This window comes from Erwinia sp. INIA01, from assembly GCF_025947915.1.
Classification (GTDB): domain Bacteria; phylum Pseudomonadota; class Gammaproteobacteria; order Enterobacterales; family Enterobacteriaceae; genus Erwinia; species Erwinia coffeiphila.
This window is the reverse complement of the sequence record NZ_JAPDNC010000005.1, coordinates 172835-230505: the sequence shown is the minus strand read 5'-3', so window position 1 is coordinate 230505 and position 57671 is coordinate 172835. Positions and strand designations below refer to the sequence as shown.

Below are 57671 nucleotides of genomic sequence, written 5' to 3'. Positions count from 1 at the left end.
GCCAAGGCATGCCATACCCTTTGTTGCATATGAAAATAAAGGGAACATAATCTTCCCATCCCAAATCAAATCTGCTCTTGGCTCCAACCAGATCGCTGGGAGCGACTTAGGGCAGCTTATTGCCAGAAGCGAATACTACATAACATAATATCAACGGGCTTAATCAGTTTTAACAGTGCAAACTGGCAATCTGCTATCAATATGAAATGTTACTTCCATACTCGTGCAAAGTTGTAACTCACCAGAGCCAACGCCGCTCGGATTCTTGCCAGGAACCCTGCCAGAGGTCAAAACGCTTTAATTGTTTAATTTTTTTTAGAACAACATTTTCACCTGCGGATGAGAAAGTTCGACTAGGAATTGAAATACCAAAAAGATCTTCCTCTATAGGGAAGATTTCACATTCTGATGCCAATAATCCCAACGCTTTTTCTATCTTATTACGGTCTGCTTTTACAATTAATTGAAGTCCCATCAGCGTGTAAACTCCACAATGGCTACCTGCTCAAGCGCTCGACTGACCTGGGATATGATCGGATCAGGGATGGATTGTCCTCGAATGTCATAGATGATACGGCAGGTTCGGATATGCGATGGAAGCTGCGATAGTCCATAGGATATTCTGGCAATATTAAACGCAATGCTAAATTTTACAGATTCCGGGGATGCCAGACTGTGGTTGGCTACAAGGAGAAACTCTCCGCGTTCTTCTGATATAAATTCCGGGGTAAACATCACGCAGCCCTCTTAATTTTTTCGTCGACTTGTTTTTTATCTTCTACTCTTTTCGTGGAGTATACCCTATCCTGATCTGGAAAAGAAATATTCACTAGTGTTGCCGCACACCGAAACATTCATTGAAAGAGAAACGTCAGGCTAAAGTGGGGCGGGACTTATCTCAGCCCTGAAGGTATCCCCGCCCTTCAGGGCGGGAAGAATGGCAATAATTGATATTTTACTCGCTATAGAACGCAATAATATCATTCCCCAACGTCACATTCTCAAGTGACATAGTAAATACATTCTGAGTCTTAATGGTCGATGCAATAAATGAATCATTTATTATCTTGGAGTCAAAATACATTTTCAATCTATCACCGACATTGCTGGCGATTAGCTGATTCAATTTTTTTTGCACATAATTCACTATCTCTCAATTGTAATCCAAGTGAATAGCTTCCATTTTCATTATCTAGATCCCTGCTTAATGAAATATATGCAAGGCATTTTTGTTCAATGGTATAGGAAATGTCTTTGACTGTGTATTTTAATCCAGCCTCAGTACCCATAACCAGACTAGGAGAAAATAATAAACACATGACAAAGACTTTTTTATTTAAAAAATACAACTTACACCCTCCATAAATTCATTTTCGAATTCTAACATGCCAGTAACTCAAGAGGAATAATTTAAATTTTGAATTTAAATTAATAACAACAACACCTAAAACTCTATATATGACCTATTGTCAGTAAAGAAAGGCATAGGTCAAGCAATCAGGACAGTCTAGACGTTTACTTAAGAAACATCCAACTACCAGTTTATCGAAGGGATGTTATGTTTATATTGATGAAAATATTAAGTAAGTCATCCGTGAGCGTCCGTTCCTCGCTCAAAGCCGTCAGTCAATTCAGTAGATGACTTGTTTTCATTTTGTTGTTGCAGATGTCCAAATGAAATGCAAGCAGGCAGGTAAAATGCAAATATATGGTCAAGTGAGTGCAAATCCCCATTCGGGGATTTCCTCATGGCTAGCATCGTTCTCCGCAATACTGGGAGCCCCCCAACCACCACAGCCCGTTTTCAAAGACAGCCGCACAAAACCTCAAGGAATGACCACCCGGCCTGGTTTTAAAATCGCGAAACAGAAGCCATAAGGGCAGAGCGCTACGGGGCAGGTTAGCCGGGTGTCTGCCGCAGGGATGCGGCAGACAGGGTTACTGGGATGGATTATCGACGTCTTTGCGATCTGCCCGTAACGCTCGGACCTACCCCGGCTACCACAGCTCGGTTTTAAAGCAACTGCACAAAAGCCAAAGGAATAAGCACTCAGCACGGTTTTAAAAACAGCGACACAGAATCCAGAAAGGCTGGAACGGGGCGTCATAGATGGGCCACATAACGGCCGCCGGGCTCAAACTTATCTTATTTCACCCTCGCCATCGCCAGTCCATCCCAGCCTTTGGCTCCGATGGTTTGAACCGCCGTGGCTTCCAGCCGATCGTCGTTGCCCACCAGGCTGAGAAATTCCCGCAGCCCCTGGAGATTCGGATCGGCATCTTCGCCATCGGTGATTTTCCCGCTGCGTACCACGTTATCACCGATGATTACCGTACCGGAACGCGAGTATTTCAGCGCCCACTCCAGATAGATCGGGTTATTTTGTTTGTCGGCATCGATAAAGATCATATCGAACGGGGCGGAACCTTCGAGGGTTGGCAGCGTATCCCGTGCGGCACCAACAAGGATGGTCACTTTGCTTTCCAGCCCGGCGCGGCGAATGTTGTGACTGGCGATTTCGGCGTGGCGCGGCTGATACTCAAGGGTGATCACTTTGCCATCCTCCGGCAGTGCGCGTGCAAGCCAGATCGTGCTGTACCCACCCAGCGTGCCGATTTCCAGAATGCGTCTGGCACCGATCATTTTGGCGAACAGATAGAGTAACTTTCCCTGATTAGGGGCCACGTCAATCGGCGGCAGTCCGGCGTGTTTGTTGGCTTCCAGTGCGGCCAGCAGGGTCTCATCCTGCGGGACGAGTTGTTCAATCAGATAATTGTCGACGGCGGCCCAGCGTTGTTGATCCATTTTGCGTTTCCTGTTTTGGGGCAGAGGTAATAACTATAAGTCAGACATGGAGCGATGTGCTCAGGGAGTTGCTTCAGTTTCCGCGATTGGCGTATCGGGGCTGGATTTGGTGTAGCTGCTTGTTTCGCATCTGGCTTATCGGTGTGGGCCGGGTTCGCCGACTCGGCGTGAATACGTCCTTGTAGCCTCGACGGGCGCGTCCATGCGCCCGACGGTCTGCGAACCCGGCCCACACCGATTGCCTGCTAACCAATATGTTGCTGTCGGTAAAAACTAACGGTGTTTGCAGCAACACCCGTGTTTGAAAGGATGACCGTTACGGGACAGGTTAGCCGAGTGTCTGCCGCAAGGATGCGGCAGCCAGGGCTCCACGGATGGATTAACGGCGTCTCGGCGATCTGCCCGTAACGGTCGGCCTTAGCACCGGACGGTCCGCTAATCCGTCCAGCCCCGATTGCCTCAATGCTTTGGTATCGCTGCCGGATAATCTGACATGAGATGGCAGCAACACCCGTGTTTGAAAGGATGACCGCTACGGGACAGGTTAGCCGAGTGTCTGCCGCAAGGATGCGGCAGCCAGGGCTCCAGGGAGGGATTAACGGCGTCTCGGCGATCTGCCTGTAACGGTCAACCTGAGCACCTGACGGCCAGCGAATCCTCTTCTTTAGCACCATTTCACAAACGTCATCTCCCCTTAACCGCAGTGTCACACAACCCCGGCAAAGTAACGGCCATCGGTGGCAGGAAGCAGCAATTTGAAGACAGCTTCCCGCCGGGTATGACGCTGTGGAGATTTTTTTAATGCTCAACTTATCCAGACATCCGACCACTTTATATCAGGCCATCGCCGCTCGGCTGGAAGATGAACTGCGCAGCCGCTATCGCTGCGGCGAATATCTGCCGTCGGAAAAACAGCTGGCCGCACACTATGAGGTCAACCGTCATACCCTGCGCCGCGCGGTGGATGAACTGGTTGATAAAGGACTGGTTCAGCGCCGTCAGGGCGTTGGCATTCTGGTGCTGATGCGCCCGTACGACTACCCGCTGCACGCACAGGCACGGTTCAGCCAGAACCTGATGGAGCAGGGGAGCCACCCCACCAGCGAACGCCTGCTGGCCGTGTTACGCCCCTGCAACGCTGAAGTAGCCGTCGCGCTGGCCTGTAACGAGGGCGATACGGTGATCCACCTGCGCACCCTTCGCCGGGTTAACGGCGTGCCGGTGTGCGTGATTAATCACTACCTGCCCGATCTGGACTGGTGGCCACAGCTGCAAAAGTTTACCAGCGGATCGCTGCACGACTTTATCAGCCAGCAGTTGGGCGAAGATCTGACGCGCAAGCAGACGCGCATCGCTGCCCGCCGCGCACAGGCAAAAGAGAGCCGTCTGCTGGAAGTTACGCTGCATGCACCACTGCTGTGCGTGCGCACTCTGAATACCCGTAACGGCAGCGGCGCGATGGCGGAATACTCCGTCAGCCTGACGCGTGCCGACATGATTGAACTCACGCTGGAGCATTAAATGGAAGCACATAAGGCCCGCCAGCACTGGCTCTCAGTACTGGCCCACAGCAGCCCGCAACAGCTGCTGGCGCACTGGCCATCAACGCTGCAACCGCAGTACCAACTGCTGCGCGCGCCGGAAACCGGGCTGACCCGCCTCCAGGCGCGAATGGGGGGAACCGGGCGTCGATTCATTCTCGGTGATACCACCGTCACCCGCGCGGTGGTTCAGCTGGAAAATGGCACCTGCGGCTACAGCTATATTATCGGGCGCGATAAAGCCCACGCGGAACGCTGCGCGCTGCTGGATGCCCTGCTTCAGGACGACAGCGCACAGGCTCTTCATCAACAGATTATTGCGCCGCTGGCCGCCGCACGTCAGGAACAGCTGCTGCTGCGTTCCCGCGAAGTTGCCAGCAGTCGCGTTGACTTCTTCACCCTCGTCAGGGGAGACAATTAATGACTCTACTCGCCAGTTTCAGCCATCCGGTCGCCGATGCCCAGCACGCCTTCCGTCGTATTCTTAAAGCCATGAGCGAGCCGGGCGTGATGGTTTCTCTGCCGTCGCTGCCCGCCTGGGGGCGTACCTCTGTGGCGGCAACGGCGGTGCTGATGACGTTGGTGGATCGTGAAACACCGCTGTGGATCGATGAGCGCTTTCATGATGAGGCGCTGCTGAACAATCTGCGTTTTCACACCGGTGCGCCGGTTACCGATCGTACCGACGCGCCGTTTGCTCTACTGCACGCCAAATCCGCCGTTGATATCGCCAGCTTCTCGCCGGGCGACAACGTCTCGCCGGAGAAAAGCAGCACGCTGATTATTGATGTCGCCGGGCTGAGCGGTGGTCTGACGCTGCGCCTGCGCGGTCCCGGACTGATGGAAACCCGGGCGATTGCGCCGCAGCTGCCGGAAAGCGTGCTGAAATTCCTGCGTAAACGCGCGCATACCTTCCCTCAGGGTATCGATCTGATCTTCACCTGTGGCGAAAACATGATGGCCCTGCCGCGCACCACCAATGTGGAGGTGTGCTGATGTACGTTGCGGTGAAAGGGGGCGAGAAGGCGATAGCCGCCGCCCACCGGCTACAGGAAGATCTGCGACGCGGCGACCGCAGTGAGGCGGAGTTGCAGTGTCAGCAGATTGACCAGCAGCTGGGCCTGGCGGTGGACAGGGTGATGACCGAAGGCGGCATCCACGACCGCGAGCTGGCCGCGCTGGCTATCAAGCAGGCCAGTGGCGATCTGGTGGAGGCGATTTTCCTGCTGCGCGCCTATCGCACCACGCTGCCGCGCCTCGCGGACAGCCTGCCGCTGGAGAGCGGAAAGATGCGCGTAGAGCGACGGATCTCCGCCGTTTATAAAGATCTGCCCGGCGGACAGCTGCTGGGACCAACCTACGATTACACCCACCGCCTGCTGGATTTTACCCTGCTGGCCGAGGGAAAAACGCCGCCCGCGCAGCGAGCAGAACAGCCGCTGGACGAGCGCTGCCCGCATATGTTTGACCTGATGACCCGTGAAGGACTGGCAATTGCCGAAGAGGATGACGGCAGTGAACCGCTGGATATTACCCGCGATCCGCCATCTTACCCGCTGCCGCGCTCGGCGAAGCTACAGCAGCTGGTGCGCGGCGATGAGGGTTTCCTGCTGGCGCTGGGCTATTCCACCCAGCGCGGCTACGGCCGCACCCATCCGTTTGCCGGTGAGATCCGTACCGGCTACGTCACGGTGGAAATCGCGCCCGAGGAGCTGGGCTTCCCGCTGGAGATCGGCGAAATCCTGCTGACCGAATGTGAAATGGTCAACGGCTTTACCACCCCTGCCGATGCCGCACCGCATTTCACCCGCGGCTACGGCCTGGTCTTTGGCCGCGCCGAGCGTAAAGCGATGGCGATGGCGCTGGTGGATCGCGCTCTGCAAACCGATGAGTACGGTGAGCGCATCACCAGCCCGGCGCAGGATGAGGAATTTGTCCTGTCGCACGCGGATAACGTTGAGGCGGCGGGCTTTGTGTCGCACCTCAAGCTGCCGCACTACGTCGATTTCCAGGCCGAGCTGGAACTGTTAAAGCGCCTGCGCGCGGAGTATCAGGAGAAGCAACGTGGCTGAACTGCATGGTTACAATCCGGGCTATCTGGATGAGCAAAGCAAACGCACTATCCGCCGGGCGATCCTCAAGGCGGTGGCGATCCCCGGTTATCAGGTTCCGTTCGGCGGGCGTGAAATGCCGATGCCCTACGGCTGGGGAACCGGCGGTATCCAGCTGACCGCCAGTATGATCGGCGAACACGACGTGCTGAAGGTGATCGATCAGGGGGCCGACGATACGACCAATGCGGTTTCTATCCGCCGATTTTTCCAGCGGGTTAGCGGCGCAGCGGTAACCGAGCGTACCGTGGATGCTACGCTGATCCAGACCCGCCACCGCATTCCCGAGACTCCGCTGACTGAAGATCAGGTGCTGATTTATCAGGTGCCGATCCCCGAGCCGCTGCGTTTTATTGAGCCGCGCGAAACCGAAACCCGCACCATGCACGCGCTGGAAGAGTACGGCATCATGCAGGTGAAGCTGTATGAGGATATTGCCCGCTACGGTCATATCGCCACCACCTATGCCTATCCGGTTAAGGTCAACGATCGCTACGTGATGGACCCGTCGCCGATCCCGAAATTCGACAACCCGAAAATGCATATGATGCCCGCGCTACAGCTGTTCGGTGCCGGGCGTGAAAAGCGCATCTACGCGCTGCCCCCGTATACCAAAGTGGAAAGCCTCGACTTCGACGATCACCCGTTCACCGTCCAGCAGTGGGATCAGCCCTGCGCCATCTGCGGATCGCGCACGAGCTATCTGGATGAGGTGGTGATGGACGACAGCGGCACCAGGATGTTTGTCTGCTCCGATACCGATTACTGCCATCAGCAACAGGAAAGCCAGTCATGAATAGTGAGTCACCGCTGCTGACGGTCAATCAGCTTACCCACCTTTATGCGCCGGGTAAGGGTTTCAGCGATGTGTCATTTGAACTTTACCCGGGTGAAGTGCTGGGGATCGTAGGGGAATCCGGCTCCGGGAAGACCACTCTGTTGAAGGCAATTTCGGCCCGACTGCCGCCGCAGCACGGCGAAATTATCTATCAGGGTAATGACCTTTATGCGATGAGCGAAAGTGAACGCCGCCGCCTGCTGCGCACCCAGTGGGGCGTGGTGCATCAGTATCCGATGGACGGATTACGGGCGCAGGTATCGGCCGGTGGCAATATCGGCGAGCGGCTGATGGCGGTCGGCGAGCGCCACTACGGGCAGATCCGCGAGAAGGCCGGCCAGTGGCTGGAAGATGTGGAGATCCCGCTGGCGCGCATCGATGATCTGCCGGGCACTTTCTCCGGCGGTATGCAGCAGCGTTTGCAGATCGCCCGCAACCTGGTCACCGGACCGAAGCTGGTATTTATGGATGAACCGACCGGTGGACTGGATGTGTCGGTGCAGGCGAGGCTGCTGGATCTGCTGCGTAACCTGGTGCGCGATCTCAATCTGGCGGTGGTGATTGTCACCCATGATCTCGGCGTGGCGCGTCTGCTGGCCCATCGTTTGCTGGTGATGAAGCAGGGACAGGTGGTGGAGAGCGGTCTGACCGACAGGGTGCTTGACGATCCGCATCATCCCTATACCCAGCTGCTGGTGTCATCCATTCTGTAACCCATGTTGAGAAACCGCTATGAACCTCAAACTGCGCATCGAGAATCTGTCTAAAACCTTCGTCATGCACAATCAGCACGGCGCAAGGCTTCCGGTGCTGAATAACGCGTCCCTTCAGGTGGCCGCTGGCGAATGCGTGGTGCTGCACGGGCATTCCGGCAGCGGTAAATCCACACTGCTGCGTTCGCTGTACGGTAACTATCTGCCGGACAGCGGCCATATCTGGGTTGAGCACCATCAGCAGTGGGTGGATCTGGTCAGCGCCCCGGCCAGGCAGATCCTCGCGCTGCGCCGCGACACGATTGGCTGGGTCAGCCAGTTTCTGCGGGTGATCCCGCGTATAAGCACGCTGGAAGTGGTGATGCAGCCGCTGCTGGAGCGCGGCGTGGATCGGGCAGAAAGCGAAGAGCGGGCGCAGGCGCTGTTGGGGCACCTGAACGTGCCGTCGCGTCTGTGGTCGCTGCCGCCGTCAACATTTTCCGGCGGTGAACAGCAGCGGGTCAATATCGCGCGCGGTTTTATCGCCGAATCCCCGATTCTGCTGTTGGATGAACCCACCGCCTCGCTGGACAGCGTCAACTGTGCTGCGGTGGTTTCGCTGATTGAACAGGCGCGCGCCCGCGGTGCCGCCATCGTCGGAATTTTTCATGATAATGCGGTGCGCGAACGCGTCGCCGATCGTCTGCATGTGATGCAGTCTGTTACCCCGGAGCACGCCGTATGATCATTAACAACGTAAAGCTTATCCTCGAACGGGAAGTGGTCAGCGGTTCGCTGGCCTGTGATAACGGCATCATTACCGCCTATGCCGAAACGCCAAGTCAGCTGCCGGGAGCCATTGATGGTGAAGGCGGCTGGCTGATGCCCGGTATGGTCGAGCTGCATACCGACAATCTGGATAAATTCTTTACCCCGCGTCCGAAAGTGGACTGGCCTGCGCATTCGGCAATGAGCAGCCACGATGCGCTGATTATTGCCAGCGGGATCACCACGGTGCTGGATGCCATCGGCGTGGGCGACGTGCGCGATGGCGGCCACCGTATGGAAAATCTTAACAAGATGATTAATGCCATCCGCCACAGTGAAAAACACGGCCTGAACCGCGCCGAGCATCGCCTGCATCTGCGCTGCGAGCTGCCGCACGACTCCACGCTGCCGCTGTTTGAACAGCTGATGTGCAATCCGGCACTGTCGCTGGTGTCGCTGATGGACCATTCGCCGGGCCAGCGCCAGTACGTTTCGCTGGACGCCTGGCGTATCTATTTCGGCGGGAAATACCAGATGAACGACGAGCAGCTGGATGCCTATCAGGCCGAGCAGCTGCGCCTTGCCTCGCGCTGGTCGACGCCAAATCGTGAGGCGATCTCCGCCTGGTGCCGCCAGTATCATATTCCGCTGGCCAGCCATGATGACGCCACCCACGAACACGTGCTGGAATCGAAAGGCGTGGGCAGCACGGTCGCCGAGTTCCCGACCACCGAAGAGGCCGCATGTTCATCGCGCGAGATGGGGCTACAGGTGCTGATGGGCGCGCCGAATATCGTTCGTGGCGGATCGCACTCCGGCAACGTAGCAGCACGCGACCTGGCCTCGAAGGGGCTGCTGGATATCCTTTCCTCGGATTACTATCCGGCCAGTCTGCTGGATGCCGCCTTCCGTCTGGCTGCTGATGACGAGATCGCGATGGATCTGCCTGCCGCCGTTGCGCTGGTCACCCGTAACCCGGCGCACGCCATCGGGCTGACCGATCGTGGCGTGATCGCTGAAGGAAAACGTGCGGATCTGGTGCTGGTTCATCAGCCAAGGGAACAGGTCTATATCAAAAACGTCTGGGCGAAAGGCCGGATGGTGTTCTGATGGCGCGGTTAATCTGGCTGATGGGGGCATCCGGCTCCGGCAAGGACAGCCTGCTGCTGGCACTGCGCGAAAGCGCTCCCGATCGGGTGGTAGTGGCGCACCGCTATATTACCCGCAGCGCCTCTGCCGGAGGGGAAAATCATATTGCGCTCAGCGAGCATGAGTTCCTGCGCCGCAGCGAGTTCGGCATGTTTGCCATTGAGTGGCAGGCGCACCAGTTTTACTACGCGCTGGGTAGCGAGATCGATCTGTGGCTGGCCAGTGGACTGGACGTGGTGGTCAACGGTTCGCGCCGCCATCTGGCGATTGCACAGCAGCGCTACGGCGACCGTCTGCTGCCGGTGTGCCTGCAGGTTTCGCCGGAGGTGCTGGCAAAGCGGCTGCGCCAGCGCGGACGCGAGGACGAAAGCGAAATTGCCCGTCGGATGCAGCGTGCGGCAGAGCCGATCTCGGCAGGGTGCTTGACGCTAAATAACGACGGGGCACTGGAACGCACGCTAAAAGATTTTTCGCTGCTGCTGGCGGAAGTACCGTGCCGGGATGCGGAACAGAACAGCAGGTAACCGTACTATGGCCAGCCATTGTGCACTTGCGCGCAATGGCTGCCTGGATAAAGGTCAAAGTGACTTTTTCAAAGCCAAACTAAGAAATCAAAAATTGATGACTGATTACCAATGAGCCATTATCTGTTGGCGTATGACGCAATTGACGCGCAAAGCATGCGCAGACTGCCTCCTGTACCTCACATGTCAGAGACAACAACCCCGTCCTTTTCCTGTTTGATATAGCTGTAAAAGCGTTTTTCCGGATCGTACATTTCCCGGACCTGATTCAGCTTCTGCCATTTCTCGGCAGAAAAACACTGATTCACCATCTCCGGGGCGACATCCAAATCGATTTCATTAATGTAGTAACCTTTCGCGTACGGTTTGATCGCCGCGTTGAGTTTCAGCATCAGCTTCCTGTTCGCCTCAATTTCTTCTTCCGTTGAGCCGATCAGATACCAGGAGATATAGTGCGGTGCCCAGTAGGTAAAACTGCACGGTTCCGGCACCGTCGGATTGGTATCAATCACCGAAAAACCAAACGAACGCGAATCAACGGCTTCGTTTTCCAGCAGTTCGGCAACAACCGGCAGCGCCAGCTCTGGCCGATCGGTGAAAAAGGCCGTTTCGCTGGTTCTGCTGGTGCTGTAGGCATCCGTTGCGCCCAGCGCCTGGAACAGATCCAGATAGGTCAGGGAGCGATTATGCACGCTTTGCAGGGTGCACAAATCCGGGAGTTTGCTGTTATTAAAAATGTCGGCCACTTCCCGTGCTTCCGCCTCCGTACTGCCAAATGAAATCACGTTAAGCGCCAGATGCCAGCGCTGTTCTGACGGCGGTGTACCCGGCGGGGAGAACTTGCCCAGCGCGCCGAGGATCTCCGAACGCTTCGCATTGGCCGGCAGCAGCGTCATGATTTCATCCAGCGCGGGGCGCAGGTCCGTAACGGGAAAGTAAAAACTGTTCATAATCGCGGTGGGCGCATCGTGCAGCTTTAGTCTGTAGCGCAATACTACGGCGAAAAATCCCGGGCCAACGCCGCGCATCGCCCAGTAGAGATCCGGGTTTTCTTCGGGCGAGGCCATGACGATCGAGCCGTCCGCTAACATCACCTCTGCCGCCAGAATCGACCCACACGCCATACCATAGGCGGGCATATTCCAGCCCATGCCACCGCCTAACAGAAATCCACCGAGGGTAACGAATCCGGTATGCGCCCCTGGGAATACCAGCCCTTTATCAAAGGTGGCTTCGTTCAATTCCTGACTAAGAACCCCGGGCCCGGCCCAGGCGGTTTTGGTCTGCGGGTCCAGCTCAATACTGTTAAAACGCGACATGTCGATGGTCACTGCGCCGTTACGTAACGGGGCCAGCGTGATGTTATGCCCGGAGCTGCGCAGTGCAACCCGACGCCCCGTCTGCTTTGCATAGATCAGCAGGATTTTTATATCTTCAGCGTCCAGCGGCTGAGCAATCACATCAGGGAATCGTTTCGGCTTTTTATTGTACCAGGTCATCGCCCAGAACCAGCGGAAATAGCGCGGGTCGGCGTGGCTGATAAAGGGCCCCTTGAAGCCTTTTGGTCGAACAGGATCGCTGCCGGCAGCAAAACTGGTGACCGGGCGAAGCAGGCCTGAAAACAGTATGCCAACGGCAGCTGCGGCCTTGAGGAAATGTCTGCGTGCCAGTAATAACGTCTGCACAAAAGCTCCTTGTCAGATTACGGGTTGGCGGAAGGCAACTGGCTAAAGTAATGAGAAAGTTGGCTGATATCTGTGTCCGTCAGACCGTTCACAACGTTCTGCATCATGCCGTTTTTACGGCTGCCGTCACGAAAGGCCTGGAGCTGACTGCGTAAATAGGGTGCTTTTTGCCCGGCCAGATTGGGCCACTCCGGATTCTGGCTTATACCGCCCGGACCATGGCAGCTCATGCAGCGGCTGGCCGTTTCGGGCTGCGCAAATTCCTGGCTTTTACCATCCGTGCCATCCGACATCGCCAGTGCCTGCGGCGCAGCGAAAATCGCCATGCTGGTCAGGAAAAGCCATATCAGTAAGCGGCGATTGCTGTTTTTCATACCCACTCCGTCAGTTCTCATTAGTCGCGTACGCTGTTAGCGTTGCGTGTTGTTATATTTTGCCGCACCTCGGCCACCGCTGAAGCGGACACTTCAGGGGCCTGATTGCCCCATGACGAACGAATGAAATTCAATATGTCGGCGATATTTCCGTCGCTGAGTGAATCGGCATAAGCGGGCATGGAATAAAGCGTGTCGTTGTGTTTTGTTTCGGCATTGGTTGCGCCTTCCAGCACAATTTTTATTAAGCTGGCCGGGTCGGGATTATTGACCATGGTATTTAACGCCAGCGCCGGGAATTTATTTTTGTAGCCCAGTCCGTTAGATAAATGGCAGCCTTCGCAGTGGGATAAATACTGTTTTGCTCCGGGGCTTAATGCCTCTCCTCGCGATAACTGATTCAGGGTTGTTAAATCGTAATAGGGCTTATCCTGTATGATATTCGGCTGTAACGAGCGCAGATAAGCGGCGATGGCCGAGAGATCGCTGTCCGACATATATTGTGTGGAGTGGGTGACAACATCGGACATCGGGCCGAAAGTGGCGGTTTTATCTGAACGGCCGGTTTTCAGTAGCGCAACGATTTCATCAGCGTGAGTTTGCCCCAGCCCTGAACGCTGCTCGCCGCGTAGTGAGGGCACCGAATAGCCATCAATGACCTGACCGCCGGACAAGTACTGGGTGCCTTTGCTGTTATCAAAAACGACTTCCTGCAGCGTGATGGCGCGGGGCGTATGGCAGGCACCGCAGTGGCCGAGGCCGGTGACATAATAAGCACCGAGCGCAACCGGTTCTTTCGGCAACGGACCCGGCGGCAGTGGTTTTGGTGCAAAAAGCCAGCGCCACCAGGTCATGGGCCAGCGCATCGAGAGCGGCCAGGGAATGGTGTTGTGCTCGCGGGGAGCCGCGACAGGCGTAACACCGTGCATGAAATAGGCATAAAGCGCTGCCATGTCGTTGTCAGTAATACGCGAGTAAGAGGTCCACGGCATGGCGGGGTATAGCGTGTCATCTGAAGGAGCAATGCCGTATCTGACCGCACGTTCAAAGTCGCCAAACGAATAGTTACCAATACCGGTTTTCTTATCCGGCGTGATGTTCGGCGGGATCATGCCACCAATCGGGGAGGCGATGGGTAAACCGCCACTAAACGCCGGTTTACCGGGGGCCGTATGACAGGCAACACAGTCACCCACGCGAGCCAGATATTCACCACGTGCAACCTGTTGTTCATCCATCGGTAAGGATATTTTAGCGTTGGGATAGCCAGGTTTGGGGATGATAAGAGTGGCTAACCAGGCAAGCACGGCAGCCACAGCCACACAGGCAACGACCCCGCTGGTCCAGCGGCATAGCCGGGATGTGGTCGAACATTTGGTGTGATTTTTGGTCTTTCCCTGGCCATTTTTCATCGGTTTTGATGCCTTGAGTGTGAATTATTTTTCGCTATTTAGTGCTCGTTTATTAGCAATGCGGGTTTTGATTGTTGAAATAACTCGAGAGGATAGTGTCTGAGTTTCTATATTTAAGTTATAAACGAGGTGAGTATGTTCCAGTGCAGGTCAATTTTTTAAACCAAAAATGCCGAGGCGGGTAAATTCGATTTTTTATTAAGACATACTGGTTATTGCATATAATTTACATTTATTTATGCGAGGCAATACTCAGAATTATGTCTATGCCGTTGTGCCTTATTCGGTAATTTTTCAGACATGAAAAACATATCCATCAGCGCGATCTCACCGGGCTGTTGGATCGATTGGCAACCCTGATTTTGGCAAAACACATGACGGGACAGCAGTTGGTTACGCTGGTAAACTATTTTGCGCACTCGGCGGAATTGTCCGATGCAGAGGTTTTTATCCGTAAACTGGCACAGCGCGTGCCGTCGCATAAGGATCAGCTAATGACTCTTGCAGAGCAGCTTGAAAAGAAAGGAATGAAAAAAGGGATTCTGCTCGGGGAGCAGCGCGGCGAACGTTCAGCTACGCTGAAAATTGCGCGAATGATGCTGCGCAATGGACTGGACCCGATCACGGTGATGAAGATAACCGGTTTGAGTGAAGATGACCTCGCAAAGATACCGTATTGATTTTATTTCGTCCGCTGTAAAGTTTTTCAGTCTTAGAGTTTTTGTTTACAACATCTGAACTGACAGGTTATGTTTCTTGCCGAACCTTTCCAGGGGGAGCCCACCAGCGGGCTGAGAGTTTGCACTTGCAACGGTGCGAAGACCCTTAATACCTGATCCGGATAATGCCGGCGAAGGGATGGCGCAACCTGTCTGACTTTTGCCTGCCTCCGATCGAGACGGCCAGAGTATCCACATTCAGTCGCGCTGTCTTTACTTTACAGGACAACACGATGACCGAACGTTTTACCGAAATCCTGCGTAACCAAAATCTGCCAACCTGGTCGGCGGCCGTTAATCACCGTTTCGTTGAGGAGCTGGTGACTGGCACCGTTGACGACCGTGTGATGATCAATTATCTGATTCAGGATCACCGCTTCCTCGACAGCTTCCTGATCCTGGTTGGCGCGGCAATGGCCAGTGCGGATACCACCGAAGCACGCCTGCGTTTTGGCCGCTTTGCCGGGATGGTTTCCTCCGAAGAAAACACCTATTTCCTGCGTTCGTTTATCGCGCTGGGCGTCAGTGAGCAGCTACGTAACGAACAGCCGGATACCGCTCCGACGGCCGGTTTTAAAGCCATCATGCGTGAAGCGGCAGCCACCCGCAGCTATGCGGCGATCCTTACCGTGCTGAACGTAGCTGAATGGCTGTATTATGACTGGGCGACTCACGCTGCCCGACCGCTGCCGGAGAATTTCGTCTACGCCGAGTGGGTTACGCTGCATGATAATCCGGATTTCAACGCGTTTGTGGCATTTATCCGTGAGGAACTGGATCGTGTTGGGCCAGCAGAAGCCTCGCAGTGTGAGGATCTTTTCCGCCGTGCGGTGGGGCTGGAGAAGGCATTTTTTGATGCGGCTTATGCGTAAATCACGCTGAAAGCAGGGTAATGTCAATACGAGTTGCCCGAGAAACTCGGGCATCCGGAGCGTCATAAAGAAGGGGCAGAAAGCCAGTGCAGTCTGCCCCAAAAAACTGCCCCGAAAATCAGCTCCACAGTGCCAGAATTGGCCAGCCGACCAGCAGCAGTAGCGAAATAAATACCACGCCGAATATCGCACCCAGCCGCCAGTAATCTTTCGACTTAACGTAGCCGCAGCCGTAGATAATCACGCCGGGACCGGTGGCATACGGCGTCAGGCAGCCCATAATACCAATCGACAGCACCAGCAGGATACACAGGTGCTCCATCGGCACGCCGGGAATACCTTTCCCCACGGCAAGGATCATCGGCAGCATGGTGGCGGTGTGGGCAGACAGGCTGGCAAACAGATAGTGGGCAAAATAGAACACCAGCACCAGCGCCACCACCGTACCGCTGGGGGAGAATCCCTCCAGATGGCGACTCATGGTGTTGGCAAACCAGTCGATAAAGCCGGAGCGGGTCAGGCCATTCGCCATCACCACCAGCGTGGCGAGGTTAACCAGCGTATTCCAGGCGCTGTGATATTTAGTGATGTCCTTCCACGGAACCACGTGCAGCGCCAGCATCAGGGATACCGCCAGCAGGCCGACCGCCGTGGCGTTAATAATTTTGCCGCCAAATACCCACAAAGACAGACTCAGCAGCACCAGACCAATCAGCGTCATCTCCTGGCGCGTCAGGCGACCCATCTCTTTTAGCGCGCCACCCGCCCAGTTTGAGACTTCCTCGCTGTGGGTGATCTCTGGCTTATAAAGAATATAGGACAGCCAGGGTGCCACGATCAGCAGGATAATCCCCACCGGCAGGAAGCTGAGGAACCACTGCAGCCAGCTGATATGAATACCGGCAATTTTACCCACAAACTCCAGGCCCAGCACGTTAGGCGCGGCACCAGTAATAAACATCGATGAGCTGAGACTGGTGCCTATCACCATCATCCACATCAGGTAGCCGCCGATGCGCTTTGACGAGGGATCGTTGGGGAATGATTTAAACAGCGGCGGCAGGTTTTTGATCACCGGGAACACCGTGCCGCCGGTGCGTGCGGTATTGGAAGGGGTAAACGGTGCCAGCATAATGTCGATGATCACGATGGCGTAGCCCAGCGTCAGCGTGCGCTTACCCATAAACTTAACCATAAACAGTGCGATACGTCGGCCCAGACCGGTAACTTCATAGCCCAGCGCGAAGATAAATGCGCCGAACACCAGCCAGACCGTCGAGCTGGAAAAGCCCGCTAAACCCCATTTCAGCGCCTGTTTACCGGCGTTAAATTCCGGATCTGCCAGCTCGGCGGCATCAAACAACACGTAGTGACTGCCGATAACGCAAATGGTTACGGCGATAAAACTGATCGCGGTTGCCGGGATGGGCTCAAGAATCATCCCAACAATCATCGCCACAAATACCGCAAAATAGTGCCAGGCCTGCGGCGGCATGCCATCAGGCACCGGGATCAGCAGCATAATGGCGAGAACAACCAGCGGTGCCAGAGATTTCCATATCTTATCTTTCGCAATGGACATAATCGATCCTCTATCAGGGATTTAATGATGGTTAATGGCATCAGCCTTCTGGAGCAGCGCGTCCATCTGGCGGAGCAGGTCGGTCACCGGATGTGCGCGATTGCGGGCGCACACCGAGGCCTCCTGCTGACACAGCAGACAGGTGCGGGGAGGCAGGCCGAAGTCTTTGCGCGACAGAAGGGTTCCCTGCGGCGTGAGCACGTCAAAATCCCACAGCCTGCCCAGCGGCGAAGCCTGCTCGAGATCGATCAGCGCGCGCTTCACCCGTTCGGCGGGCGCGTTAACCGCCAGCAGACCTTCCGGGCCGCTGGGTAGCGCAACGCAGCGCTGGCGGTTAATTTCCCAGCCGGACGCTTCCAGCAACTGCCGTAACGCCCGCAGGCCGCGATTGAAAATGTGCCGTGTGAGCGGGCTGTCTTTTACCGATCCCGGTGCCAGAACGGTGAAGGAAATTAACGTACTGGCATCGTGCGCCAGCCATTCCTGCTGACGTGCGCGGCGTGCATCCCGGCTGGTCAGCAGCTGCTCCACGGTGATAACGGCGCGGGTGGCCGAGGTGATATATAGCGGCATGATTCACTCCCTGACCTGACGAACGACATCAATCACCGAGCCGTCGCGGTAGCGCACCACCGCAATAGTTCGATCGGTAAAGGCAATCGGCCGAGGCTTGCCGGTCAGCAGTTCGGCCCGCTCGCGCAGCCATTCAATCGGCACCACCTTTATACCAGCCTCCTTCAGCCGATCGGCCAGTTCGGGGCGGGCCGGATTAACGGCAATACCGTGATCGGTAACCAAAATGTCGATGCTGGAACCCGGCGTCACGCAGGTGGTGACCTTATCAACCAGCGTTGGGATACGGCCCCGAACCAGCGGAGCAACGATAATCGACAGCGCGGCGGCAACCGCCGTGTCGCAGTGGCCGCCTGAAGCACCGCGCAGTACGCCGTCGGAACCGGTCAGTACGTTAACGTTAAAACTGGTGTCCACCTCCAGCGCGCTGAGGATCACCACATCCAGGCGATCGACCGAGGCACCTTTTGAACTCCAGTTGGCGTACTGGTTGGCGCTGATCTCAATATGGTTTGGGTTGCGCGCCAGCGATTCCGCCGCGTGGCGGTCAAAGCTTTGCACGTCGAGCAGCTTGCCGATCAGCCCCTTTTCGTGCAGGTCGACCATTGCGGCGGTAATGCCGCCCAGGGCAAACGCGGCGTGAACATCGCGGCGGCGCATGCTGTCCTCCAGGAAACGGGTCACCGCCAGTGAGGCACCGCCGGTGCCGGTTTGCAGCGAGAATCCGTTCCTGAAGTAACCAGAGTTAACCACCACTTCGGCGGCGCTGCGGGCGATCAGCAGCTCACGAGGGTTGGTGGTCATGCGGGTGGCATCCGCGCCGATTTTGTCGGCATCGCCCACGCGTTCGACCTGAACAATCAGATCGACCCGATCCTGCGCAATGCTGGCCGGCGCGTGCGGGTAGCTGACGATCTCTTCGGTCAGCAGCACCACCTTATGGGCGTAATCGGCATCGACTTTGGCATAGCCTAATGAGCCGCAGCAGGCGCGGCCGATGCGGCCATTGGCGTTCCCCGCCGGGTCGCAGGCCGGTACGCCAAGAAAGGCGACATCGATGCTCAGCTCGCCGCGCTCAACCAGCTCGACGCGGCCGCCGTGGGAGTGGATTTGTACCGGTTCGGCAAGCAGCCCGCGTGATATCGCCTCCGCCAGCGGGCCACGCAGGCCGGAGGTGTAAATGCGGCTGACCACGTTATTGCGGATGTGATCGACCAGCGGCGCGTGGCAGTCGTTCAGCGAACTGGAGGCCAGCGTCAGGTTTTTAAAACCCATACGGGCCAGGGTTTCCATCACCGCATTAAGCGTCAGATCGCCACCGCGAAAAGCGTGATGGAAGGAAACGGTCATACCGTCTTTGAGCCCCGAACGGCGAACGGCCTCTTCGAGAGTGGCGCACAGTTTGCCATCCCGGGGTTTCTGCGCCTGCAAATTGAGTTTCGAAACCGGTTGATACGCCGGATAGTCAAACGCTGACCGGCGCTGCTCGCTGCTGTGTTCCTGCTGTTGATGCTGAGTCATAGTCTGTCCTTATTCATCACGAATTCCGGAAAGCACCGCGCGGGAAAGCACCAGGCGGGCGCGCTCAATGACCGGGCTGTCGACCATTTTTCCGTTGAGCGACACCACGCCGCGCCCTTCAAGCGCCGCCGTTTCGGCAGCCTCGACAATTTGTTGAGCCTGATTAAAGGCCTTGCGCGTGGGGGCATAGAGGTTGTGCAGCAAATCGATCTGGCGCGGGTTAATCAGCGATTTACCGTCGAAACCCAGCTGGTGGATATGCGCCGCTTCATGCAGGAAACCGGCATCGTTGTTGGCATCGGAATAGACGGTGTCGAACGCCTGAATGCCCGCCGAACGTGCAGCCTGCAGAATCGAGCAGCGGGCAAACAGCAGCTCTACGCCTTCCGGGGAGCGCTCGGTGCGCAGATCGCGCACGTAGTCCTCCGCCCCCAGCGCGATACCGATCAAACGCGGTGACGCGTGGGCAATTGCCACCGCCTGGGTAATCCCCTGAGCGGATTCGATCGCCGCCAGTAATCCGGTACTGCCGGGCTCGCGGCCGCACTGCGCTTCGATGCGGCTGATTTCAGTTTCGATATCGACGACGTCCTGCGCGTTGTCGGTTTTCGGCAGGCGCACGATATCCGCGCCGCCGCGCACCACGGCCTCCAGATCGTCCAGACCGAAGGCGGAATCCAGGGCATTGACGCGCACAATAGTTTCGACGTCCCGGTAAAGGGGATGCTGGAGTGCGTGATAGACCAGACGGCGGGCGGCGTCTTTCTCGCGCAGGATCACCGAGTCTTCAAGGTCAAACATCAGCGCGTCGGCGCGATAAATAAATGCGTTACTGACCATCGCGGCGTTAGCGCCGGGAACAAACAGCATGCTGCGGCGGATGCGTGAGCGCCGCGCTTCATTGTGTGGCGTGCTCATTTTGCGTTCTCCCAGGGCAGGGCTGCGAGGCCATCGGCGCGGGCCAGCAGGGTTTCCAGACGGGCGCGCAGGATGCAGTCCAGCGCGCCTTTATCGTCGACGATCAGCTGCACGCCCTGTACGCCGTAGTGACGCAGCGTCTGCGCAATGGTGGCGCGGATCGCCTCACCAAACTGCTTTTCAACGCTGCTGTTAATTTGCAGATCGATTTCCTGCCCGTCGGCAGGCGCGATGCGGATCATCACATCGCCTGATTCCAGAGTGCCGGCAACGGCTGCATGGATTATTTTCATGTTTCACCTGTTACTGATTCAGAATGGGGTTGTTTCCCGGCAGGGAGCATTTGCTGCAGATAGTCGAAGGTGGTGGGCGGCACCAGATGTTCGATCGTGGCGACCTGCTGCTTCACCAGCAGCTGGCGGACCCAGGAAGCGGAAATGGCTTTGCCCTGATACTGCACGCGCTCAATTTCAACCAGCTCAATCGGTGGTGCATCCATCGCCGGATCGTTCAGGCAGCGGCGCATATCGCGGTTGTAATCAGCGGTCACCGTACAAAACGGTTCGTTGCCGACAAAGCGGTGGGTAATTCCCAGCGCCGGGGCAATGTGCTGGCGAAAGATTTGCAGATCGATTTCGGTGTAGCAGTGATCGATCACTCCCTGTTCTTTGATGAAGTAGCAGGGGAAGGTGGCACGGGAGATCAGGTATTCCGAGCCGCGATGCACCGTCAGGCCCTGAATGTCTGCGGTCCCGGCACGCACCAGCGCCAGGCGATCTTCATACGGGAAGCGCGAGGTATCTTCCTTCACCAGGAACACGTGCAGCCAGTCACACCGGGCAGCGGCCTGTTGGATCAGATAGCGGTGGCCGAGGGTGAACGGATTGGCATTCATCACGATGCAGCCGGTTTTGCTGCCGCCGCGACGCAGGGTGGTGAGAAAACTGGCGTAGCGCTCCAGGCGGGTGGCATCATTTTCCATCAGCACCATAACGCCGGGAACGCGGGCGAGAGGGTAAAAGCCGCACTGCTTAAATAACGCCTCATTTTCACTTTTCGTGTAAATAAATAAGTGCGTGCACTGCCGTTCATAGGCGAGGTTGATTAATTCCGTCGCCAGCGTTAGCGCCAGGCCTTCCCCGCGTGCGGACTCGCTGATGGCAACGCATTTAATAATATTTCCGGCAATGCCCCCGCAGGCAATCAGCTGCTCATCGCGGGTGACGGTAATAAATACCTCTACCGACGTGTCGATGTTCAAATCGTTTTGGCGTAAAAACTGAATAATGGCGGCCATCTTTCGGTTTTCAGCGCGTTTTACCTGGGAAAAAACACAATGGGATAACATATCTGAACTTTTTCCACCTCTTCACGTTTCCGTTAAGGCAACGTAGAGGATGATAAATTTTTTCAAATCAATAACATTCATTACATGAATGCGTTCGGTGACTGACTAATGCGGCGATATTACGTGCAAGGCGTGCCGTTTTTTTTGATTTGTTTCATAAACTGCGACCTGATTTAAAAGAGCTTAATGGTTTTTATTTGCTTAATTAATTTTGTGACGGATACTGGCAGGGTTTTATTTTCACTGATGCAGTGTGTTTGAATTTTATTGACAATAATGGAATCGATCGGGCGAAGCAGGGAATTAAGCAATGGTAAATAAAATGAATACAAACTGTTTACGCCTGTTCGATCGTCGAATGTTTCCTCTGCGATTCTTCCTGTTTCTGTTACTGATTTCCGCACTGTTAATCGCTGCGCTGGGGCACTATTTTTCCGCCAGATTTGAAGATTATCTGAACCATCAGGTGCGTGATATGGCGATGAATCAGGCGCGGATTATCGCCTCCAACGACAGCGTGGTGGCGGCGGTAGAGGCGCGAGATACCGCTCAGCTTCGTGCCATCGTTCGCCGCCTGGCGAGCGGCTCTGACTTTGACTATCTGGTGATCGGCGATCGCCATTCGATTCGTTTGTATCACCCCAATCCCGCTAAAATTGGCTATCCGATGCAGTGGACCAAACCCGGCGCGCTGGAGAAGGGGGAAAGCTATTTTATTAGCGGGGAAGGGTCGATTGGCGTAGCGCTGCGCGCGAAAACGCCGGTCTTTGACCGACACGGGCAGGTGGTTGGCGTAGTTTCACTCGGTTATCTTACCAGCAAAATAGAGGGCTGGCGGCGGGACTTTATCCTGCCGGTAGCCGGTGCGTTCGCGGCGATGCTTTTACTGCTGCTGTTGCTGTGGTGGCTGTTTGCCGCCTATCTGCGCCACCGAATGCGCGGCATGGAGCAGTATGTTGATGGCCTGCAAACCCAGCGCCACGAACAGCTCAACTGGATGTCGACGATCAATGGCCTGCTGCAAATGAAGGAGTACGATCGGGTACTGGAGATGGTGCACGGTGAATCGGAGTTGCAACAGGCGACGGTCGATCGCCTGCTGGGAGCTTTTGCCGACCGCCAGCTTGTCGGTCTGCTGTTTGGCAAGATGCAGCGGGCGAGCGAGCTGGGAATAACACTCGCGGTCGCTGACGGCAGCCAGCTCACGCAGCTCCCCGCAGGACTGAACAGCGGCGAATTTGCCTCTATCGTCGGCAATTTGCTGGACAACGCCTTTGAAGCCTGCCGCGACGGTTCGCCGGAAGATCGTTACGTGGAGCTGTATCTGAGTGATGAAGGGGCGGAGGTGTTAATCGAAGTAGCCGACCGGGGCTGCGGTATCGCCGAAGCGCAGCGGGATGCGATATTTAACCGGGGAGTCAGCAGCAAAGCCGATAATCACGATGAGCACGGTATTGGCCTCTATCTGATTGCTGGCTACGTGGCACGCTGCGGCGGGGTGATTACGCTGGAGGATAATCACCCTCGCGGTACGCTGTTTTCTATTTATTTACCCAAAGTGAAACCAACCCATGGCACACCCCCTGAGCATATTGATCGTTGAAGATGAAACCGCACTGGCCGAAACGCACGCCGAGTTTATTCGCCAGCGCAGCAGCCGCGGCCAGGTGTGGCTGGCGGGCGATTTAGCCCAGGCGCGGGTGATGATTGCGCGTTTCAGACCGTCACTGATCCTGCTTGATAACGCGCTGCCGGATGGAAATGGCATCACGCTGCTGCACGAATTGACGGCGGCACACAGCCCGTGCGGCGTGGTTTTCACTACTGCGGCCAGCGATATGGACACGGTCGCGGAAGCCGTCCGCTGCGGTGTTTTTGACTATCTGATTAAGCCCGTTTCCTGGTCGCGGCTGGAGCAAACGCTGGATCGCTATCAGCAGCGGTTAACGATGCTGGCAAACCCGGATGCCGCCAGCCAGCGGCAGATCGACGAGATGTTTAATGCCTACGCCCGCGCTGCCGGTGAAGTGCCGCTGCCTGCCGGTATTGACGCGTTAACCCTGGCAAAAGTCAGCGATTTGTTTACCGACCCGGACGCGCGATATACCGCCGAAACGGTGGCTCAGGAACTGAAGCTGAGCCGGACCACCGCCCGCCGCTATCTGGAATTCGCCGCCGGCCAGCAGCAGATCTGCGCTGAAATTGTTTATGGCAAAGTCGGGCGTCCCCAGCGCATCTACCGGGCGTCGTCACCGAATTAACGCCGGAAAAATTCTTTTCGCCTGTCACCGTTTCATCACCCGCCTGTCATATGAGCGTCATCGCGCTCGCCCTTAATAAGCGCACAACGACGAACGCGCTTAACAACAACGGTAAATAACAATGGCACAGGCACAGTTAAAAATTGCCCCACAGCATCAGGCGATACCTAATCCGGCCAGCCACGCCAAAGTGCTGGCGGTGAACGGTTTGGGTAAATCCTACGGCTCGCAGGCACGCGTGCTGGACGACATTAACTTCGACCTGCACGCCGGTGAGCTGGTGGCGGTTATCGGCCGTTCCGGCGCGGGGAAATCCACGCTGCTGCACGTGCTGAACGGCACGATCCCGGCCAGTGAAGGTGAGATCCGCCACTTCGCCGAAAACGGCAAACAGCAGAATATCGTTGAGCTGAACGCCCGACAGATGCGCCAGTGGCGCAGTGAGTGCGGCATGATTTTCCAGGATTTCTGCCTGGTGCCGCGTCTGGACGTGCTGACCAATGTCCTGCTGGGGCGTCTGAGCCAGACCTCGACGCTGAAATCCCTGTTTAAAATTTTCCCTGACGAGGATCGCGCCCGCGCCATTGGCCTGCTGGAGTGGCTGAATATGCTGCCGCAGGCGTTACAGCGCGCCGAGAACCTCTCCGGTGGACAGATGCAGCGCGTGGCGATCTGCCGTGCGCTGATGCAAAACCCGAAAATTCTGCTCGCCGACGAACCGGTTGCCTCGCTCGATCCGAAAAACACTCGCCGCATTATGGATGTACTGCGCCAGGTGAGTGAAAACGGCATCAGCGTGATGGTTAACCTGCACTCGGTGGAGCTGGTGAAAGAGTACTGCACGCGCGCTATCGGCATTGCCAAAGGGCGCATTGTTTTTGACGGACATCCGTCGCAGCTGACCGACAGCCTTCTTCATACTCTGTATGGCGAAGAGATGTCGCAGCTTAACTAACACTTTTGGGATACGGACACAGCAATGAAAAAATACCTACTCGCAGCGGTAATCAGCAGTGTTATGGCCGCCAACGCTTTTGCAGCAGACGCGCCAAAAGAACTGAACCTGGGCATTCTCGGCGGCCAGAACGCCACCCAGCAGATCGGTGATAACCAGTGCGTGAAAGACTTCTTCGATAAAGAGCTGAACGTTGATACCAAGCTGCGTAACTCTTCAGACTACTCTGGCGTGATCCAGGGCCTGCTGGGTGGCAAAGTGGATATGGTACTGAGCATGTCTCCATCCTCTTATGCCTCCGTGTACATCGCCGATCCGCAGGCGGTTGACGTGGTTGGTATCGTGGTGGACGATGCGGATAAATCACGCGGCTACCACTCTGTGGTCGTGGTGAAAGCCGACAGCCCGTACAAAAAACTGTCCGACCTGAAAGGTAAATCCTTCGGCATGGCCGACCCGGATTCCACTTCCGGCTTCCTGATCCCGAACCAGAGCTTCAAGAAAGAGTTCGGCGGCAGCGTGGATGACAAATACAACGGCTTCTTCTCCAGCGTGACCTTCTCCGGCGGCCACGAGCAGGATGTGCTGGGCGTGCTGAACGGCCAGTTTGAAGGCGCGGTGACCTGGGCTTCAATGATCGGCGACTACAATACCGGTTATACCAGCGGTGCCTTCACCCGTATGATCCGTGCCGGTCAGCCGGACCTGATGAAGAAAATTCGCATTATCTGGGAATCGCCGCTGATCCCTAACGGCCCGATTCTGGTCAGCAACAAGCTGCCAGCGGACTTCAAAGCCAAACTGATCACCGCGATCAAAAAGCTGGATACCGAACAGCACAGCTGCTTCGTGAAAGCCGTTGGTGGCGCACAGCATATCGGCCCGGCCACGGTAAAAGATTACCAGGCGATTATCGATATGAAACGTGAACTGACCTCCAAGCGTTCTTAATCCGCCGCTTTCTCCCCGTTTGTAAGGGCCGGACTTCCGGCCCTTAATTCAGGTGTCCGCATGACAAATCCCGATTTTGAACGTTACTACCAGCAGATCCGCGGCAGGCAAAAGCGCGATACGCTGCTGTGGTCACTCCTGCTGCTGGGGCTGTACCTTGGCTCGGCGCATCTGGCTGAATTCAATCTGCACACCGTCTGGGTGTCGCTGCCGCACTTCTTTGACTACCTGCGCGAAACCATTCCGGCGCTGCGTTTTGATGCCCTGTTTAAAGATGTGAAGACCGACGGCTCGCTGGCCTGGTGGGGCTATCGCCTGCATATTCAGCTGCCGTTGATTTGGGAAACGCTACAGCTGGCGCTGGCGGCTACGGTGCTGTCGGTGATGGTGGCCGGGGTGCTGGCCTTCCTCGCCGCGGGTAATACCCAGACGCCGCGCGGCGTCAGTTTTGCTATCCGTACCGGGGTGGCGTTTTTACGCACCATGCCGGAACTGGCGTGGGCGGTGATGTTCGTGATGGCCTTTGGTATCGGGGTGATCCCCGGGTTCCTTGCGCTGGCGCTGCACACCATCGGCAGCCTGACCAAGCTGTTCTATGAAGCCATCGAAAGCGCGTCCGACAAGCCGGTGCGCGGCCTGGCCGCGGCGGGAGCCTCGTCGTTCCAACGCATGCGCTTCGCCCTGTGGCCGCAGGTGAAACCGGTATTCCTGTCCTACGGCTTTATGCGCCTGGAAATCAACTTCCGCCAGTCGACCATCCTCGGGCTGGTGGGGGCGGGCGGTATCGGCCAGGAGCTGATGACCAATATTAAACTGGATCGCTACGATCAGGTCAGCATGACGCTGCTGCTGATTATTGTGGTGGTCTCGCTGCTGGATACCTTCTCCGGCAAGGTACGCAAGCGCGTGGTAGAGGGGAAAGCCGCATGATCGTCTCCATCAATAGCGAACGGCAGAACAGCATTCGGCAGCAGCACAGCGCGCTGTTTGCCGTCCAGCGCCGTTACCTGACCAAAACCGGTCTGATCGCCGGGGCCATTCTGCTCTACTATATTTTCTTCTTTGCCAACTTTGGCATCAGCTTGCAGCAGCTGACCATCGGTCTGGGGCAGCTGGGTCACTACTTCCTGCGGATGTTTGTCTGGCACGACGTCGCCAACTGGCCGTTTGCCTACTACTTCGGCCAGATCGGTATCACCATCGGCATCGTCTTCGCCGGGACGCTGACCGCCACGCTGATTGCGCTGCCGCTGTCGTTCTTCGCCGCCCGCAATGTGATGAACACGCCGGGGCTGCGCCCGGTTTCGCTGATCGTCCGCAGGCTGCTGGATCTGCTGCGCGGAATTGATATGGCGATCTGGGGGTTGATCTTCGTACGCGCCGTCGGCATGGGGCCGCTGGCCGGGGTACTGGCGATTATCATGCAGGACGTCGGGCTGCTCGGGAAACTCTATGCCGAAGGGCATGAGGCGGTAGAGCGCTCGCCGGGTCGCGGGCTGAATGCGCTGGGCGCCACGGCGGTGCAGAAGCAGCGCTTCGGGATCTTCACCCAGTCCTTCCCGGCCTTCCTGGCGCTCAGTCTGTATCAGATTGAGTCCAACACTCGCTCGGCGGCGGTGCTGGGCTTTGTCGGGGCCGGTGGCGTCGGGCTGGTTTATGCCGAGCACATGCGCCTGTGGAACTGGGATGTGGTGATGTTTATCACCCTGATTATGGTGGTGATCGTGATGACCATGGATTACCTCTCGGCGAAGCTGCGCAAACGCTATATTCAGGGCCAGCCTGTGCCGCTGTTTGAGGCGAAGAAATAGCGGAACAGTGTGGTTAAGCGCGAAGATAAGCAGGACCGCGACTGACGAGTATAACTACCGCCAGCTGTGATTGATTCTGATGCAGACTTTCGGAATGGAAACGAAAGTCTGCATCATTCACGGGATCAGTTCAGCTGGTCAGCAATCAGCCACCACTTACGGTTAAGCTCATAATACCGATCGCCGGGCTTCGGCGTTTTTTCCCATGGCTTATCGATAATGTAGTGAATGTTTTTTACCCGCCGATCGTTCCATATGTCGGGATGCTGATGCGGCAGCGTCTTCAGCGCGTTGTACACCCACGGCAGCGGTTGCCAGCGATCGCGGTAAAACTGATTCAGGAAATCCTGTTCGGCGAAAAGATAGGTGGACAGGTCATCCAGCGCCGCCAGCTGTGCCATCATCGCGTCAAAAACGGCCTTATCCGGCGTCAGCAGCAGAAAGCCGCCGTTGAGATAGTTATCCACCTTGTCAGGCTGCTCAACGTGCTCCTCTCCCTTGCACCAGCTGTAAAAGCAGTTTTCCGGCGTCCAGTCGCTGGGATAGCTGGCGATGCGATTGGGGTTGCAGCGGCAGGCGTGACAGGCTGCAATGTGATCCGCTGACAGCGGCAGGGCAAAAACCTCGTCCATATTCTGCGTCACCAGCATATCCGCATCCAGAAAGACCAGCCGCTCGAATTCAGTGAACGTCCACGCCGCCAGTTTGGTCCACACTTCGGCAAAACGCGCATTGGCATAACGATTTTCCAGCGTGGGGTCCGGGCTGACCGGGTCCACCTCTCTCACCAGGCAGCCATCCTGCTCCAGCGTTGCCCGCACCCCCGCGCCGATATTCCCGGTGACCATCACCATCAGGGGATAGCGACTGCCGCTCACCTGCAGCGATTTTGCCAGCGCGCGCACGCCAATCAGGTAGCCCGGCTGGGTCAGTAACGTAGTCCATGCCATCATGGCGATATCTCCTTAGCCCAGCAGGCGCTGACTGAACGCGTTGCTGAATGTATGTTGCGGGTCCAGCGCCTCGCGCACTTCACGAAACGCCGCCATTTGCGGATACAGCGTTGACCAGTCGTACAGATCCGCATCAAAGTATTTTCCCCAGTGCGGGCGGCCGCCTTCTTCCGCCAGCAGCTTTTCAACCTCATGCAGAAAGGCCACGCCCTCTGCGGAGAGGGAACCATCCTCGGCGTAATAGACCACAAAGCCGAAGAAGCAGCTCTCCCGCTGCCAGGCCGGGCTGAGCCAGCTTTCCGACGCGCCGGTACAGCGCAGGATCACCGGGTAGTGCAGATGCGGCTGATTCTCCGCGTGCCAGCGTTTAATACGCGCGATAACCGCGCCCGCGCGGGCCAACGGAATGGCGATCTCGACATTGATCTGTGGGGTGGCAATGCCGCGACAAAATACCTGATAGACATCGCCGGTAACGTCCGAAAAATCTTTAAAACGGGTGACGGTACGAAACGGCTTGCCGTTCTCATCGCGGATCTGCGTGTCGTTACGCATATGCTCCAGCGTCTGATCGATGGTCTGATTCATCGCATCGCTGGTTTCCTGCTGGATAAGCGGATCGCCGTGATTAGCGTGATACTGTGCGCGCTCTTCGTCGGTGGCTTCCCGTGCTGCCCATACGTGCACCTGATTCTCATCGGGGAACCACCAGGCTTTGCTCAGCGCATAATTACGGTTCCACTCCAGCAGATCGTCTGCCAGCGAATCGCCGCTGACGGCGTTTTTAAAGCAGGTATAGACCGCAGAAGGGCGGGTGCGCAGCGTCACGGCGGTCACCACGCCAAGGCATCCCAGGCCGAGCTGCACCGCGTGGAACCACGGATGCTGGCGATCAAATTCTTCAACGCTGCCGTCGGCCAGCACCATGCGGATGCGCAGCGCCTCATCACCGATGGAACTCTGATACAGCCCCTGGCCGTGGGTGCCGGTCGCCAGGGCGCCTGCCAGCGTTTGCGAGTCAATAACGCCGGGCGATGCGGGCAGCATGCGTCCCATTGCCGTCAGCAGTTCATACACTTCATGAAGCGGCGTGCCGCCGGCGAAGGTGGCGCTATTGGCATCGTGGGATATCAGGCCGCGCAGCCTGCTGGTATCAATTAGCCGGTCATCGGCGTTTCCCAGCGCCAGCATCCGGCCCGGCGACATTCGGCTGCCCATCACCCTCAGCTTGCCAGACGCAGCGACGACCAGTTCGCACAGGTGACGCTCACTTTCCGGCTGGAGTATCTGCTTTTTATCCGCCAGTGGCGCATTTTGCGCCCAGTTCCACAGGCGAGGTTCCTGTGGCGGCAGCCTGGTAGTGCGCAGAGGAAAATCAGAGGTTTTACGCGTCATCGACAACTCCTGTAAAGCTGGATCGGGAGAGTGGACTATTAAGCGTAGACAAAAAACCCGTTATCTGGTGATAACGGGCGGAGAAATTTGTACAGGCGTAATTTTATTGTACAGATTAACTTCCCGAAGGTTGCAGATAACGCAGAGTGGCATCCACCACCAGTTTACGGTTACGCTTAATGCTCTGGCTTTCCGTCTCTTCGCTGCCGAACAGGCTGTTAAAGGTGTAGCGGTTGGAGACATTATGGAAGCAGATACTGCTGATTAATCGGTGAACATCCACCGTTGAGACGCTGCTGGCGAATTCTCCGCTCTCTTTACCCCGATTCAACACCTCATCCAGCACGTTCAGCGCACTCTGGTTCAGCGTGCGGATCGATTCTGACTGGCTGATATAGCGGCCACGCATCAGGTTTTCACTGCATATCAGCCGCATAAAATCAGGATGGTTGATGTGATAATCAAAGCTGGCTTCGGCCAGGCAGGCAATCGCCTGCGAGGGTGACATCTCGGCGAGGTTCAGGCCGGTTTCATGCTCGCGGATCTGCTGATAGACCTGATGCAGCACCGCAATATAAAGCTGCTCTTTATTATTGAAATGGTAAACCACCATGCGTTTGGTGGTTCCCGCATTATCGGCAATCTGTTCCATGCGCGCGCCCTGCAGGCCAAATTCGGCAAAGGTGGTCAGCGCGCTGGCAATAATGCGTTTTTTTAACCCTTCCGGATCGTTCTTACGTTTGGCGGGGGCAGACATAACCTGTAAATATCCATTATCTTTCCGTGGAAACCGTCACCAGAGTAACGTCTGGCGCGGCGATTTACAAAGAGAGAAAGATTTGGATTTCGCTGCCGCCACTGACTTTCTGCCATCTGCCGGGCACAGAATGCGGCTGGCAGTAGAATGCAGGCGCATTACGATTCAGATTGTCCGCTTGAGAACATCTCTTTCAGATAAATAAGCCGCGCCTGATGCCAATCTTTTATGGTTACATACATAACTAGGAAATTATTTTTATGCAGCTTTGAAGAAAGGAAGCCCTGATGCGTACTCGCCCATCATCCAGGTTGATCGTTCTATCGCAGGAAAACCACGTCTTACTGTTCAATTTTTCCCATAAAAATGATGCCTTAAGCGGCCAGTCATACTGGGCAACGCCGGGTGGGGGAGTTGAAAACAGTGAGTCCTATGAGCAGGCTGCCTTACGCGAATTGTTGGAAGAAACCGGGCTGGAAAGGCATGCAGTTGGAGACTCCGTCGCATCCCGAACCTTCCCAATGATGCTACCTGATGGTGAAACCGTACTGGCAGAAGAGCGTTTCTTTTTAATTTATACGGATAAGGCGGAGATCGATTGCTCAAGGTGGAGCAGAAATGAACGGGAAGTCATCAGCAGGCACCGCTGGTGGACGCGAGAAGAACTTATGCAAACTCATGAAACCGTCTTCCCTCGCGATATTATCCTGGAAATACTGGGGGGCGGTTGACGGGGGTTTTGGTGTGTTATGCGTTGTAATTTTCTGGGTGCGGGATTTTAGTACAGAGTGGTTTTTACATCTGCCGCAAATATAGAGCGTCAATACCTTTGTGCAGACAGGATCACCTCTATGCCAGGGCTCTTTTTGTTGGTATGTTTTTGCCTAGGGAAAGCCGCTGCGGAGAAACCGATGGACCTGTCTGTTCTGGAAGAATTACTGATTCGCCTTAAATCACTGCCTGCTGCTGAAAAAAGTGAGACCAATATCTTTTCGGTTGGTGCCCGCGGACACTATGAAAACCCTGTCAGCGATTTACTCGCTTTCTTTATTGATCCAGATGCTCCCCATGGACTGAATACACTTGTTCTTGGGGCCTTTCTGGAATGCCTGTCATCCGATGTTGATGCATCACTTCTCTCTCCACCAGCCCGAGAGGTTATGACCCAAAAAGGAACTCGAATCGATTTGCTACTTTAGTCGAAAGAATGGGCCATGGTGTTGGAGAATAAAATCTGGCACCAGCAGAACAATCCTTTCAATGATTACAGTGGGTATCTGCAGCAAAAACATCCAGATAAGAAACCGTTCCTGGTGGTTCTGTCGCCGGAGGGACTGGCTCCTGCCGGTTGGACAGGAATAAGCTACAGTATGTTTATTTCTGTTCTGTCGCACAGGCTCGGCATGGCATGCATTTCTTCCCCGCTCAATAAATGGCAGGTATTGCTGCGCGAATTCATTCTGCATCTGGAGACACTGATGGGTAAAAATACGATTGCAGCAGAAACAGAAACCTTCGTTCTCGAAAATTTGCGTAATATTCAGGAAGCGGTGTTACTAAAAAATGCTGTGGTGAAATCACTTCAGGAGGAAGGCCTACGGTTTCTGACAGAGCACTTTTCTGATCGTGGTTATGAGGTCGCAACGGCACTTAATCACTGGGAAGGTTACCCGGCGCTGCGCTTCGGGTTGTCGCACTGGGTGAGTGAATCTGATGTGGTACTTTTTCTAGACAAAACACCTGGAAGACAGTTTGAAGTACGAACGTACATCTGTAGTCTGACGACTCCTGCATTGCAGCATCAAGCAAGACAGATGTTGATACCAGCACTTCATGACGACTGCTGGTCTGAGAGCAGCGGAAGTGTGTTTACCGTCGTTTCTCGGCTGCCACAGAAGCATGAGGCAAAACATCTGATGTTCCAGAGTGTGGCGAAAGCGTTAGAGCAGTTGAACGAATTTGAACTGCGCCATGAGAGATAGCGGCCATCTTTACTTATTGTGTTGTATTGACTCTGACTATCTAAAAGGTTTGTACATATCAAATGTTCGTTATGCTCGAGGAGCAGAATAAGAATTTTAAGATGTAATTCTCTAAAAAATATAGCATTATCAGACCAGAAAAAGGCATAAGATGATTTTAGATTCATATACATTTACTGCAAATTAGGTATGTTGCTATATCTTCTTGGCCAATGCGAAAATACATCATGCGTTGACCGATGAGAGGCAATAACATTCATAAATCGCATCACATTACCAGTACTTTATGAGTAAGGATTGCTATGAGTAAAGCCTACCAAGAAATTATTACAGAACTGATTGATCGCATTTGTTATAAAAATAGAACATCAGAAAATGCTAAGATCATATTGAAAGCACACTTCACTCAGACATCTTCGCGAAGAAATTTGACCTTAGACTCACTGGGTAAACTGCCTGAACTCAGTCGGGAGGTCACCAGAGAAAGAGCGCGCCAGATTATTTCGAAATTCGTAAACCAACACTTGCCGACAGAACTAAGTCGGCTCAATCGAGGCTTGGCAGCAGGGGATACTATTACCCTAGCACAGAAAACGGATCTTATTCAGTTAAAGGAATTAATTGAAGTATTGATCGAAAAAATTACGAATACTAAAAAGCCAATATTTTCAAATAAAGTCCAAAGCATTCTTATTAGAGCTGGGGTAATTGATAACAACATTCATTTACCTATAGTTGTTCAATTAGCGAAATCATTCGGAATAAATACGGATTTCAAGTTCCATGAGTATAATGGACATCAAATTATACTAGGAAGCAACCATAATGCCAAATGTGCTACTAGCGATTTAGTCACGTATGCTGGCAAGATATCAACATATTTCGGTGGGTTATTTTCAATAGAAAAACTTGTTGATTCCGCATGGAATCCAGTATCCCCACGATTTATTGAAGAAATTCCCGATGAAATTAGGTATGAATATATCTCTGACTTAATTTCAACTGAAAATGACTTTTTATCCATTTCTGAAGGAAGTTTTTATGCTTTCGCGTCTCGTGACGAAAGAATTAGTAGAATACTCAAACCAATTTTTGTTCACTATAAAAGTCCACTTAAAGTTGAAAGAGTTATATCTGCTTTAAAAAGGGCCCTTACGCACAACTTCCGCCGCAAAGCAGATGCACGTCAAAATGCCTGCTTAGAGCTTCTGGAAAGCTCCGATGATGCGCTGGACGATTACTGTTTGGCAACTGGTTTGCTCCAGGAGTCAACACCTGGTTATAGAATTCCAGGGGAGCACCTTTATTCAGAACACCAATCGATCGAGTTCAGTGATACTATTAATTATCAAGTGATTGCCTTAAATGCTATAAAATCAAATGGCGGCCCATTAGACTCAATGAGTATGGGAAAGGAATTAAAAGGAAAGGTCCCGGAGGCTTTCAAACCTTTTATTTTTAGTTATCCAACCTTGTATTACAAAGAAGGTGGCGGTAGACGAAATGATTACTATAAACCACTTGATGATATATATATTCCTATAGAGAAAATAGTTCGACCTATCGATACTAGAATGGAACGCATTGATAGTATAAAAAGAAAAATAACAAATATTATCAGTGAATTGGATTCACTAGATGTACTGGGTACCGTTTTAACAAAGACTCGTGCAGAACAAGCACTCCTTCGAGAATACCTTCTACTTCAACAATCTGTGCTCTGTGGCAATGAAAATGATGTAGGAATCTGTGAGATTTGTGGAAGTTCATGGCCTCATGCCATTCTGATTGCTGCTCATGTGAAGCCGAGGTCTAAATGTACACATGAAGAGCGAGCAGATTTTGATAATATAGCAATGTTGCAGTGTGCAATATGTGATTCACTTTTCGAAAATGGTTTCATTGCCATCTCCTCAGATGGAAAAGTAGTAATCAACCGAGATAAAGTAATGACCGAAAACCTTGCACAAATGTATTCTACAATCGAAAGTAGAACTATCCCTTACGCTAATGGAAATACCAATCGTATGCAATATTTACACTACCATTGGATGAACATATTTAAAGGTGAAAGGTGAAAGGTGAAAGGTGAAAGGTGAAAGGTGATCGTTTGATATTACTTCGTAGAACTTTGTCAAGAAAAAAATGGAAGAGTCGGGAATAAGACTTGATTGTATTGAGTATTTCTGGAGATACATTAGTTTAGCGTAATAGCAGTGTTCTTTTGATGAAATCGGGCTGTCCGCTTCTGGCACGGAGCGGACAAGTTAATTGGACTGATGTTCCGCTCCGAGCCAGGAGCGGAACCTACATGCCACGATCATGGGTTATAAGACATCGTAGCAGTAGGTTATTAAAAACAACTCCTACTAGACCTGTGAGAGCTCATGTGAGATTAAGACTCTATGTCTAATCAAAAAATTATTTTACATGCTCAAACTCAAGCGAGTATTTCGTCGCAGACTTTATTGACTGGAACCATTTCACATGATCCCACTCAGTTCCCGATAATAAATTCCGTAATGTCTGCCTGTCTCTTTCTGTCATTCGTAGCCCGAAGGCAATTGAGTTTATTGCATCCGGTTCGAACTTATGTGCAACGGGCTTAACGAAAACTAATCGCCGTTCCCTCTCATATTTCCAGCTTGTATATTTTGTTCCAAGAATTGATATTAGAATGTCGCCAGTGATAGATTTTAAGTTATTCATTCCATGGATGCGCTCAAAATAATTGAAGCGTTCAATTATTTCTTGAAAAGGGTACTCATCTTGATAAGTCACATCGATAGGGTATATATTAGAGCCCTGAGGTCTAATTTTGTGCTCTTTAAATCCTATACATACGCCTTTATGCTCATCAGCATAATGTGACCACATTAACTGATTCTTACGGGCTTTGCTAAATGAACAAATACCAACTGAACTTAGTTGATGATGCAGATACTCCTCATAAGCCTTGCGCTCAGCAGTTGGGATTGGATAGCGGGCCCACACAGCATCTAAAACTTCATGTATTGAAGACTCTGCTTCAAATGGATCATTCAACGTGGCCGGAGAAGCAAACCAAAGCTCTCGATTTAATAGTAGTTCTAAGCAGCTTTTATCAAATTTGCGATATTTGAAAAGTATTCGACTTCTTGGGAGTTGTGCCATTTGACTATAATTTCTTAAATGCTGGATGCTATAAATTTAAGGCAATTTGAGGCGTAAGTATAGAATTTTCAACGTCCGCTCCTGGCACTTATCCGCCATAAAACCACCCGGCAGCTAAAAAAATCAGTCTCACAATAAAGCTCTATTTTCTGTTTTACATCAACAATCGCGGCGGTATTCACCGCCGCGCGCCATCAAAGATCACACCGCAGTAAACCACGGATGCATGCGTTCAACGACCTGCTGGTAGTGTTCTTTAATCAGCTTTTCCTGCCGCTCGGCGTCGGGGAGCGGACCGCCGCGTAGCACGGCTTCGGCGGTAGAGCCGAAAATAATAATGCCACGGGTGGCGATATCGGCGGCGGCAATATAGCCCGCCATCACGTTCTCTTCCAGACCGCTCAGGGCCGACTTTTCACGGCATTCGGCAGCCAGCTTCGTCAGCTGTTTAAACAGGCTAACCGTGTCGCCCAGCACCGGAATTTTTCTGGCGGAGTCGTTGAGAATACGTTGCAGATCGTCGAAAACGTCAGCGCCATTGCCTTCGCTGAACAACGCTTCAAGCGCCTGCTGCCACTGATGATAGGTGTGATTAAACAGCGCATTCTGCACCAGAATCGGGCTGGCGTGCTTCCAGGGAAACTTGTCGATCAGGCGCGAAACCTGCTTCTGTAACGCGGAGAACTGCGATTTGTCGATCAACTTTTTCGGGGTGATCGCATTCAGCTCATCGAGAAACTTCGCAATCTCTTTTTCCGCCTTGGGCGTCCGCAGCGGCAGGCTTTTGCGCTGCTGTAACAGCTTGAGCTGGCTGAGATCGTAAAAGGCCGCACTCACGCGCTCGCCCGCCAGCAGGGCGCGGTTAACCAGCTGGATAACCTCCGCAGACTGCACCTGTGAACGCTGTTCCAGCAGGGAAGAGTGGAGCCGATCGTAAGCCGGAGACAGGCTGAGAACTGTATTCATCAGAATCCTCGCAGAGACGAAACCGCAGCCTTCAGGCCGGATAGTGCCACAGAGTATGGCAGATTATTCTCTGCTCAACAGCCGGAACCTGCTTTTGCCAGACGCCAGGCGCTGGGCGAGCAGTTGAAGCACTGATGAAACACTTTGGCAAACTGCATCTGGCTGCTGTATCCCACTGAATAAGCGATGATTTTTATTGGCAGGCTGCGATCCTCAAGCAGAGAGGTGGCAACATTCATCCGCAGCTGTAACAGATACTGCTTAGGGCCGTAGCCAAACTGCTGCTGAAAAAGGCGGCTGAGGTAGCTGCGGTCGATATTACAAAAGGCGGCCACTTCGCTCATCGTCACGCTGCGGTGATAGTGGCGCTCAAGGTAGTTAACCGCCGCGTCCAGGTGACGATTGCCGCCGCTTGCAGCATCAAAGCGGCGGCCAGCGGCGGCATTGGCAATCAGCGCATCCAGCAGCAGGCAGGTCAGGCCGGTAATGCGCAGCGAATACTGCGGATCTTCGGCAATCAGCTGTTGCAGCAGCTGCGACTCCATGGCTGGTAAAAGTGGATCTTTTGGCCGCCAGACTGGCATATCTCTTCTTAGCCCGCATTTTTCCAAACTTCTGGCGGCGATCAGACCATCCAGTTCGATCCACATATATTCCCACGGCGTCTGTTTATCGGCCGTGTAGGTGGTGATCTCGTGCGGATGAATCAGAAACGCTTCGCCTTTTACCACCGGCCAGCGCTGTTTTTCGGTATACAGCGTGCCGCTGCCGGTTATCACATAATGTAAAAGATAATGCTGCCGAACAGCCGGGCCATAACTGTGACGGCTGGCACAAACTTCGTGGCCGTACTGATAGATATTCAGGCCAAACTGGGTGATGTCATCGGGGTTGATATCTTTTTGCATGATTATTTTCCGTTCTAATTCATGTTATTACAGAATGTTTTTCAATCGGGCTGCGTGATGCCCTTAAAATAGTGTGATGTCACAACATAAAAATCCTTCATCATCGGCGCAATTAGCGAGCCGGATCACACTTCACTGCGGCGGTCATTTTTCACCATATCAATGTCAAAAAATGACATAGGCAGCGACCGCCTGCTTGCCTAGAGTTGAGTCGACTTCTCCTCATGACGTAACAAGGAATCGACAATGAAAATTACCTTTTTAGGTGCGGGCAGTACGGTATTCGCGAAAAATGTGCTGGGGGATATTCTGGCCACCCCGGCGCTGCAGCAGGTGGAAATAGCGCTTTATGATATCGATGCACAGCGCCTGGACGACTCCTGGAGAATGCTAAATAACCTCAATGCCAATCTTTGTCAGGGAAAGGCGCGGATAGAGAAATATTCCGGCGTGGAGCAGCGGCTGAATGCGCTTCGTGGGGCGAACTATGTCATCAATGCCATCCAGGTGGGCGGCTACGATCCCTGCACCATTACCGATTTTGAGGTTGCTAAAAAATTCGGCCTGCGGCAGACCATCGCCGATACGCTGGGCATTGGCGGTATTTTCCGCGCGCTGCGCACCATCCCGGTGATGATGGACTTCGCCCGCGATATGGAAGCGGTGTGCCCGGATGCGTGGCTGCTGAACTACACCAACCCGATGGCCTCGCTGACCGGCGCGATGCTCCAGCACACCGGCATCAAAACCGTCGGCCTGTGCCACAGCGTGCAGGTCTGCGCCGAAACGCTGCTGAAATCCGTGGATATGTCTACCGAGGGGGTGAAATGGCAAATCGCCGGGATCAACCACATGGCCTGGCTATTGAACATTACCCGCGACGGGGAAGACCTTTACCCGGAAATTAAACGCCGCTCCCTCGCGCTGCAGCAGACGACGCACGATGATATGGTGCGCCACGAAATTATGCGGGTGTTCGGTTACTACGTTACCGAATCCTCCGAGCACAACGCCGAGTATATGCCTTACTGGATCAAGCGTAACTACCCGGAGCTGATTGAGCGCTTTAACATTCCGCTGGACGAGTATCCGCGCCGCTGTATTGAGCAGATTGACCGCTGGCAGCAGCAGCGCGACCGCCTGACGCAGAACGACAATCTCAGCCACACCCGCAGCCACGAATATGCCTCGTGGATGATTGAGGCGATGGAAACCGACGTGCCGTATAAAATCGGTGGCAACGTGCTGAATCACGGCCTGATCACCAATCTGCCGAAAGAAGCCTGCGTGGAAGTGCCGTGCCTGGTGGACGGGCAGGGGATCACCCCGTGCTACGTTGGCGACCTGCCGCCGCAGCTGGCCGCGCTGAACCGTACCAATATCAATACCCAGCTGCTGACCATCGAGGCGGCTATCACCGGCAAGAAAGAGCACGTCTATCACGCCGCGCTGCTCGATCCGCATACTTCAGCCGAACTGTCGATTGATGACACCGTCAGGCTGTGCGACGAGCTGATCGCCGCGCACGGCGAATGGCTGCCCTCCCTGCATTAATCCCGATAAACGGGCGAGCCACGACGGTTCGCCCACATGGCCGGGCAGGGTGCCACGGCCGGAGAACACCAACTCTGGGGTATCACGATGAGCGTTTCGCTGAAAACAAAGGTCAGCTACGGGCTGGGTGCCTTTGGCAAAGATTTCGCTATTGGCATTATCTATATGTACCTGATGTACTACTACACCGATGTGGTTGGCGTTTCGGTCAGCATGGTGGCCTCACTGTTCCTGGTGGCGCGTATTCTGGATGCGTTTTTCGACCCGGTGATGGGCTGGATCGTCGAGCGCACCCGCAGCCGCTGGGGGAAATTTAAGCCGTGGATACTGATCGGCACGCTGACCAACTCGGTAGTGCTGGTGTCGGTGTTCTGCGCGCACTATTTTGAAGGCGCGGCGCTGATTGCCTGGATCTGGGCCACCTATCTGCTGTGGGGCTTTACCTATACGCTGATGGACGTGCCGTTCTGGTCGCTGGTGCCGTGTATCACTATCGACAAACGCGAGCGCGAAGCGCTGATCCCGTGGCCGCGCTTTTTTGCCAGCCTGGCGGGGTATACCACCGGGGTGATCGGTCTGCCTTTAGTGGCGTATCTGGGCGGTGGCGATAAGGGGCAGGGCTTTATGCTGTTCTCGCTGATTCTGGTGGTGTTCTTTATCCTCTCGGCGATCATTACCCTGTGCAACATCGAAGAAAAATACTCCTCTTCCGCCACGCCGAATGCCGCCGAGCACACCACGATTAAAGCCGTGCTGAGCATGATTTTCCGCAACCGCCCGCTGTTTGCCCTGCTGCTGATGGCGCTGGCGTGGAACCTGGCGCATAACGTGATTACCGCGTTTGCTATCTACTACTTTACCTACGTCGTGGGCCGCGCCGAGCTGTTCCCGTGGTACATGATGTATGCCGGAATAGCCAACCTGATTGCCATCCTGCTGTTCCCGAAACTTGTCGCTCGCTTCTCGCGCCGCGCTATCTGGATCAGCGCCTCGGTGCTGCCGGTGCTTAGCTGCCTGCTGCTGCTGGCGGTGGGGATGTTTGCCCCGGGCAGCGCCACGCTGATTTCGCTGTCCGGTATTCTGGTCAACGTTGGCGGGGCCTTCTTCTGGGTGATGCTGGTGATTATGGTCGCAGACACCGTCGACTACGGCGACTATGCCCTCGGCGTGCGTATCGAAAGCATCGCCTTCTCGGTGCAGACCATGGTAGTGAAAGCCGGTGCGGCGTTTGCCGGACTGCTGATTGGCGTGATGCTCGGCGTGGTGGGCTACGTGCCCGGTGCGCAGCAGTCGGCCAGCACGCTGCTCGGTATGCAGGGGATTATGATCGGCCTGCCGCTGATGTTCTTTATGCTGACCCTGTGGATTTACCTGCGCCACTACAAGCTGGATGGCGAGCTGCTGCACCGTATGCAGCGCGCGCTTCAGCAAAAGTATGATGGTCACGCCAGCGTCACCGCGCCACAGGCTGGCACCCTGGCAGGTGATTACCCGACGGGCACCGCGCCATCTACAGTAAAGAGCGATAATTACTCCCCGGCCAGCGCGGCCGAGGTGCCACGCAGCTGAATCCGCATGGCGAAATGTAACCGCTGATTTCCAATTGTAATGTTATAAGGTAACAGATATCATCCCCGGCGCAGGCGTTTGTCTGCGCTGTTCCATTTTCTCTGGATTAAGGATTGATATTCTGATGCGCAAAACTGTTTTATCGCCGCTGCTGGCGCTGATGCTGACCGCCGTTTCGGTGGATGCCTTCGCGGATGCTCCGCGCGTGGCGAAGCTGGTGGCCCCGTTTGAGATTAAAGGCACCGACCCCACGCTGTCGGGCGACATCTTCCTGAAAATGTCGATTGTTGAAACGCTGATTAATGCCGATGCCGCCGGGAAACCGCTGCCGGGCCTGGCCAGCAGCTGGAAGGTCAGTGATGATGGCCTGACGTGGCGCTTCATCCTGCGTTCCGGCGTGACCTTTCACGACGGCAGCCCGCTGACCGCCGACAGTGTGGTTAATGCGCTGGAAGTGGCGCGCAGCCAGCCGGGCCTGCTGGATAAGGCTCCGATTACCGCCATCCGCGCCGAAAAGGGGGAGGTGGTGATTGCGCTCAGCCAGCCGTTTACTCCGCTGCTGGGGCTACTGACCGAGAACCGCGCGCAGATCCTCGCGCCTGCCTCCTATAATGCCGAACATAAAGTGGTGCAGGTGATCGGCAGCGGGCCTTACCGCCTGACCTCATTACAGGCACCGCAGAAGCTGACCGTCAGCCGCTATGACGGCTACTGGGGCGATAAACCGGCCATTGAACAGGCCAGCTATATGTCGGCGGGCCGTGCGGAAACCCGCGCGCTGATGGCCGAAAGCGGCGATGCCGATATGGTGTTTAACCTCGATCCCGCCAGCCGCGCCAGGCTAAAGAAAAATCCACAGCTTACCCTGCTGGCGGTGTCGATTCCGCGCACCGTGCTGGTGAAAGTTAACGCCGGGCATCCGCTGCTGAACGATGTCCGCGTGCGTCAGGCGCTGAGCCTGGCGATCGATCGCGAAGGAATTGCCCGCGCTATTCTGCGCTATCCGGCCGCGGCCGGTCAGCTGTTCCCGCCGTCGGTGGCGCAGTGGCATAACGCCAGCCTGGCACCGCTGACCACCGATACTGCCCGCGCGCGCGAACTGCTGGCGCAGCTGGGCTGGCAGCCGGGCGCTGACGGCATCCTGCAGCGCGACGGCAGGCCGTTCTCGCTGACGCTGACCACCTATCCCGATCGCCCCGAGTTACCGCTGATTGCCGCCGCGATCCAGCAGCAGCTGCGCGAAATCGGCGTGCAGTTAACCATTAACTCGACCAACTCCGGCGAAATCGCCTTAAAACATCACGATGGCTCGATGGAGCTGGGGCTGGTGGCGCGTAACTTTGCTTTGACCCCGGACCCGCTCGGCACGCTGCTACAGGACTACCCGCCGCAGGGCGGAGACTGGGGCGCGATGAACTGGTCTGACACTACTTTCAATCGCACGATGGCCCAGCTTGTGCGCGGCAGCAATCCGCAAGAGAGCGACGCAGAGCGTCAGCAGCTGACGCGCATTCTGCAAACCGAGCTGCCGACCATCCCGGTAGCGTGGTACCAGCAAACGGCGGCGGTGTCATCGCGCCTGAGCGGTGCCGCTCTCGATCCGTTTGAACGCACCTTCGGGCTGGAAAAAATGAGGTGGCGTGAATGATCCGTCTGCTCGGTTTCCGTCTGCTGCAGGCCGGGCTGGTGGCGCTGCTGGTGGGCGGTCTGACCTTCGTGCTGATGCGCATGCTGCCCGGTGATGTCGCCTATCGCATAGCCGCCGGGCGCTACGGCTACGATCGCGTCGATGCCGCTGCCGCGCAGGCCGTACAGCAGGAGCTGGGGCTGGATCGCCCGGCCTGGCAGGCGCTGGCAGACTGGTTTATGCAGCTGCTGCGCTTTAATCCAGGCAATTCGCTGGTCTCCGGCGAGCCGGTGATGGGCGAAATTGCCCATCAGCTGGGGCAGACAATGCATCTGGCGGCGGTGGCCCTGCTGCTGTCGCTGCTGATGGGGCCGCCGCTGGGCATTATTGCCGGGCTGTCCCCCGGCGGTAAGCTGGATCGCCTGCTGCTGGCGATCTCCACCACGCTACGTGCGCTGCCGCACTTCGTGCTGGGGCTGATCCTGGTCTTGATCTTCGCGCTGGGGCTTGGCCTGCTGCCCGCCGCCGGATATGGCGATGCTGAGCACGTGCTGCTGCCTGCGCTGACGCTGGCGCTGGGGCTGGCTGCGGTTTCCAGCCGGGTGGCGCGTAACGCTATGCGTCAGGTGACGGAATCACAGTGGTACAGCTTTGGCCGGACCAAAGGCCTGAAGCCGGGAACGCTGTTCTGGCGGCACGGCCTGCGCAACGTCAGCGTACCGGTGGTCACTTATCTGAGCGTGCAGTTTATCTATCTGGTTGAAGGGGTAATCGTGGTGGAAACCCTGTTCGCCTGGCCCGGAATTGGTCATGCGCTGGTACATGCCATTTTCCACCGCGACGTGCCGATGATTCAGGGGACCGCGCTGATTATGGGGCTGATGTTTGTGCTGCTTAATGCGTTGAGCGACGGCCTGTGCTACCTGCTGGACCCACGGAGAAAAACCGCATGATGACGCTGTTACGAAAGGCCTCACGCGCCCAGCTGGCTGGGGCGGCGATTCTCCTGCTCCTGCTGATCTTTGCTTTTGTGCTGCCGTTAATCTGGCCGCAGGACCCGGTGCGTCAGCAGCTGATGCTGGCGTTACAGTGGCCGGAATGGCAGTCGCCGTTTGGCTACGATCACCTTGGCCGCTCGCTGTTTGCCCGCCTGACGTCGGCCATTCGGCTGTCGCTGGGCCTGGCGCTGGTCAGCGTACTGAGTGCGATGATCCCCGGCATCCTGCTGGGCGTGTTGGCGGCGTGGCGGGGCGGAATTGTCGACCGCGGCATCGGCCTGCTGTCGGATACGTTTCTTGCACTGCCGGGGCTGCTGCTGGTGCTGCTGCTTACCGCGCTGGTGCCGGATTCGGCGCTGATGCTGTATGTCGGCATCTCGCTGTTGCTGTGGGTGGAGTATTTTCGTCTGAGCCGTGCGATTGCCCGGCCGATACTAAACTCACCGGCGGTGCAGGCTTCACGCCTGCTGGGCTTCGGTCCGTGGACGATTTTCCGCCGCCATCTGTGGCCGGAAATGGCACCCATGGTGCTGACCGTCGGTGCCTTCGGTGCCGCCAGCGCGATTATGGCGATTGCCGCGCTGGGCTTTGTCAGTGTCGGCGTGCGCCCGCCCACTCCGGAGCTGGGGCTGATGATGACCGAAATGCTGCCGTACTATGACGAAGCGCCGTACGCACTGCTGCAGCCGGTGGCGGTGGTATTTTTACTGGTATTAAGCCTGCTGCTGCTGGCAGGGAAGGAGAAAGCATGAGCCTGCTGGAGATTGAAAATGCCGCAGTCAGCGGTGACGGCGTGGTGGTTGAACCGCTGTCATTTGTGCTGAACCCCGGTGAACCCTTTACCCTGTTGGGCGAAACCGGCTCGGGGAAAAGTCTGCTGGCTCAGGCGGTGATCGGCACCCTGCCAGCCGGACTGGCTGCCAGCGGCACGCTGCGAATTGACGGTGAAACTTACGATCTGGCTGGCCGTCCGGCAATGGCGCTGTGGGGGCACCGGCTGGGGATATTGCCGCAGGAGCCGTGGCTGGCGCTTGATCCGACCATGCGGGCTGAACAGCAGGTGGCGGAAGGTTATCGCTACGTGCGCGGTATGGAAAAAAGCCCGGCGCTGCGGGCGGCCAGGGACGATCTGGACGCACTGGGTGTCGGGCACGCTGCGGCTCGCCTGCCGCAGGCGCTGTCCGGCGGCATGGCCCAGCGCGTGGCCTTCGCCGCCGCGCGGGCGGGCGGGGCGCAGATTATCGTCGCCGATGAGCCGACCAAGGGGCTGGACGTGGCGCGCCGCGATGAGGTTATCGCGCTGCTGATGCAGGAGGTGCGCGCGGGCGGCGGGCTGTTCACTATCACCCACGACATTGAACTGGCGCGGCAGATCGGCGGCGAAGTGGCGGTGATGCTGCACGGTAAGATTATTGAACGCGGCAGGGCAGAGCAGGTGCTGGATCATCCTCAGCATCCGTATACTCGCCAGCTGCTGGCCGCCGATCCGAGCCGCTGGCCGCTGCGCGAACACAGGCTGCACGGCGGTCAGGTGGTGCTGGAGGCAAATAACCTGAGCAAAACGCGCGGCGGCAGGCAGCTTTTTTCCGGTCAGTCGCTGAGGGTGCATGCCGGAGAGGTGATTGGTATCACCGGGCCGAGCGGCTGCGGTAAAAGCAGCTTTGGCGATATCCTGCTTGGGCTGCTGGCCGCCGACGGCGGTGAGGTTCAGCGCGATCGTCAGCTGGCGGCGGTGAAGTATCAGAAAATCTTCCAGGACCCGCCATCGGCCTTTGCGCCCCGGGTGACGCTGCGCCAGGCGCTGGCGGATGTGGTACGCCACCATAAGCTGGATGCCGGGCGTATTGCACCGCTGATGGCGCGGTTAAAGCTGCAGCCTGTGCTGCTGGATCGTTTGCCCGGTGAGATTTCCGGCGGTGAACTTCAGCGCTTTGCGCTGCTGCGCGTGCTGCTGCTCGATCCGGTGTTTCTTTTTGCCGACGAACCGACCTCGCGCCTTGATGTGTTGACCCAGCAGCAGACGGTGGAGCTGATGGTAGCGGTGGCGGCGGAGCAGAACTGCGCTCTGCTGGTGGTGAGTCACGATGAGGCGTTAATCGATCGGATTAGCCATCGGCGGATTCGTTTTGGCGGTGAGGAAGTGGTTCAGGATATGGGGCGGTCGGCGGTGGCAGTTCCTGCTTTCAACCCGTTAAATTAAGACGCTGTACATTCCGCGTCTGGCTTATCGGGGCTGGCCAGAACGCGGACCCGCTGTCACATCCATGTCCGCTCGGCCTCGCACATCCTTGTGCTCGGACGGTCCGCTTATCCGTCCAGCCCCGATTGCCTGAGTGTTTTGGTGTTGCTGCCGGAGGAAGAACATTCCAGGACTTAACGGACTGGTTCGGTGCTGCATGTACATTGTCTGGCGTATCGGGGCTGGCCGGAACGCGGACCCGCTGTCACGTCCATGTCCGCTCGACCTCGCACATCCATGTGCTCGGACGGTCCGCTTATCCGTCCAGCCCCGATTGCCTGCATGCTTCGGCGTTGCTGCCTGAACAACCGAGTCTTCTTCGGCAGCAACGCGATGGTCTGAAAGGGGAGAACGTTACGGGACAGGTTAGCCGGGTGTCTGCCGCACGGATGCGGCAGTCAAGCCTCCAGGGAGGGATTCACGGCGACCCGGCGATCTGCCCGTAACGGTCAACCCATTGACTGATCTCGCCGCGAAAACAGCCAATCCAGTACTTGTTAACCAGTCTTTTATTTTGTACTTTAAAGACCTGTTAAACAGTCTCGAAAGGTATTCCCATGCCACACCTTATTCTAAGCGATACCAGTGCCAGCGTTAGTGAACTGAAGAAGAATCCAATGGCAACCGTTAACGCAGGAGAGGGTTACCCGGTTGCTATTTTAAATCGTAATCAACCTGCTTTTTACTGCGTGCCTGCGGAACTGTACGAGAAAATACTTGAAGCGCTCGACGATAATGAACTGGTAAAAATGGTGAGTGAGCGTAGCAATCAGCCCCTGATTGATGTGGATCTGGACAGTTACCTATGAGGTATACGGTTAAATTCAGGGAAGATGCGCTGAAAGAGTGGCAGAAGCTGGATAAGACCATTCAACAGCAGTTTGCTAAGAAACTGAAGAAATGCTGTGATAATCCACATATTCCCTCGGCCAAACTTCGTGGCGTAAAGGATTGTTATAAAATTAAACTTCGCTCGTCGGGTTTTCGTCTGGTGTATCAGGTGATTGACGATAAAGTTATTATCGCCGTTGTCGCGGTGGGTAAACGAGAACGTAGTGAGGTTTATAATCTGGCCAGTGAACGGTTGAGATAGTCTGCTGAATTAGCAGATATTGATAACGTTAGAGTCCCTGCTCCTGCCGTCTCTGGTTCTGCACCTTGCGGGCCGGAATGCTGACCAGCTATCACGTTTCTGTGCTCGGGGGGAATCGCTGCACATTCCGCATCTGGCTTATCGCGGCTGGCCGGAACGCGGACCCGCTGTCACATCCATGTCCGCTCGGCCTCGCACGTCCATGTGCTCGGACGGTCCGCTTATCCGTCCAGCCCCGATTGCCTGCATGCTTCGGCGTTGCTGCCTGAACAACCGAGTCTTCTTCGGCAGCAACGCGATGGTCTGAAAGGAGAGAACGTTACGGGACAGGTTAGCCGGGTGTCTGCCGCACGGATGCGGCAGTCAAGCCTACATGGACGTATTTACGGCGACCCGGCGATCTGCCCGTTACGGTCGCCCCGTACATGGAACTAACCGCGATCTACCCATAATGGTCGCCATGTTTACCGATTATTCAGCGAAAATAACGAACACAGAAGGCGGCACATCCCTGTGCCTGAACAATCCGTTTATCAGGCAGAAAGCTCTTTACGAACGATCTCTGCACCGGCGCTCAGGGCTTCCAGCTTGCCGGTAGCAACCTGACGGGATAACGGCGTCATACCGCAGTTGGTTGATGGATAAAGCTTATCGGCATCCACGAACTGCAGCGCTTTACGCAGCACATCGGCAACCTGTTCCGGCGTCTCGACGGTGTTAGTGGCCACATCGATCGCGCCGACCATCACTTTTTTACCGCGAATCAGCTCAAGCAGATCCATCGGTACGCGGGAGTTCATGCACTCCAGTGAAACGATATCGATGCTGGATTTCTGCAGTTTCGGGAACACCTCTTCATACTGGCGCCACTCGGTGCCCAGCGTTTTTTTCCAGTCGGTATTGGCTTTGATGCCATAGCCGTAGCAGATATGCACAGCCGTTTCGCACTTCAGACCTTCAACGGCGCGTTCCAGAGCGGCGATGCCCCAGTCGGTCACCTCGTCGAAGAAGACGTTGAAGGCTGGCTCATCGAACTGAATGATATCGACACCGGCCGCTTCCAGCTCTTTCGCTTCCTGGTTCAGGATCTTAGCGAATTCCCACGCCAGCTTTTCACGGCTTTTGTAGTGACCATCATACAGCGTGTCGATCATGGTCATTGGACCCGGCAGCGCCCACTTAATCTGCTTATCGGTCAGCTTACGTAAAAACTTCGCATCTTCCACGAAAACGGGTTTTTTACGTACTACTTCACCAATGACCGACGGCACGCTGGCATCGTAACGATTACGGATACGAACGATTTCGCGCTTTTCAAAATCAACGCCGCTCAGGTGTTCAATAAACGTGGTCACGAAGTGCTGACGGGTTTGCTCGCCGTCGCTGACAATATCAATCCCTGCACGAACCTGATTATCCAGCGTCAGGCGTAAAGCATCCTGTTTACCCGCAATTAACTCATCGCCTTCTAATTTCCACGGTGACCAAAGCGTCTCCGGCTGTGCCAGCCATGTTGGTTTCGGTAAGCTGCCAGCGGTTGACGTAGGTAACAAAATTTTCATGAAAAATGACCTTGTATATTGGGTGGATCAAATAGCGTAATCAGCGGACCATTCTTCAAGAACGGCCTGATAAGGTTTGATAAAGTGCAGCTCGGTGAACTTGCCTTGCTCAACGGCTAGCTGGCTACGTTCTACTCGATCGTAAACAATCAGAGTTAATGAGTGATCCTGATGATTCAGGCTTGGCTGATAGCACTGCCCGGCCGCCGAGTTCGCGTTGTAAATCTCAGGTCGGTAAATCTTCTGGAACGTTTCCATGGTGCTGATGGTCGCAATCAGCTCCATATTGGTGTAATCGCTCAGCAGGTCGCCGGTGAAATAGAAGGCCAGCGGCGCAGCGCTATTTGCAGGCATGAAGTAACGCGCATGCAGGCCCATCTTGGCGAAATAGTGATCGGTCAGGGACGGTTCGTCCTGCTGATATTCAATACCCAGCACAGGATGGACATTCCCCGTGCGGGTGTAGACGTTTTTGCTGGAGACGCTCAGGCAGATAACTGGCTGCTTGGAGAAGTGCGCTTTATACGTTTCGGACTTCACGAAGCATTTAAAAATGTTGCCGTGCAGATCGCCGAAATTCTCCGGCGTGCTGAATCCCGTTTTACCTTTATTATGCTCTGACAGCAGCACGCTGAAATCATAATCACGAACGTAGGAGGAGAAGTTATTGCCGACAATACCTTCAATGCGTTCGTTGGTTTCTTTATCAATGATATTGGTTTTTAAAATTTCAATCACCGGGAAAGCACTGTTGTGATTTTCGCCAGTAATATTTAAATCAACCGAAATAATATCAAGTTCAATAGCGTAACGATCGCTTTTGGGATTATCCCAGTGCGCCAGGTTATTGAGGCGATTATTCATCATCACCAGGGCATTGCGCAGGTTTTGCTGGCGAGTTTCACCGCGGGCCAGGTTAGCAAAGTTGGTGGTGATGCGCGTATTTTCGGATGGATTATAGTCTTCATCGAAACGCGTTTTTTTAATCGAAAAATTAAATTCTTGAGTCATGGTAACCTGCCGTCTTGATTTCTGAATTAAAGCTGAATTTATTTATTGCCTTCTCAAATTTGCAATGTTCTTCTGGCTTTTCACTTCAGCAATCTTCATGATTGTCTATAGTAATTAATGCACATTTTATGCCAGACTATTTGCGTGAGGAAAAGTGATTTAATTTCACCGAACATGAAGGAATTTCATGATCGTGTGGGGGCGATGCGGTTTTGGACATGTTGGGCAGATTCAACGTCTGGCTTCAGTCGCTTCAGTCTGCGGGCATGGCGTATCGGGGTTGTCCGAACACGGACCTGCTGCCACGTCCCTGTCCGCTCGGCCCCGCACGTCCAGGTGGTCATGGGCCCGTTTATCCGCCCAGTTCCGATTGCCTGCATGTTTCTGAGTTGCAGCCTAAAAACCCGCTGCTTTCTTCTTCACGCTCTGCTAAGTTAAAACAATGAACAATACTTTCTCGGCGTCATCCCACTCAGCGATCATTATTATCACCTGTTTGACTTAGGTGGGATAACACACGTCATTTTCCCGCCGGTAAGGCGGGCCTTACCGGTCATCAACCAGTGAGGTCAGTTATGAATAGCAATACGCCAGCAAAGACAGAAAAAGCCACGCTCCACCTGCTGTGTGGAAAAATCGCCTCCGGTAAATCTACGCTGGCTGACAAACTATCCGCCTCTCCCGGTACTATGATCATCAGTGAAGATCGCTGGCTTGCTGCACTTTATGCCGGTGAAATGCATTCCGTCGCCGACTATGTGCGCTGCGCCGCGAAGCTCAAAGAGGCGATGAAACCGCACCTGGTTTCCTTACTTCAGGGCGGCGTTTCGGTGGTGCTGGATTTTCCGGCAAATACCCGGGCGAATCGCGACTGGATGATGAGCATTGTTGAGACATCCGGTGCAGATAATCGGCTGCACTATCTGAAGGTTTCTGATGAGGTATGCAAAGCGCGTTTGCGTGCTCGTAATGCGGAAGGTTCACACGATTTTGCGGCGACGGATGCACAGTTTGAATTAATCACCCGCTATTTCGCCGAACCCGGAGTGGATGAAGGTTTCGAGGTGATTGAATACCGTTAAGTCCTTCTCCTTTGCCCCTGCTTGATATGTTTTATTGGCTGGCACAGGGTGGGATCTTTCTCATTGTTAATATATTTCACCAAGATATTCATTTTATTTGAATAACAATCTGAGTTTTATCCCATCCGTTGCCTGGCCTGCTCTCCAGCCGTTCGGACCATTTTGAATAAAGGAAAAACCTGACTTTTAAGTGACTTGACAAAAATTTACTTTCCGCCGTTGGCTATTTCGCTTTCATTGATAATGGTAATGTCTATCAAACTCATTACTAATTGCTAGAAATATTCCGAGCGAACAATGAAACGCACAAAAATAGCTACTGCTTTAACATTCATTCTGGCCAGTAACATGGCCTGGGCCGCGGAAGAAACGATGACCGTTTCAGGCAATATTCTTGGAGATTCGCGGGCCGAAGAGGTGAAAACCTGGGCCGGAAGCCGAACGGTCATTAGTCACGATCAGTTGCAAAAAGGGGCTAACCGTACGCTGGACGATGCGCTACAGCGCCTTCCCGGGGTGAAAATTCAGGATGAGACCGGTACTGGCATTCTTCCGCAGATTTCCGTACGTGGTCTTTACGACAGTCGCAGCGGTCGGGCCCAGCTGCTGGAGGATGGTATTCCGCTGGTACTGGCTCCGTATGGTCAGGAAGGCATGTCGCTGTTCCCGGTCAGCTTCGCTACCATCGATAGAATTGATGTGGTGCGTGGCGGAGCGGCGGTACAGTACGGCCCGAACAACGTGGGGGGCGTCATCAACCTGATCAGCAAGCCCATTCCACTGAAGTGGGAAAATGAAATCGCCGAGCGCGCAACCTTCTATGGGAAAGGCCGAAACCTCTGGGATACCTACCTGCGTACCGGCGGCATGCTGAATGATGATTTCGGCCTGCAGGTGGAAGCGAACCAGGTAAAAGGGAACTCATTCCGCGCTGACAGCGCCAGCGAAGTGCAGAACCTGCGCGTGCGCGGCCTGTGGAATATCAATGAAGATACGACGCTTAACCTCTCCTATCAGTATTACGATGCTCATGCCGACCTTGCCGGTGCGCTAACCGCGGACGACTATCGCCGCGATCGTCGGCAGAATACCCGTCCGTGGGATAACTATGATGGCCACACAAAACGCTACAGTGCAGTCTATAACCAACAGCTGGGTTCCCTTGGATTCATCGACCAGGCAGAATTTAACTGGATGTTCTTTGGCCATGAATCCAAACGTGATTTCCACGTTGGAATGAGCAAAGTCGCTGGTCAAAGCTGGAATCCATCGCTACCTGCCGACATTGTGCAGAACTCACCACGCAGCTTCAAAGTCTGGGGCACGGAACCACGCCTGAGCATGGACATCAATGGCAACAGCGTGAACCAGCAGTGGATCATCGGCGGGCGCTTTGTCAGTGAAGAAGTGGATTATCAGGTGCGTCAGAAAACGCTGGCGACCGGCACCACGGCAATCACTCGTGACTGGAGCTTTGATGACCGGGCCTGGGCAGGGTATATCAGCAACGCCATAAAACTGTTTGACGACGCACTGACCATCACCCCGGGAATGCGTTTTGAGCATGTGAATGAGAAATACACCGATAAAAATAGCGGTCAGCACTTCTCTTCTCCGGACGATCAGTGGCTGCCAGGCTTGACGGTCGGCTACCAGCTGACCCCTACGTGGTTCCTGTATGCCGATATGCAAAAGAGTCTGCGCCCGGCACAGGTTACGCAGATCGTGAAGGGGGGCGATGTCAGTTCCGAACTGGCGTGGAACTATGAGAGCGGCGTGCGCTATACGCCGACGAAAAATGTCAGTCTTCAGGCCGGGTTGTATCGCATCGACTATAAAGATCAGATTTCTTACGACAGCGTCAGCGACAGCTACCTGAACATTGGCCGCACACGTCACCAGGGCGTGGAGCTGGAAGGGTTCTGGAGCCCGGAAGCGGTTGAAGATCTTAAACTGCACGCCGGTTATGCATACTTGCAGGCTGAGCAACGTAATGGTCTGAATGCCGGGAAAGACGTGCCTTATGCTTCACGCACTCAGGTCACCCTGGACGGTAGCTATGACTGGCGTGGCACCACTTTCTCGCTGGCGGGCTATTACTTCAGTAAATCGTATTCTGATGCGGCCAATACACGTGAAGAAAACAGTGCCGGTTCAGTTGGGCAACTCCCTTCCTACTGGGTATGGAATGCACAGGTCAGCCGCGACCTATACAAATCTAACGATACGCTGCTTAACGGTTATGTTGGCGTTAATAACCTGTTCAACCGCGACTACTGGTTCCGCGGTATCGACACCAGCCCGTGGGGACGCCAGCCTGCACCGGGTCGTTCCGTTACTGCCGGACTTAGCCTGAAGTTCTGATTAACGGTAAAATAACGCCAGCTTGAGGAAGCCAGTTCGTAGTGAACTGGCTTTTTTTTATGGCTGTAAGAAGAACAAACCGCTATAGGGAAGGCCAACGTATTCCCGATAGGCAGTGGCGAGATCGGCCTGTGGATCGACATCGGCGAAGGCCTGAGGATGGAAAAGTTTGGCCATGGCTTCCAGCGCAATCACATTAAACGGACTATCGTAAAACTGATGATAGATCGCCATGATCCGCATTGATTTATCTGCTGACAACACGCTAACTCCCTGCCGCTGCATGAGCGATTGTAAGCGGGGCAGAGCACTGGCTCGCGTCGCTTCATAGCCTAGCGCCACGGCCTGCGACGTGCCGCCGCGCTGGCTCCAGTCCGCTCCACTCATCAGATAAACATCCGGGCGCGCAACGATCAGCAGTTCCGCGCTGATGTCTCCGCCCTGCGGTGGGACTTTATCGGCCATCAGGTTTCGTCCGCCTGCTACCGGAATAAACTGACCAAAGCTTTCACGCCCGAACACGGCACAGCAGCCGTCGCCGGTCATCCCGGCATGATTTTCAAACACCACGCCCGGCCACTGTGATTGTGGTATTGCCGCGACTCGCTGCGCTGTCCGTTCCAGCAGACTTTGCCAAAGGTTGAGAAATCTGTCGGCGTTCTGCTGTTCACCGGTCACCTGCCCGAGCAGGCGCAGACTTAAAGGCGTGTTGGTTAATGGCTGCTGGCGAAAGTCGATGAAAATCGCTGGAATGCCCATTTTTTCCAGCAGCGCCAGAGTACCTTCATTCTGTAGCCTGGGAAGAATGCCAATATCAAACACGACAAGGTCAGGCTGTAGTGCACTGGCATTTTCGACGCTGAATGTGCTGCGATAGGGATTGATAAATGTTGGAATAGCCGACAGCTTTGGCGCGCTGCGTGCAAAGTAGCGCGCCATATCCGGCGCGCGAGTTTTCAGTGAATCATCCCAGGCGACGATGCCTTTTAGGGGATCTCCAGGGTGCAGTAAGCTCATTGGCAGTAGCATACGGCTGTCGGCCAGTATCACTCGCGAAACCGGTGCATTAACGGTAACGTGCCTTCCGGCAATATCGATGACTTCAACGGCGGCCGACCAGCCGTGAAGGGGCCATAGCACTAAATTTAACAACAACAGCCTGATGTAGTTCAATTATTGGTTTCCCTTGTTACGGCCTGAATTTGCTCAACATAATAGCAGTTTGTATGATGCGGTTCAGTCACTTCAGCTTCAGCTTCCACTCCCGGCGTATCGGGGCCGGCCGGAACGCGGACCCGCTGCCATGTATTGTACTCGGCTGATTTTACTCACCTCATCAGCATGATGCTGACGAGGTATTTTCGCCTAGCTCTGTTCCACCCCATTCAAAATGTCGCGAATATTTACCAGCGCGTTACGCACTGCTGCACCTCCGGCGTAAAAAACCAGCTGGAGCACGGTTTCAATAATCTCTTGGCGGCTTGCTCCGGCATTTAGCGCGGCCTGGGCATGCGCCCGCAGCTGCGGAACCGTGTGCCCAAGCGTAACGCAGGAAGCAATCACCACCAGTTCGCGCGTTTTAGCATCCAGACCCGGCCGGGCAAGGATTCCACCCATCGCCCATTCGATAGAGATATCGGTAAAGTCGGGGCAAATATCCGCCATATCCTGGCGTAACGCTTCTCCCGCACCGTTACCATACAGTTGATTAAATAAGGCTAAACCGCGTTCGCGAAGTTCTGGATTTGAAATCATTTTAAGCTCCTTCATCAAGTGAAGTGCCATTAAAACTCACTGACAAAAATTGATAAACGGCAGTATATTTGTATCTTTCACAAGTTTGGTTTGATAATCGTGAATAAACTGGAAAGTATGGCGGTATTCGTTCGAGTGGTTGAGCGGGGGAGTTTCAGTGCGGTGGCGGACGATATGCGTCTGAGTGGAACGATGATCGGGCTGCATATTAAAGCGCTGGAGTCACATCTTGGCGTTCGCTTACTTAACCGCACAACGCGCCGCCAGAGCCTGACGGACTTCGGCCAGGAATATTATCAGCGTTGCCGCCGCATTCTGGCCGACATCGAAGAGACGGAGTCACTTGCTCAGGTTCAGCAGCAAGACCCCCGTGGAAAACTGAGAGTCGCCTGTCCTGTCTCTTTTGGCGTTCATGCACTTTCGCCCGTTACGGCACGCTTTCTGACCCGCTGGCCAGAACTGACCCTTGATTTGGTGCTGAGCGATAAGGCCATCGACATGGCCGAGGAAAGCATCGACGTGATGATAAAAATCGGCGATCTGGAAAACCTGAACTCGCTGGTCGCGCGCCCGCTGGCGTCCTATCGGTCGATCGTATGCGCTTCGCCCGATTATCTGCATGAAGCGGGGACACCTGCAACGCCTGAAGAGCTTAGCCGACATCGCTGCCTGGGTTTTGCTCATCCCCTTGCAGGCAGTGAATGGACACTTCATCAAGGAAACAAGTCAATCAGGGTTCCGGTGAATATCGTAATGTCGGTGAATAGCGGCGAGGCCTTGCGCAGCGCGGCACTTAACGGCCTGGGAATTATGATGCAGCCAGAAGTGCTGATAGCCGATGATGTGCGAGAGGGTAGATTAGTTCCGCTATTAAGCGAGTACCAGCCTGTCGCCAAACCGGTGCATATTGTTACTTTTGCCGATAGGCGACAGCTGCCAAAAATCCGTCTGTACGTCGATTTTTTACTGCAGCAGTTTCGAGAATCGCTTTGCCTGGCGGGATAGCCCGGATAAATCAGTACCAGCCCGTGCAATATGTTGATGTGAAACAGTGCCTGAATCAGCATCCTGTATCCCTGAATTCACCAATGTTATTTATGTCGGGCGGATAAGTGGGTTTTATTCGTCTCTGTGCGGACTTAGATTCAACAATTACACGCCATAATAATGAGTATCTTTGTTGTCATTACCGGAATGACTCGGCGTGTGATATCTCACATTGCGGATTTGTTCGTGAACCATTGAATGGAATATACAGGATGCGAAATACCGATCATCTGGGTGGCATTACCGCCTTTGTCACCACCGCCCGTCAGGGCAGTTTTACCGCAGCAGCGGAGAAACTCGGGCTGACAAAATCAGCCGTGGGTAAAAGTGTTGGTCGCCTGGAGGCCAGACTCGGGCTTAAACTCTTTCAGCGATCCACACGGCGTCTTAGCCTGACTCCCGATGGCGAGCGGTTTCTGGCAAGCTGCCAGAATGCGATAGATATTCTTGAACAGGCAGAGGCCGAACTGACCTCGCATATTGTCCAGCCTTCTGGCCGACTTCGGATCGATCTGCCCGCTGCGTTTGGCAGACAGCGTATTTTGCCTGTGCTGTTAGAAATCACACAGCGCTATCCCCAACTGGCCTTGACTGTCACGTTCAGCGAACGCTTTGTCGATCTCATCGAGGATGGTATTGACCTCGTCATTCGAATTGGTGAGCTTGCCGACAGCAGTGGACTGGTTGCCAGAAGACTGACCACGCAGAAATTGGTTATTTGCGCCTCGCCTGACTATTTACTGTCTCACGGTGAGCCCCTTTTATCTGAGGAACTGAACCAGCACCAGTGCGTTGTGGGGTTTCGCCGCAATCAGCCCATCTCATGGCTACTTAAAGAAAAAGAGGGCCAGATTTCACGTTACACCCCGCCCGCAACACACGAGTTTGCTGACGGCGATGCCATTTTAATGGCGACGCTCGCTGGCTGCGGGCTTTCACAATTACCACTGTGGCTGGTTAGCAAACATCTGGAATCAGGGGCTCTCAAAGAGGTACTGATTGGGCATTCCGGTGGCGAAATGCCCATCAGCGCGCTGTGGCCTAAAAACCGTCAGCTGTTACCTAAAATCCGCTATGTCGTGGACACGCTGGTAAAGGCCGCAGAGGATGGCTTGCTGGACTGATTTCCCGGCGATGCGGTTGCCTCAGATCGTCTCTTTACATAACGGTGCGGATTGAGCGTCAGAACTGTGCTTGATCAGAATGCTGACGAATGCCAGTAGCGCGAAAATCACACTGCTCAGAACGACCGAATGTGTACCGAGTCGGGCGATGAACCAGCCACCCGTCAGGGAGCCGAGCGTAATTCCCAGGTTGGAAAACGACATATAAAGACTGTTAGCAAATTCAGGTGCTTCGCTGGCTTCACGCATCAGCCAGGTCTGGCTGACAACCAGGCCTGAGGAGTGGAACGCACCCCAGAACACGGTCAGCAGGCACATCAGTAACGGTGAAAAGCCTACAAACCACACCAGTAACAGAAGCACCGTGAAAAGCAGTGGGTAAAAGACAGTCGTTTTGACGACGTTCTTCTGCAGGAAGCCGCTGAACACAAAATTACCGGCAAAACCGCAGACGCCAAACAGGATCAGCATGGCACTGATGGCGTTATTGTTCAGGTGCGTGACGCGGGACAGATAATCCGCGATGTAGCTGAAACTGGAAAACATTGCGGCAAAAATTAATGTGACTGTGGATATGGTCAGCCACAGTTTGCCTTTACGCAGTACGGAAAGCTGGCTGGAGAACGACACCTTTTCTCGGGCTGGCATTGACGGCATCAGGAATAAAACGCCGATAAAGGCCAGAACGCAGGCGGCGGCACCAAAATAAAAGGCTGCTGATAAAGAAAAATGATCGGCAATCAGAGAACTGAGTGGCACTCCGAGCACCAGCCCGATCGCCACGCCCGCAAAGACTTTGGCTGTCGCGCCCGCCGCTTTTTCCTTCGGTACGGCATTAGCAGCCACGACCAGCGCCACGGCAAAGAAGACGGCATGAGCCAGCGCCGGCAATATGCGAAACACCAGCATCAGGCTGAACACGTCGGTGCTGGCATAGATCAGGTTCGACACGATAAAGACGACAAGAATGCTCAGCAACACCGTTTTCTTATTCAAGCCGGAGAGCATCAGGGTGATGAAAGGTCCGGTTAAGGCCACGATGATGGCATAGATACTGACCAAAAATCCCACCTGAGTCGGCGTGACGTGTAACTGAGTTACCAGTTTTGGCAGTAGGCCGA

Annotated in this window: 55 protein-coding genes, 1 pseudogene and 1 riboswitch (2 of these 57 running past the window's edge); of the genes and pseudogenes, 34 read left to right on the top strand and 22 right to left on the bottom strand. The window is 54.7% G+C overall.

Going from position 1 to position 57671, the window contains the following annotated elements:
- Positions 1-50, top strand: the 3' portion of a protein-coding gene (locus tag OMR58_RS11185) for a GNAT family N-acetyltransferase (RefSeq protein ID WP_264545938.1). 412 nt of this gene lie to the left of the window's left edge; only the last 50 of its 462 coding nucleotides appear in the window; its start codon lies beyond the left edge, outside the window; it ends in the stop codon at positions 48-50.
- Between the two features lie 188 nt (positions 51-238).
- On the opposite strand, the gene OMR58_RS11180 is transcribed toward OMR58_RS11185, so the two are convergent.
- Positions 239-475 carry a hypothetical protein gene (locus OMR58_RS11180; protein ID WP_264545937.1) on the bottom strand — a complete coding sequence of 79 codons (237 nt, stop codon included), beginning with the start codon at positions 473-475 and terminating at the stop codon, positions 239-241.
- Between the two features lie 1671 nt (positions 476-2146).
- Positions 2147-2806 (bottom strand): O-methyltransferase, encoded by a 660-nt coding sequence (locus tag OMR58_RS11175; RefSeq protein ID WP_264545936.1) that lies wholly within the window; start codon positions 2804-2806, stop codon positions 2147-2149.
- A gap of 801 nt (positions 2807-3607) precedes the next feature.
- Here OMR58_RS11175 and phnF point away from each other — a divergent pair.
- Genes phnF through phnN form a run of 9 tightly spaced genes read left to right on the top strand, consistent with a single transcriptional unit; the run spans position 3608 to position 10429 of the window.
- A complete protein-coding gene (gene phnF / locus OMR58_RS11170; protein ID WP_200560793.1) occupies positions 3608-4327 on the top strand; it encodes a phosphonate metabolism transcriptional regulator PhnF in 720 nt (239 codons plus the stop codon).
- Positions 4328-4768: a phosphonate C-P lyase system protein PhnG gene (phnG, locus tag OMR58_RS11165; protein ID WP_264545935.1), complete on the top strand. Its 441-nt coding sequence runs from the start codon at positions 4328-4330 to the stop codon at positions 4766-4768.
- Positions 4768-5343: a phosphonate C-P lyase system protein PhnH gene (gene phnH / locus OMR58_RS11160; RefSeq protein WP_200547813.1), complete on the top strand. Its 576-nt coding sequence runs from the start codon at positions 4768-4770 to the stop codon at positions 5341-5343. The genes phnG and phnH overlap by 1 nt, the downstream gene beginning before the upstream one ends.
- A complete protein-coding gene (locus OMR58_RS11155; RefSeq protein WP_105594865.1) occupies positions 5343-6419 on the top strand; it encodes a carbon-phosphorus lyase complex subunit PhnI in 1077 nt (358 codons plus the stop codon). The genes phnH and OMR58_RS11155 overlap by 1 nt, the downstream gene beginning before the upstream one ends.
- Positions 6412-7254, top strand: a complete 843-nt coding sequence (locus OMR58_RS11150; protein ID WP_105594866.1) for an alpha-D-ribose 1-methylphosphonate 5-phosphate C-P-lyase PhnJ — start codon at positions 6412-6414, stop codon at positions 7252-7254. The genes OMR58_RS11155 and OMR58_RS11150 overlap by 8 nt, the downstream gene beginning before the upstream one ends.
- The gene (gene phnK, locus OMR58_RS11145) at positions 7251-8009 is read left to right on the top strand and encodes a phosphonate C-P lyase system protein PhnK (protein WP_105594867.1); all 759 of its coding nucleotides are present in this window, start codon (positions 7251-7253) and stop codon (positions 8007-8009) included. Before OMR58_RS11150 ends, phnK begins: the two co-directional genes overlap by 4 nt.
- Before the next feature lie 19 nt (positions 8010-8028).
- Positions 8029-8733: a phosphonate C-P lyase system protein PhnL gene (gene phnL, locus OMR58_RS11140; RefSeq protein WP_105594868.1), complete on the top strand. Its 705-nt coding sequence runs from the start codon at positions 8029-8031 to the stop codon at positions 8731-8733.
- On the top strand, positions 8730-9866 hold the full coding sequence (phnM, locus tag OMR58_RS11135) for an alpha-D-ribose 1-methylphosphonate 5-triphosphate diphosphatase (protein ID WP_200560795.1): 1137 nt from the start codon (positions 8730-8732) through the stop codon (positions 9864-9866). The genes phnL and phnM overlap by 4 nt, the downstream gene beginning before the upstream one ends.
- Positions 9866-10429, top strand: a complete 564-nt coding sequence (phnN, locus tag OMR58_RS11130; RefSeq protein WP_200560796.1) for a ribose 1,5-bisphosphokinase — start codon at positions 9866-9868, stop codon at positions 10427-10429. The genes phnM and phnN overlap by 1 nt, the downstream gene beginning before the upstream one ends.
- Positions 10430-10608: 179 nt before the next feature.
- Here the strand turns inward: phnN and OMR58_RS11125 are convergent, their stop codons facing one another.
- From OMR58_RS11125 to OMR58_RS11115, 3 genes are read right to left on the bottom strand one after another with little or no spacing between them, the layout of a single operon-like run.
- The gene (locus OMR58_RS11125; RefSeq protein ID WP_264545934.1) at positions 10609-12114 is read right to left on the bottom strand and encodes an FAD-binding oxidoreductase; all 1506 of its coding nucleotides are present in this window, start codon (positions 12112-12114) and stop codon (positions 10609-10611) included.
- Between the two features lie 17 nt (positions 12115-12131).
- Complete coding sequence (locus tag OMR58_RS11120; protein ID WP_200560798.1) at positions 12132-12488, bottom strand: c-type cytochrome; 357 nt, start codon at positions 12486-12488, stop codon at positions 12132-12134.
- 20 nt (positions 12489-12508) lie between these two features.
- Positions 12509-13900: a cytochrome c gene (locus tag OMR58_RS11115; protein ID WP_264545933.1), complete on the bottom strand. Its 1392-nt coding sequence runs from the start codon at positions 13898-13900 to the stop codon at positions 12509-12511.
- A gap of 302 nt (positions 13901-14202) precedes the next feature.
- Here OMR58_RS11115 and OMR58_RS11110 point away from each other — a divergent pair.
- Together OMR58_RS11110 and OMR58_RS11105 are read left to right on the top strand one after the other, a co-directional pair.
- Positions 14203-14580: pseudogene (locus tag OMR58_RS11110) on the top strand (Rpn family recombination-promoting nuclease/putative transposase); the annotation flags it as partial.
- An 82-nt stretch (positions 14581-14662) separates the two neighbouring features.
- Positions 14663-14776, top strand: a riboswitch (TPP riboswitch).
- A gap of 76 nt (positions 14777-14852) precedes the next feature.
- Positions 14853-15491, top strand: a complete 639-nt coding sequence (locus OMR58_RS11105) for a TenA family protein (RefSeq protein ID WP_264545932.1) — start codon at positions 14853-14855, stop codon at positions 15489-15491.
- Between the two features lie 118 nt (positions 15492-15609).
- Here the strand turns inward: OMR58_RS11105 and OMR58_RS11100 are convergent, their stop codons facing one another.
- From OMR58_RS11100 to citC, 6 genes are read right to left on the bottom strand one after another with little or no spacing between them, the layout of a single operon-like run.
- Complete coding sequence (locus OMR58_RS11100) at positions 15610-17073, bottom strand: anion permease (protein WP_264545931.1); 1464 nt, start codon at positions 17071-17073, stop codon at positions 15610-15612.
- Positions 17074-17094: 21 nt separating this feature from the next.
- Entirely contained in the window at positions 17095-17646 is a 552-nt protein-coding gene (gene citX, locus OMR58_RS11095) for a citrate lyase holo-[acyl-carrier protein] synthase (protein WP_264545930.1), read from the bottom strand.
- 3 nt (positions 17647-17649) lie between these two features.
- The gene (gene citF / locus OMR58_RS11090; protein WP_264545929.1) at positions 17650-19167 is read right to left on the bottom strand and encodes a citrate lyase subunit alpha; all 1518 of its coding nucleotides are present in this window, start codon (positions 19165-19167) and stop codon (positions 17650-17652) included.
- 9 nt (positions 19168-19176) lie between these two features.
- Positions 19177-20085: an aldolase/citrate lyase family protein gene (locus OMR58_RS11085; RefSeq protein ID WP_264545928.1), complete on the bottom strand. Its 909-nt coding sequence runs from the start codon at positions 20083-20085 to the stop codon at positions 19177-19179.
- Positions 20082-20378: a citrate lyase acyl carrier protein gene (citD, locus tag OMR58_RS11080; RefSeq protein ID WP_264545927.1), complete on the bottom strand. Its 297-nt coding sequence runs from the start codon at positions 20376-20378 to the stop codon at positions 20082-20084. The genes OMR58_RS11085 and citD overlap by 4 nt, the downstream gene beginning before the upstream one ends.
- Positions 20375-21433 (bottom strand): [citrate (pro-3S)-lyase] ligase, encoded by a 1059-nt coding sequence (gene citC / locus OMR58_RS11075; RefSeq protein WP_264545926.1) that lies wholly within the window; start codon positions 21431-21433, stop codon positions 20375-20377. The genes citD and citC overlap by 4 nt, the downstream gene beginning before the upstream one ends.
- Before the next feature lie 322 nt (positions 21434-21755).
- Here citC and OMR58_RS11070 point away from each other — a divergent pair, with 322 nt between their 5' ends.
- The 6 genes from OMR58_RS11070 to phnE (OMR58_RS11045) all read left to right on the top strand — a co-directional run bounded on the left by OMR58_RS11070 (position 21756) and on the right by phnE (OMR58_RS11045) (position 27411).
- Positions 21756-23036 (top strand): ATP-binding protein, encoded by a 1281-nt coding sequence (locus OMR58_RS11070; protein WP_264545925.1) that lies wholly within the window; start codon positions 21756-21758, stop codon positions 23034-23036.
- Positions 23005-23694 carry a two-component response regulator DpiA gene (dpiA, locus tag OMR58_RS11065; protein WP_264545924.1) on the top strand — a complete coding sequence of 230 codons (690 nt, stop codon included), beginning with the start codon at positions 23005-23007 and terminating at the stop codon, positions 23692-23694. Before OMR58_RS11070 ends, dpiA begins: the two co-directional genes overlap by 32 nt.
- A gap of 121 nt (positions 23695-23815) precedes the next feature.
- A complete protein-coding gene (gene phnC / locus OMR58_RS11060; protein WP_200547831.1) occupies positions 23816-24649 on the top strand; it encodes a phosphonate ABC transporter ATP-binding protein in 834 nt (277 codons plus the stop codon).
- A gap of 24 nt (positions 24650-24673) precedes the next feature.
- Complete coding sequence (gene phnD, locus OMR58_RS11055; protein WP_105594885.1) at positions 24674-25600, top strand: phosphonate ABC transporter substrate-binding protein; 927 nt, start codon at positions 24674-24676, stop codon at positions 25598-25600.
- Between the two features lie 60 nt (positions 25601-25660).
- Positions 25661-26530: a phosphonate ABC transporter, permease protein PhnE gene (gene phnE, locus OMR58_RS11050; RefSeq protein ID WP_105594886.1), complete on the top strand. Its 870-nt coding sequence runs from the start codon at positions 25661-25663 to the stop codon at positions 26528-26530.
- Positions 26527-27411: a phosphonate ABC transporter, permease protein PhnE gene (gene phnE / locus OMR58_RS11045; protein WP_264545923.1), complete on the top strand. Its 885-nt coding sequence runs from the start codon at positions 26527-26529 to the stop codon at positions 27409-27411. The genes phnE (OMR58_RS11050) and phnE (OMR58_RS11045) overlap by 4 nt, the downstream gene beginning before the upstream one ends.
- Positions 27412-27536: 125 nt before the next feature.
- Here the strand turns inward: phnE (OMR58_RS11045) and OMR58_RS11040 are convergent, their stop codons facing one another.
- From OMR58_RS11040 to OMR58_RS11030, 3 genes are all read right to left on the bottom strand, one after another.
- Complete coding sequence (locus OMR58_RS11040) at positions 27537-28364, bottom strand: glycosyltransferase family 8 protein (protein ID WP_200560810.1); 828 nt, start codon at positions 28362-28364, stop codon at positions 27537-27539.
- A 12-nt stretch (positions 28365-28376) separates the two neighbouring features.
- On the bottom strand, positions 28377-29759 hold the full coding sequence (locus OMR58_RS11035; RefSeq protein ID WP_200560811.1) for a D-arabinono-1,4-lactone oxidase: 1383 nt from the start codon (positions 29757-29759) through the stop codon (positions 28377-28379).
- Between the two features lie 115 nt (positions 29760-29874).
- Entirely contained in the window at positions 29875-30516 is a 642-nt protein-coding gene (locus tag OMR58_RS11030; RefSeq protein ID WP_200547836.1) for a TetR/AcrR family transcriptional regulator, read from the bottom strand.
- A gap of 287 nt (positions 30517-30803) precedes the next feature.
- Here OMR58_RS11030 and OMR58_RS11025 point away from each other — a divergent pair, with 287 nt between their 5' ends.
- From OMR58_RS11025 to OMR58_RS11010, 4 genes are all read left to right on the top strand, one after another.
- Positions 30804-31247, top strand: a complete 444-nt coding sequence (locus OMR58_RS11025; RefSeq protein WP_200560813.1) for an NUDIX hydrolase — start codon at positions 30804-30806, stop codon at positions 31245-31247.
- Positions 31248-31427: 180 nt separating this feature from the next.
- Positions 31428-31715: a PD-(D/E)XK nuclease family protein gene (locus OMR58_RS11020; RefSeq protein WP_264545922.1), complete on the top strand. Its 288-nt coding sequence runs from the start codon at positions 31428-31430 to the stop codon at positions 31713-31715.
- 15 nt (positions 31716-31730) lie between these two features.
- Entirely contained in the window at positions 31731-32498 is a 768-nt protein-coding gene (locus tag OMR58_RS11015) for a hypothetical protein (RefSeq protein WP_264545921.1), read from the top strand.
- A 302-nt stretch (positions 32499-32800) separates the two neighbouring features.
- On the top strand, positions 32801-34576 hold the full coding sequence (locus tag OMR58_RS11010; protein ID WP_264545920.1) for an HNH endonuclease signature motif containing protein: 1776 nt from the start codon (positions 32801-32803) through the stop codon (positions 34574-34576).
- Between the two features lie 343 nt (positions 34577-34919).
- Here the strand turns inward: OMR58_RS11010 and OMR58_RS11005 are convergent, their stop codons facing one another.
- From OMR58_RS11005 to OMR58_RS10995, 3 genes are all read right to left on the bottom strand, one after another.
- Positions 34920-35651: a DUF2971 domain-containing protein gene (locus OMR58_RS11005; protein WP_264545919.1), complete on the bottom strand. Its 732-nt coding sequence runs from the start codon at positions 35649-35651 to the stop codon at positions 34920-34922.
- A gap of 201 nt (positions 35652-35852) precedes the next feature.
- The gene (locus OMR58_RS11000) at positions 35853-36617 is read right to left on the bottom strand and encodes a hypothetical protein (protein WP_200560816.1); all 765 of its coding nucleotides are present in this window, start codon (positions 36615-36617) and stop codon (positions 35853-35855) included.
- A 74-nt stretch (positions 36618-36691) separates the two neighbouring features.
- Complete coding sequence (locus OMR58_RS10995; protein ID WP_200560817.1) at positions 36692-37525, bottom strand: AraC family transcriptional regulator; 834 nt, start codon at positions 37523-37525, stop codon at positions 36692-36694.
- Between the two features lie 246 nt (positions 37526-37771).
- Here OMR58_RS10995 and OMR58_RS10990 point away from each other — a divergent pair, with 246 nt between their 5' ends.
- The 8 genes from OMR58_RS10990 (at position 37772) to OMR58_RS10955 (ending at position 46605) form a co-directional block, all read left to right on the top strand.
- A complete protein-coding gene (locus OMR58_RS10990; RefSeq protein WP_200560818.1) occupies positions 37772-39079 on the top strand; it encodes an alpha-glucosidase/alpha-galactosidase in 1308 nt (435 codons plus the stop codon).
- 87 nt (positions 39080-39166) lie between these two features.
- On the top strand, positions 39167-40648 hold the full coding sequence (melB, locus tag OMR58_RS10985) for a melibiose:sodium transporter MelB (RefSeq protein WP_264545918.1): 1482 nt from the start codon (positions 39167-39169) through the stop codon (positions 40646-40648).
- Between the two features lie 124 nt (positions 40649-40772).
- Complete coding sequence (locus OMR58_RS10980; RefSeq protein ID WP_264545917.1) at positions 40773-42296, top strand: ABC transporter substrate-binding protein; 1524 nt, start codon at positions 40773-40775, stop codon at positions 42294-42296.
- Positions 42293-43228, top strand: coding sequence for an ABC transporter permease (locus OMR58_RS10975; RefSeq protein WP_200560821.1), 936 nt, complete (start codon positions 42293-42295; stop codon positions 43226-43228). The genes OMR58_RS10980 and OMR58_RS10975 overlap by 4 nt, the downstream gene beginning before the upstream one ends.
- Positions 43225-44025 (top strand): ABC transporter permease, encoded by an 801-nt coding sequence (locus OMR58_RS10970; protein WP_105594900.1) that lies wholly within the window; start codon positions 43225-43227, stop codon positions 44023-44025. Before OMR58_RS10975 ends, OMR58_RS10970 begins: the two co-directional genes overlap by 4 nt.
- A complete protein-coding gene (locus OMR58_RS10965; RefSeq protein WP_264545916.1) occupies positions 44022-45473 on the top strand; it encodes an ABC transporter ATP-binding protein in 1452 nt (483 codons plus the stop codon). The genes OMR58_RS10970 and OMR58_RS10965 overlap by 4 nt, the downstream gene beginning before the upstream one ends.
- 596 nt (positions 45474-46069) lie before the next feature.
- Positions 46070-46321 (top strand): type II toxin-antitoxin system Phd/YefM family antitoxin, encoded by a 252-nt coding sequence (locus OMR58_RS10960; RefSeq protein WP_200560824.1) that lies wholly within the window; start codon positions 46070-46072, stop codon positions 46319-46321.
- Complete coding sequence (locus tag OMR58_RS10955) at positions 46318-46605, top strand: type II toxin-antitoxin system RelE family toxin (protein ID WP_200560825.1); 288 nt, start codon at positions 46318-46320, stop codon at positions 46603-46605. The genes OMR58_RS10960 and OMR58_RS10955 overlap by 4 nt, the downstream gene beginning before the upstream one ends.
- Positions 46606-47138: 533 nt before the next feature.
- On the opposite strand, the gene OMR58_RS10950 is transcribed toward OMR58_RS10955, so the two are convergent.
- Both OMR58_RS10950 and OMR58_RS10945 read right to left on the bottom strand, forming a co-directional pair.
- On the bottom strand, positions 47139-48167 hold the full coding sequence (locus OMR58_RS10950; protein WP_264545915.1) for a methionine synthase: 1029 nt from the start codon (positions 48165-48167) through the stop codon (positions 47139-47141).
- A gap of 27 nt (positions 48168-48194) precedes the next feature.
- The gene (locus OMR58_RS10945) at positions 48195-49178 is read right to left on the bottom strand and encodes a DUF1852 domain-containing protein (protein WP_264545914.1); all 984 of its coding nucleotides are present in this window, start codon (positions 49176-49178) and stop codon (positions 48195-48197) included.
- Positions 49179-49753: 575 nt separating this feature from the next.
- On the opposite strand from OMR58_RS10945, the gene OMR58_RS10940 reads away from it, so the two are divergent.
- Together OMR58_RS10940 and OMR58_RS10935 are read left to right on the top strand one after the other, a co-directional pair.
- Entirely contained in the window at positions 49754-50260 is a 507-nt protein-coding gene (locus OMR58_RS10940; protein WP_264545913.1) for an AAA family ATPase, read from the top strand.
- Between the two features lie 372 nt (positions 50261-50632).
- Positions 50633-52624, top strand: coding sequence for a TonB-dependent receptor family protein (locus OMR58_RS10935; protein ID WP_264545912.1), 1992 nt, complete (start codon positions 50633-50635; stop codon positions 52622-52624).
- A 57-nt stretch (positions 52625-52681) separates the two neighbouring features.
- Here OMR58_RS10935 and OMR58_RS10930 read toward each other — a convergent pair whose 3' ends face one another.
- A complete protein-coding gene (locus OMR58_RS10930) occupies positions 52682-53797 on the bottom strand; it encodes an ABC transporter substrate-binding protein (protein ID WP_234480287.1) in 1116 nt (371 codons plus the stop codon).
- Between the two features lie 192 nt (positions 53798-53989).
- Positions 53990-54379 carry a carboxymuconolactone decarboxylase family protein gene (locus tag OMR58_RS10925; RefSeq protein ID WP_264545911.1) on the bottom strand — a complete coding sequence of 130 codons (390 nt, stop codon included), beginning with the start codon at positions 54377-54379 and terminating at the stop codon, positions 53990-53992.
- A 99-nt stretch (positions 54380-54478) separates the two neighbouring features.
- Here OMR58_RS10925 and OMR58_RS10920 point away from each other — a divergent pair, with 99 nt between their 5' ends.
- Positions 54479-55384 carry a LysR family transcriptional regulator gene (locus OMR58_RS10920; protein ID WP_264545910.1) on the top strand — a complete coding sequence of 302 codons (906 nt, stop codon included), beginning with the start codon at positions 54479-54481 and terminating at the stop codon, positions 55382-55384.
- 254 nt (positions 55385-55638) lie between these two features.
- Positions 55639-56550, top strand: a complete 912-nt coding sequence (locus tag OMR58_RS10915) for a LysR family transcriptional regulator (protein ID WP_200544387.1) — start codon at positions 55639-55641, stop codon at positions 56548-56550.
- Between the two features lie 21 nt (positions 56551-56571).
- Here the strand turns inward: OMR58_RS10915 and OMR58_RS10910 are convergent, their stop codons facing one another.
- Positions 56572-57671 carry the 3' portion of an MFS transporter gene (locus OMR58_RS10910; RefSeq protein ID WP_264545909.1) on the bottom strand. Its footprint extends 79 nt past the window's final position, so 1100 of the gene's 1179 nt are visible here — the last part of the coding sequence; its start codon lies beyond the right edge, outside the window; its stop codon occupies positions 56572-56574.

Bases quoted from the DNA above. Each gene is read 5' to 3' on its own strand.
- OMR58_RS11035 (WP_200560811.1), bottom strand. From the start codon at position 29,759: ATGACGCGTAAAACCTCTGATTTTCCTCTGCGCACTACCAGGCTGCCG.
- phnN (WP_200560796.1), top strand. From the start codon at position 9,866: ATGGCGCGGTTAATCTGGCTGATGGGGGCATCCGGCTCCGGCAAGGAC.
- OMR58_RS11020 (WP_264545922.1), top strand. From the start codon at position 31,428: ATGGACCTGTCTGTTCTGGAAGAATTACTGATTCGCCTTAAATCACTG.
- phnH (WP_200547813.1), top strand. From the start codon at position 4,768: ATGACTCTACTCGCCAGTTTCAGCCATCCGGTCGCCGATGCCCAGCAC.
- OMR58_RS11005 (WP_264545919.1), bottom strand. From the start codon at position 35,651: ATGGCACAACTCCCAAGAAGTCGAATACTTTTCAAATATCGCAAATTT.
- OMR58_RS11015 (WP_264545921.1), top strand. From the start codon at position 31,731: ATGGTGTTGGAGAATAAAATCTGGCACCAGCAGAACAATCCTTTCAAT.
- OMR58_RS11115 (WP_264545933.1), bottom strand. From the start codon at position 13,900: ATGAAAAATGGCCAGGGAAAGACCAAAAATCACACCAAATGTTCGACC.
- OMR58_RS10970 (WP_105594900.1), top strand. From the start codon at position 43,225: ATGATGACGCTGTTACGAAAGGCCTCACGCGCCCAGCTGGCTGGGGCG.
- phnK (WP_105594867.1), top strand. From the start codon at position 7,251: ATGAATAGTGAGTCACCGCTGCTGACGGTCAATCAGCTTACCCACCTT.
- OMR58_RS10990 (WP_200560818.1), top strand. From the start codon at position 37,772: ATGAAAATTACCTTTTTAGGTGCGGGCAGTACGGTATTCGCGAAAAAT.
- citD (WP_264545927.1), bottom strand. From the start codon at position 20,378: ATGAAAATAATCCATGCAGCCGTTGCCGGCACTCTGGAATCAGGCGAT.
- OMR58_RS10940 (WP_264545913.1), top strand. From the start codon at position 49,754: ATGAATAGCAATACGCCAGCAAAGACAGAAAAAGCCACGCTCCACCTG.
- phnE (WP_105594886.1), top strand. From the start codon at position 25,661: ATGACAAATCCCGATTTTGAACGTTACTACCAGCAGATCCGCGGCAGG.
- citX (WP_264545930.1), bottom strand. From the start codon at position 17,646: ATGCCGCTATATATCACCTCGGCCACCCGCGCCGTTATCACCGTGGAG.
- OMR58_RS10980 (WP_264545917.1), top strand. From the start codon at position 40,773: ATGCGCAAAACTGTTTTATCGCCGCTGCTGGCGCTGATGCTGACCGCC.
- OMR58_RS11105 (WP_264545932.1), top strand. From the start codon at position 14,853: ATGACCGAACGTTTTACCGAAATCCTGCGTAACCAAAATCTGCCAACC.
- citF (WP_264545929.1), bottom strand. From the start codon at position 19,167: ATGACTCAGCATCAACAGCAGGAACACAGCAGCGAGCAGCGCCGGTCA.
- OMR58_RS11180 (WP_264545937.1), bottom strand. From the start codon at position 475: ATGGGACTTCAATTAATTGTAAAAGCAGACCGTAATAAGATAGAAAAA.
- OMR58_RS10975 (WP_200560821.1), top strand. From the start codon at position 42,293: ATGATCCGTCTGCTCGGTTTCCGTCTGCTGCAGGCCGGGCTGGTGGCG.
- OMR58_RS11175 (WP_264545936.1), bottom strand. From the start codon at position 2,806: ATGGATCAACAACGCTGGGCCGCCGTCGACAATTATCTGATTGAACAA.
- phnE (WP_264545923.1), top strand. From the start codon at position 26,527: ATGATCGTCTCCATCAATAGCGAACGGCAGAACAGCATTCGGCAGCAG.
- dpiA (WP_264545924.1), top strand. From the start codon at position 23,005: ATGGCACACCCCCTGAGCATATTGATCGTTGAAGATGAAACCGCACTG.
- OMR58_RS10995 (WP_200560817.1), bottom strand. From the start codon at position 37,525: ATGCAAAAAGATATCAACCCCGATGACATCACCCAGTTTGGCCTGAAT.
- OMR58_RS11040 (WP_200560810.1), bottom strand. From the start codon at position 28,364: ATGATGGCATGGACTACGTTACTGACCCAGCCGGGCTACCTGATTGGC.
- OMR58_RS10935 (WP_264545912.1), top strand. From the start codon at position 50,633: ATGACCGTTTCAGGCAATATTCTTGGAGATTCGCGGGCCGAAGAGGTG.
- phnD (WP_105594885.1), top strand. From the start codon at position 24,674: ATGAAAAAATACCTACTCGCAGCGGTAATCAGCAGTGTTATGGCCGCC.
- OMR58_RS11120 (WP_200560798.1), bottom strand. From the start codon at position 12,488: ATGAAAAACAGCAATCGCCGCTTACTGATATGGCTTTTCCTGACCAGC.
- phnM (WP_200560795.1), top strand. From the start codon at position 8,730: ATGATCATTAACAACGTAAAGCTTATCCTCGAACGGGAAGTGGTCAGC.
- OMR58_RS11025 (WP_200560813.1), top strand. From the start codon at position 30,804: ATGCGTACTCGCCCATCATCCAGGTTGATCGTTCTATCGCAGGAAAAC.
- phnG (WP_264545935.1), top strand. From the start codon at position 4,328: ATGGAAGCACATAAGGCCCGCCAGCACTGGCTCTCAGTACTGGCCCAC.
- phnC (WP_200547831.1), top strand. From the start codon at position 23,816: ATGGCACAGGCACAGTTAAAAATTGCCCCACAGCATCAGGCGATACCT.
- OMR58_RS11030 (WP_200547836.1), bottom strand. From the start codon at position 30,516: ATGTCTGCCCCCGCCAAACGTAAGAACGATCCGGAAGGGTTAAAAAAA.
- melB (WP_264545918.1), top strand. From the start codon at position 39,167: ATGAGCGTTTCGCTGAAAACAAAGGTCAGCTACGGGCTGGGTGCCTTT.
- OMR58_RS10945 (WP_264545914.1), bottom strand. From the start codon at position 49,178: ATGACTCAAGAATTTAATTTTTCGATTAAAAAAACGCGTTTCGATGAA.
- citC (WP_264545926.1), bottom strand. From the start codon at position 21,433: ATGTTATCCCATTGTGTTTTTTCCCAGGTAAAACGCGCTGAAAACCGA.
- phnL (WP_105594868.1), top strand. From the start codon at position 8,029: ATGAACCTCAAACTGCGCATCGAGAATCTGTCTAAAACCTTCGTCATG.
- OMR58_RS10955 (WP_200560825.1), top strand. From the start codon at position 46,318: ATGAGGTATACGGTTAAATTCAGGGAAGATGCGCTGAAAGAGTGGCAG.
- OMR58_RS10950 (WP_264545915.1), bottom strand. From the start codon at position 48,167: ATGAAAATTTTGTTACCTACGTCAACCGCTGGCAGCTTACCGAAACCA.
- OMR58_RS11010 (WP_264545920.1), top strand. From the start codon at position 32,801: ATGAGTAAAGCCTACCAAGAAATTATTACAGAACTGATTGATCGCATT.
- OMR58_RS10915 (WP_200544387.1), top strand. From the start codon at position 55,639: ATGCGAAATACCGATCATCTGGGTGGCATTACCGCCTTTGTCACCACC.
- OMR58_RS11085 (WP_264545928.1), bottom strand. From the start codon at position 20,085: ATGAGCACGCCACACAATGAAGCGCGGCGCTCACGCATCCGCCGCAGC.
- OMR58_RS10965 (WP_264545916.1), top strand. From the start codon at position 44,022: ATGAGCCTGCTGGAGATTGAAAATGCCGCAGTCAGCGGTGACGGCGTG.
- OMR58_RS11155 (WP_105594865.1), top strand. From the start codon at position 5,343: ATGTACGTTGCGGTGAAAGGGGGCGAGAAGGCGATAGCCGCCGCCCAC.
- OMR58_RS11100 (WP_264545931.1), bottom strand. From the start codon at position 17,073: ATGTCCATTGCGAAAGATAAGATATGGAAATCTCTGGCACCGCTGGTT.
- OMR58_RS11070 (WP_264545925.1), top strand. From the start codon at position 21,756: ATGAATACAAACTGTTTACGCCTGTTCGATCGTCGAATGTTTCCTCTG.
- phnF (WP_200560793.1), top strand. From the start codon at position 3,608: ATGCTCAACTTATCCAGACATCCGACCACTTTATATCAGGCCATCGCC.
- OMR58_RS10960 (WP_200560824.1), top strand. From the start codon at position 46,070: ATGCCACACCTTATTCTAAGCGATACCAGTGCCAGCGTTAGTGAACTG.
- OMR58_RS11000 (WP_200560816.1), bottom strand. From the start codon at position 36,617: ATGAATACAGTTCTCAGCCTGTCTCCGGCTTACGATCGGCTCCACTCT.
- OMR58_RS10925 (WP_264545911.1), bottom strand. From the start codon at position 54,379: ATGATTTCAAATCCAGAACTTCGCGAACGCGGTTTAGCCTTATTTAAT.